Below are 57,671 nucleotides of genomic sequence, written 5' to 3' on the forward strand. Positions count from 1 at the left end.
GGGGCGGGAGAAGGCGGCGGAGACGCTGGATGGGTTCCTGGAGGAGCTGGGCTATGCGTGAGCTTCGGTCGGGGTGGACCCTGACTCGGGTGGGCGACCTCTTTGACATGCAGATCGGTAAGAAGCTCAACAAAGAGGCATCGACGGGCTTGGAACAGCACGAGTACGTCACCAACAAGGACGTGCAGTGGAACCGGGTTCATTTCAAGAAGCTGAATCGAATGAACTTCAACGCCGCTGAGCGTGAGCGATTCCGGTTGATCCCTGGCGACCTCCTGGTGACAGAAGGAGGAGAGGTGGGGCGAACAGCCATTTGGGAGGGACAGAGAACGGATTGCTATTTCCAGATGTCATTGCACCGACTGCGTACTCGGGGAGCGATTGAACCGCGTTACATGCTCCACTACATGGCCTACGCCGCTCGGCATGGCCTGTTTGTGGACGGCGTGAGCCAGACGAGCATTGCCCATCTTCCGCAGGACAAATTTGCTGAGCACCTGGTTGCACATCCGGTCGAGTTGGGCGAGCAGCGGCGGATCGTCGAGGTGATCGAAACTCTGTCGGAGCAGGAGCGCGCCATCGAGGCATCCATCGAGAAGCTGAAGGCTACGAAGTCGGGTGCATCGGACGGGCTACTTGACGGGTTTGCTTGGGACTGCACTCTGGCGGATGCGGCGGATGGTGCTATCCGCAACGGATTCTCTCCCGTCGAGAGCGAGGAGTGGACCGGAGTACGGATGCTGGGGCTCGGCTGCCTCACTCCCTCAGGGTTTGAGCCGGTCCAACTTAAGAACGCCCCGTCGTCCGTAACGGCTAGCCATTCTGCCCTGCTGCGGGATGGGGATCTGTTGATGAGCCGCGCCAACACACGAGAGTTGGTTGGATTGGCTGGAGTGTACCGGCAGGTGGGAGTGCCTTGTATCTACCCGGACCTCATGATGAGAGTTCGGCCACCCAAGGTTTACTCGGCGGAATTCTTGGCTGCCGTTCTCATGTCAACTCGTACACGCCGCTACGTCCGATCGATGGCGCAGGGCACTTCGGAAAGCATGGTGAAGATTTCAGCAACGACGGTTCGGGGGATTCCCGTTCCACTGCCGGGCCGCGAGGAGCAGGCGCGAGTGCTTGCAGCCCTTGCGTCTCTGTCTCGTCAGGTGAACGCCGAGACGGAAGAGCTGGCCAAACTACGGAGCCTCAAGCGCGGACTGGTGGACGACCTTTTCGCTTGGGCTGCTTGAGCGGGTGAGCAGCGCCGGCATGGATGCTGCCGGAACCCTCAAGCGGGGAACTCCCCGCCCTTGACGGCTGTGATGAACGAGGACCAACCGACCGTCGGGAAGACCAGCGCGGGGCCGTACGGCGTCTTGGAGTCTCGGACAGGGACACCCGACGGATAGCCGTCCAGGACCTCTACGCAGCTGCCCGATTCGGCCCCGCTGTACGACGACTTGCGCCAGCCGTTCAGCCGGGCAGCGTCCGGGATGGTGTTCTCAGTCATCGTGTCCGTAGTCCTTCGCTGTCGCCCGCATGAGGGCAAGTGACTCCTTCAGCGGCAGTGCGTCGCCTAGTGCGAGATCGTAGACGCTCTGGAGCCGTTGGACCACGGCTGGCGAATCATGCACCTTGCCAATGGACAGCCCCTCCGAATAGGCCACCGGGGGCTGGTCCTCGAACCACATCAGCGTCAGCATCCCCTGCATGAGATGGTAAGCGCCAAGGCTGAGTGGCATCACATGTACACGCACACGCTCGTCGTCGACCAGACGGACGATGTGCATGATCTGTTCCGCCATGACGTCAGGGCCTCCGACGGGGCGAAGCAGCACCGACTGGTCCAGCAGCGCCCACACTACGGGCGTCGCCGGGTCGGCAAGGATCTTCGAGCGCTCAAGCCGTGTGACGACGTGCCTGTCACGTTCTTTGTCACTCCGAGGAGGGAAGACACCACCCAGAACCGCTCGCGCGTACCTTTCCGTCTGAAGAATTCCAGGTACGTGGGACAGCGCGAACTCGCGGATCATTGTGGCTTGTTGTTCGAGTTGCCGCGCAGCCTCGAAGTAGTCGGCAATCGTTCCATCTTCCCCCGGCAGGAAGCTGCTCAGCACATTCCCCGTGTTCAGGGCCTTGTCCAGGCGGCGTGCGTCCTCCCTGGAGGGGGTGCGGCGGCCCGCCTCGATGTGTGAGATGTGCGAACGGGTCATGACTGCCGCGTCGGCCAGCTCCTGTTGCGTCAGCCCTGCCGCCAGGCGTTGTTCCTTGAACCAGTCCCCATAGGTATTACTCATTGCCAACTCCCGTGTGACAAAGGCTTCGTCACCGATAACCCCCTGGCGAGCCTAGCCCGCTCCGTCTCACTCTGTGAGTGGATCGCTACCCAGCGATGCCCCTTCATCGGTCGGCCGTAACCGAGGGCCCCGTGACCGCTGTGGCCGGCGCTCAGGGCGCGGCCATCGGACAAGAGGAGTTGACGACGTGTTGCACTGCATCGCCCGTGTCCTGGAGCCGCTGATGCGGCCCCGGTGGCCCTCCCCGGCGCGCCACCGCTCGCAACAGCGGGCGCGGCGGCGCGCGCTGTGGCCGGCTCTGCACGGCATCGATATCGGGCCCCGCCTCATCCACGGAGTGGAGGTGATCGCGTGATGAGCGCCCAGACGGGCACGGTGCGGCTGCTTCCGTGGCCCGGCCCGGAAGGGAACCCCTGTTACCTGCTGGGCGACGGAACCGGATACGTCTCCCGCGTCGCCGACAACGTCGAGTGTGTGCAGCTCGGTATGGCTGATGAATTGCTGGACCACGCCGCGGACATGCTCGCCGACCGCAAGGTCACCCTCGCGCAACTCCGCTTCCTGACAGCCCGTATGGCAGAGGCGCTGCGCGACGTCCGGCGGATCGCGGAGAGCCGGGGCGCACGGCTCCCCGCACCCGCCTATGAAGGTTTGGACGAGAGCGACGGCCCCGAGTCGGGAGCCTGATCCGGCCCCGTCCGGTCCGCGGTGTTCCGCCCATCGCCGCACCGTTAGGTCCGGGGACGTACCGGCGTATACCCCGGCATGCTCCCGGACCTTCTCGTGCCCCATGCGGCTGGAACCCTCCCACCCGACCCTGCTCAGGCGCAGAATGGATCACCTGAGCGGTCGGCGGAAGGTGTGGGGGCGTGGTGGTGCAGGTGGAGCGGGACGAGGTGGAGCGGCCGTTCGTCGCGCAACTTGAGGCCATGGGGTGGACGCACGTACCCGGCAAGGGAATAGGGACCCTCGACGTCTCGATGCCGCTGCTCACCGACAAGCTCCGGGAGGCGCTGCCGCGTATCAATGTCCGGGCGGCGGACGGTGTGTCCTGGATGGATGTGCAGGACATCCGCCGCTCCATCGCGGAGCTCGCTTCGGTGTCACTCGGCAAGGGAATCGACACCGCGAACTTCGCCGCGACGGACTTGCTGCTCAACGGCCATGTGCTCACCGCCCCCTCCGCCGCGCACGGTGGAGCCTCCGCCACCGTGCAGTACATCGAGTGGCACGAGGACCGGACGGCTCTCAACGACTACACCGTCGTCGACCAGCTTCGCGTGAAGAACCGTGCCGGTGAGGTATCGATACTCGACATCGTTCTCTTCGTGAACGGCATCCCGCTCGTCGCCGTCGAATGCAAGAGCCCTGATCTCGCCGACCCGGTCCGCAGCGCCGTACTGGATCTGCGGCACTACGCCGGCAACCCGATCGACGACGACGAACGGTCCGGGACGGACCTGCCGCTGCCCGGCGGCGTACCGGAGCTGTTCCGGACCGTGCAGTTGCTGGTTGCCGCGACCGGCGAGACCGCGCACCTCGGCACCGTCACCTCCACGCCTGAGCATTTCCACCCGTGGCGCAGCATCGAGCCGGAGAGCGAGCAGCTTCTCCGACAGGAGCTCCGCACCGCCGGCCTGTTGCCGGATCCGCCGCCGGGCAAGAAGCCGGCTCCGCTCGGTGAACAGCACAGGCTCGTCGGTGTCGTCCTGCGTCCCGCCGCGCTCTTGACCGTCGTACGTCACTACATCATCCCGCTGCCCGTCGAGACCGAGACGGGGGGCGTACGGACCGTCAAGGCTGTCGCTCGGCACCAGCAGTACCGGGCTGCCGAGAAGGCCGTACGCAAGTTGCTGACCGGCCGAATCCGTGGCGAGTCGGTCCTCGACGACGAGCGTGGCGGCGTCATCTGGCATACGCAGGGCTCCGGCAAGAGTCTGACCATGACCTTCCTGGTGCGCCGCGTCCATCTGCACCATCGGCTCAGCGAGTTCATGGTCGTGGTGGTCACCGACCGGACCCAGCTGCAGGAGCAGCTCTCCGGCACGCTCAAGCTCAGCGAGTCCGACGTCGAGACCGCCGAGACCCGCACGCAGATGGAAGGACTGCTCCGGGACGGTGGGCGCCGGGTCGTCTTTGCGATGATCCAGAAGTACGGGGGCGGGCTCGCCTTTGCCGGGGACTCCGGAGGTGATGGCGATGACCGCGATCTGGCGGGGGAGTACAAGGACGCCGAACAGGTCAGGAAGCGCAAACGAGCCGAAGTTCCGCCACCTGAGCCGGACTTCCCGGAGTGCAATACCTCGCCCGACATTCTCGTCCTCGTCGACGAAGCCCACCGCTCGCACACCAGCGTGCTGCACGCCGGCCTGCGCAAAGCCATCCCCCGGGCCGCGAAGATCGGTTTCACCGGTACGCCGATCATCACGGGGCGGGAGGAAGACACTCGGCGGATCTTCAGTGGCGGCGCCGACGGCGGGTTCCTCGACACGTACCGGATGGAGGACGCGGAGCACGACGGCGTCGTCGTGCGCATCCGCTACGAGGGCCGCACCGGTGAGGGAAAGGTTCAGGACAAGGACGGCCTGGACCGCGACTTCGAGGATCTGATCCGCGACCGTACGGCCGAGGAACGGGCCGCTCTCATGCGGCGCTGGCCCACCGAACGGGATGTCGCCGAGTCGCGGCCGATGATCCGCGCGAAGGCCGAGGACATGCTGGAGCACTGGGTGTGCTGGGTGCTCCCCAGCGGGGGATTCAAGGCACAGGTCGCGGCCGTCAGCCGCAAGGCGGCGGTGGAGTACCACCATGCGCTGCGTGAGGCGCGCGATGCGCTGCTGGCCGACCTTGTCGACTTCAAGCCGGAGTCGGTCGAGGGGATCCCGGTGGACGAGCTTCCCCGGCGCCTGCGCTACCACTTCCTGGCCCACCAGTACCGTTCGCTGCTGCGGCGCATCGATTTCGTTCCCGTGATCTCGCCAGGTGCGGAACGCAAGCAGCGAAAGTGGCTGCACTGGACCGATGCGGTACGGCAGAAGGCGTATATCCGGCGTTTCAAGGAAGAGGCATTTCCTCATCTGCCGCCCGAGCCGGACTGGGTCGTCGCGACCCCCTTCAACCCACCTGCGCACGACGTGCCCGCGCCGGAAATCACCGGGGCCGACACCCCGTGGTCGGGCGCGACGACGGCCCCGCAGCCGGCTCTCGCGAAGCCTGCTGTGCCCGACCCCGTACATCCCGAGAGTCCCGTCGCCTTCCTCATCGTGAAGTCGATGCTGCTCACAGGCTTCGACGCCCCGCGGGAGCAGGTTCTCTACCTCGACCGGCCGATCCGCGACGCCGAGCTGCTCCAGGCTGTCGCCCGCGTGAACCGGCCTGCGCCGGGCAAAAAGGTTGGCTATGTCGTCGACTACTACGGCGTCTTCGAGCATCTCTCCAGCGCACTCGCCGAATACCGCCAGGCCGATGTCAGCGACACCATGCGCAGCCTGTCCGAGGAGATCGGAGGGCTGGAACCGGCCGCCGACGAGGTGCGTGACTTCCTGCTCCGGCAGGGCATCGAGGAGACCGACCTCACCGATGCAGCCCGGCTGCGGGCCGCCGTCCTGTCGTTCGAGGACGAGTCCGTGCGGTTCGAGTTCGACGAGGTGCTGCACGAGTTCCTCGCCGTACTGGAACGTGTGCTGCCGCACGAAGACGCCCTGCCGTACGTGGCGGACGCGCGGCGCTGGGGGCTGCTCCAGAAGCGCATCAGGCGCCTGCACCGTGATGCCCCGGGCGGCACGTTCACCATGCGCCGCTACGGACGCAAGGTCCGTGCCATGATCGCCGATCACTTGGAGGGACCGGAGATCGAGCAGGCCATCCCGCCCGTCTCGCTCACCTCACCGGCCTTCGACGACGCGGTGCGCCGCCTGCCGCCGCGCGAGGCCGCGGCCGAGATGGGGCACGCCCTGCGCTTCCACCTGGAGGAACGGGTCAAGCGTGAGGACCCCGAGCGGTACGAGAGGCTGTCCCAGCGCCTGGAGGAGATCCTGCGTGATCTGCCGGGGCGTTTCGAGGAACAGATCGAGCAGTTCGGCAAGCTGATCGAGCAGGCCCGGCAGGAAGACGAGGAAGACCCGGCCCTGGCGGGGCTCGGCCCGCTGGAACAGAAGGTCTACCGACTGCTGGCCCAGCTTCTGGAAGACAACACCGGCGTCACCCGGGGTGGGCAGGATGCGCGGCCGCTGGTCGGTGCGGTGTGTGACAGCGCCGCGCGCACCATGGGTTCGGCCTCGTACCAAGGCCAGCACCAGGACCTCAACACCCTTGCGAACGGGATCCAGATGCAACTGATCCAGGGTGGGCTCAGGCCGGCAGTCGCCGACTGGGCGCCGCTTCAGAGCATCGCGCAACGGCTCGCCGCTTACGCCGAGGACAACCGTCAGCAGTTCCTGAGAAGGGCACGGGGAGAATAGACGGGTGACCGCGCCCGCTTCCCAGAATCTCGCCCCACCGCTAGCCGAAGGTGATCAGCTCACCGTCGACGGTCTGCTGTTGCGGGTTCGTGCCGGCGCGCGCCGAAAGCGGTTCGCGCTGACCGTGGAGCCCGATGCGAGCCTCACCCTGCATGTCCCCGAGGGACGTCCCTCGAGGGAGGCGGAAGACTTCGTGCGAGCGCATAGCGCCTGGGTGAGGTCGAAGCTCGGAGTGCGGGAGCGGACGCGTCCACTGAATCCCGCCAAGCGCTTGATCGAAGGCGAGGTGTTCCGGTATCTCGGGCGGACGTATCGGCTGACGGTCTCGGACGACGTGTCCGCCGACGGACGAGTACGCCTGATCGCCGGGCGCCTGATGCTCGGGACGGCCGAAGCCGAGGATCCAGGACGCGGTCGTGCGGCTCTTGTGGACTGGTACAGCCGGGCGGGGTGTGCCTGGGCAGCAGGCCGCCTTCAGCCATGGGCAGCCCGCATGGCGGTGTCCGAGCCTTCGCTGGAGGTGTGCGATCTCGGTCAGCGCTGGGGCTCGTACAAGCCGGGGGATGACGGGCAAAGTCGTGGCCGGATGAGCCTGGGTTGGCCGTTGTTCCAGCTCCCGATGCACCTGGTGGACTACGTCATCGCTCACGAGTTGGCTCACGTCAGGGTGCCCGGCCACCGTACGGACTTCTGGCGGCTGCTGGGGCTGGCACTGCCTGAGTTCGAAGTGCGTCGTACAGAGCTGGACGAGCTCGGCCGGCGCATGTGGATGGGCGAGATCGCCGCTGACAAAACGTGATCCCGATGAACGTCCCGAAGGGGCTCGGGCGGTCATCCCGATAACGCTCGACCGTGGCACTACGCCATGCCGATCCTGTGGCGCGTCAATCCCGTGGCACGCCGCTGTCGAGCGTCCGCAGCGCGAACCACAGTTCCATCCGCACGTCGGCGTCGCCGAGGTCGGTGTCGAGGAGTGCGGCGATCCGGGCGATGCGCTGCCGGACGGTGTTGCGGTGGATGCCCAGCGCGATCGCGGTCCGATCCCAACTGCCGTGCAGCGAGAGCCAGTGATGGAGGGTGGTGCGGAGGGTCGGGGTGCCGGCCAGCGGGGCCAGCAGGGCCTCGGCGTGCTGCCGGGCGTCGTCGGGGGCGATCAGCGAGGTGATGCTGTGGCGGCCGGGGGTGTGGTGGCGGACGAGGGAGGTGCGGTGGGCGAGGGCGCGGCGCAGGGCGGTCGCGGCGTGCCGGTCGGCGGCCGGTAGCTCCTCGACGGGGACGGGCGCGCTGACGCCGAGCGTCCAGCCGGGGTACGCGGTGATCTCGTGCCCCTCGGGGACCAGGGCCCGTAGCGCGGAGGGCGTCGCCGTGCCCGCGTGCTCGGGGCTCCCCACGTCCTCCGGGCCCTCCGCGCTCCCCGCGGGCTCCCCACCTTCCGTACCTTCCGTACTTTCTGCGCCTTCCGGGCCCTCCGCGCCCGGCTGCTCCGGCGCCGCCAGTGTGGTGCCCAGCGCCGCGGCCAGCGCGCTCGCCGGCTCCGCCGTCTCGCGGCGGCGCCGGGCGTGGACGACGCTCCACCGGGGGTGGCCGAGGAGCGGGGCGACCTCGGCCGGACGGGCGCCGAGGAGCAGCCGGACCAGGGCCGCACCGTGCCCGGCGGCGACCGGGCCGGGTCCGGCGGCGGGGCCGGTGATCAGGGACAGGAGTACGGCGGCGACCCCGGCGATGGTGTGCGCGGGCGGGGCGTGCGGATCCGCGGCGACCACCAGCGCGAGCGGAACGGGGTCTCCCGTGTGCAGGGGTGTCCCGGTCCCCCCGCTCGAGCGGAGCCGGGAGTGGGGGAGGAGCCGAGAACCGGGGGAACGGTCCGCGGCGCGGCCCGTCAGCGCGTACGCGGACAGGTGGGTGCCGGGCAGGGTGTCGGTGGCCGAGGACGGGCCGGCGCCGCCTCCCGCCCCGCTGCCGGCTCCTGACCCGGATCCGGATCCGGTCCCGTCCTTGCCCACGACCTGCGCGAGCCGGCCCGCCGCGGCGCGTACCGCCGCGGTGGGGGCGGGCCCGGCGGTGGCGTGTGCGGTGCCGTCCGGTGACAGCAGCGCGGTCCAGCCGTGGACATGGCGGGCCAGGGCGCGCAGCACGGCGGACGCCGGGTCGGGTCGGGCGGCGGCCGCGGCGAGCGCGCGCTGGGCCTCGCTGAGCCGGGTCAACTCGCGGTGCCTGGCCTCCGTCACGGCCTGCCAGACGGCGCTCTCCACGGCGGTGAACGGGGTGCCCGCCGAAACCTCCACGAGCGGCAGTCCGTGCCGGTCGCAGGCCGCCACCAGGGCGCGCGGGACGGTGTCGTGCACCGGGGCGATCCCGAAACCGAGCGCGGCGGCTCCGGCCGCCACCGTGCGGGCCGCATAGCCGTCGAGGTACGCGTCGAGCGCGGCGTCGGAGTCCTCGCCCGCGCCCCCGGTCACCTCGGCCAGATGCACCCCCGCCGTCAGCAGGAGCTCGCCGCCCAGGAGGTACGGCACCGGATCGGCCATCTCGGAGGTGTGCACCCAGTGGATCGCGACGCCCTCGCGGGGACCGGCGATCTGACGCAGCCCCAGATCCGTGCGGGCGAGCAGATCCGTCAGGAGGACCGGCGGGGTGGAGGGTGGGGGGACCGGGTGCGGCATGTGCGAACCATCCACATCGGAGGGCGGCGGAAGGCGGAAACGTACACTTCAGCGTCGCTTTCCAGCCACCTAGGGTCAACCCTCAGGACGAGGCGCTCGGCGGGACCCCCGCTCGCCGAGCGCCCGTCGCTCCCTACGCCACACCCCCTCTCCCCCTTGGCGCAGCTGGAAGGGATGGCCCATGGCTGTCGACTACGCGGTGATCGTGATCTATTTGGCCGGAATGCTCGCCATGGGGTGGTGGGGAATGCGGCGCGCCACCTCCAAGAGCGACTTCCTGGTCGCGGGGCGCCGCCTCGGCCCCGCGATGTACTCCGGAACCATGGCGGCGATCGTGCTCGGCGGCGCCTCCACCATCGGCGGCGTCGGACTCGGCTACCAGTACGGCCTCTCCGGGGCGTGGATGGTCTTCACCATCGGACTGGGACTGCTGGCGCTCAGCGTCTTCTTCTCGGCGCGGATCGCCCGGCTGAAGGTCTACACCGTCTCCGAGATGCTGGACCTGCGCTACGGCGGCTCCGCCGGCCTGATCTCCGGCGTGGTCATGTGGGCGTACACCCTCATGCTGGCCGTGACCTCGACCATCGCCTACGCCACCATCTTCGACGTCCTCTTCGGTCTCGACCGCACGGTGTCGATCGTCCTCGGCGGCGCGATCGTCGTCGCGTACTCGACGCTCGGCGGCATGTGGTCGATCACCCTCACCGACATGGTCCAGTTCGTCGTCAAGACGATCGGTGTGCTGCTGCTCCTGCTGCCCATCGCGGTGATCAAGGCGGGCGGCTTCGCCGCGATGAAGGCCCAGCTGCCGCACGACTACTTCGCGCCGCTGGGCATCGGCGGCCAGACGGTCTTCACCTACGTCCTCATCTACTCCTTCGGCATGCTGATCGGGCAGGACATCTGGCAGCGGGTGTTCACCGCGCGCAACGACAAGGTGGCCCGGCTGGGCGGCACCGCTGCCGGTACGTACTGCCTGGTGTACGCGCTCGCCGGCGCCGTCATCGGCACCGCCGCCAAGGTCCTCTACCCCCATCTGGGCAGCCCGGACGACGCGTTCGCGACCATCGTCAAGGACTCCCTGCCGGTGGGCGTACGGGGGCTGGTGCTGGCGGCGGCGCTCTCCGCGGTGATGTCCACCTCCTCGGGCGCGCTGATCGCCTGCGCCACGGTCGCCAACAACGACATCTGGGCGCGATGGCGCCCCGCGGGCCGGCGGACCGGGCACGACGAGGTGGCCGGCAACCGGGCGTTCATCCTGCTGATGGGCATCGTGGTCGTGGTCGTCGCGATCTCCCTCGACGATGTCGTCGCGGCGCTCACCGTCGCCTACAACCTGCTCGTCGGCGGGCTGCTGGTGCCGATTCTGGGCGGGCTGCTGTGGAAGCGCGGCACGGGGGCGGGCGCCCTCGCCTCGGTCGCGGTGGGCGGCGTGACCGTGGTCGCCCTGATGCTCACCCTCGGCGTCCTCGCCAACGAGCCCGTCTACTACGGGCTGCTGGCCTCGCTGCTCGCCTACGTGGTGGTCAGCCTGGCCACCAAACCCACCGACGCCGCGGTACTGGACGCCTGGCGCGCCCGGCTGGCCGGCACGCCGGACACCGAGGACACCGCAAAGAGCCTGTCCGGCGTCTGAGGCGCCACCGCGTCGCGCCTCCCGCAGGATCGGGAACGAGCGGCCGTCGGGCCGCGCACACGCACAACGAGACGGAGAGTCACCCACCGATGAGCACCACCCCCGACCCGCCGCGGACGCGGCGCAGCGGCGGCGACCTGGTCGTCGAGTCACTGACCGCCCTCGGCGCCGGCACCGTCTTCGGGCTTCCCGGCCAGCACGCGCTGGGGATCTTCGACGCGCTGCGCCGCTCCCCGCTGCGCTATGTGGGGCTGCGGGTCGAGAACAACGCCGGCTTCGCCGCCGACGCGTACGCCCGCACCACACACGGCGTCGCGCCGCTGCTGGTCTCCACCGGCCCCGGTGCGCTGATGACGCTGGCCGCGCTCCAGGAGGCGGCCGCCGCCTCGGCCGCCGTCCTGGCCATCGGCAGCCAGGTCCCGCTGGCCGGGATGGGCGGCGGCCGCCACGGCTATCTGCATGAACTCACCGACCAGAGCGCCTCGTTCCGGGGTGTGGTCAAGTCCGTCCACACCGCCCGTACGGCCTCGCAGATCCCCTCCGCGGTGGCGGCCGCCTGGGAGTCGGCGCTGAGCGCCCCGCACGGGCCGGTGTGGCTGGAGATCCCGCAGGACGTGCTGCTGGCCGAGGTGGCGGTGCCGCCGGTGACCGAACTGGAGGTACGGCCGCGGCAGTTGACGCCGCGCCCGGAGCTGATCACGGCGGCGGCCGACCTGCTGGCGGCGGCGGAGCGGCCGGTGATCCTGGCCGGCGGCGGGGTCGTGCGGGCCGGCGCCGAGGCGGAGCTGCTGGCGCTCGCCGAACACCTGCGGGCACCGGTGGCCACCACCTTCGGCGGGAAGGGCGCCTTCCCCTGGGAGCACCCGCTCTCCCTCCGGTCCTGGCTGGAGGACCGGCACACCACGGATTTCCTGGAGGACGCCGACGCCCTCCTGGTGGTCGGCTCGGGGCTCGGCGAACTCTCCTCGAACTACCACACCTTCCGGCCCCGCGGCCGGGTCGTCCAGATCGAGGCGGACCTGGGCAAGCTGGAGTCCAACCACGCCGCGTTGGGCATCCACGCGGACGCCCGGCTCGCGCTGGGCGCGCTGGCGAAGGCGACCGGTGAGCGGCCGCCACGGGACGGCACCTCTCCCGAGGCTGCCGCCGCGGACCTCCTGGCGCGCGTGCGGGAGAGGATCGACGGCCAGGACCTCGACCTGGAGCAGCGGATCCTGTCCGCCGTGCGCGACGCGCTCCCCGACGACGCGGTCAGCTGCTGGGACATGACGATCCTGGCGTACTGGGCCTGGTCCGCCTTCGATCCCCGGGCGACGAACGCGCTGCACTCCGCCCAGGGAGCCGGCGGCCTGGGCTACGGCTTCCCGGCGGCGCTCGGCGTGGCCGCCGCCGACCCCGCCCGGCCGGTGCTCGCCGTCTCCGGCGACGGCGGCGCGATGTACTCGCTCGCCGAACTGGCCACCGCGCGGCAGTACGACCTGCCGGTCACCTGGCTCATCGTGGACGACGGCGGCTACGGCATCCTCCGCGAGTACATGACCGACGCCTTCGGCGAGGCCACCGCCACGGAACTGGCACGGCCGGACTTCGTCGCCCTCGCGGAGTCCTTCGGCGTGCCCGCGGTGCGTACGGACCCGGACCGACTGCACACCGACCTGGCGGCGGCGCTGGCCGCGCCGGGCCCCTCCGTCGTCGTCCTGCCGGCCCGGCTGCGGATGTTCGCGCCGACCCATCAGGGCGCCTGAGGAAGGCGGCGCCGGCCCACGGGTCGGCCGCAGGGGCCCGGGCACGGCAAAGGGGCCGGTCGCAGGGGCCGGTCGCAGGGGCCGGGCACGGCAAAGGGGGCGGCGCCGCAACCGGCGCCGCCCCCAGGGCTCTGCTGTGTGGCCTACGGCTACAGGCTGAGCTCCGGATGCAGGTCCTTCATCCGGACGACCTGGCGGCCGCGTGCCGTCAGGGCCGTGAGCGCCAGCGCGCCCAGGGTGAAGGCCGCCAGGACGGCCGATCCCTGCCAGACGATGCCGACGTCGCCGCCGGTGATCAGCCGCCGCAGCCCGTCGACGACGTAACTCATCGGCAGGAACGGGTGGATGGCGGCGAAGAAGCCGGGGCTGGTCTGCACCGGGTACGTGCCGCCGGCCGAGGTCAGCTGAAGCATCAGCACGACCAGGGTCAGCACCCGGCCCGCCGGCCCGAACTTCGCGCCGAAGAACTGGATGATGGCGGTGAAGGCGGCCGTGGCCAGCAGCAGGAAGCCGATGGTGCCGGCCGAGCGGGCCATCTCCAGGCCGAGGCCCCAGTGGAGCACGGCCATCAGGGCCAGCACCTGGACGACGCCGATGGCGAAGGCCGGGAGCCAGGAGCCCAGGGCGATCCGCCAGCCCGGCGCGCCCGCGGCCAGCGCGCGCTTGCCGAGCGGCTGGAGCAGCATGAACGCGACCATCGCGCCGACCCAGAGGGACAGCGGGATGAAGTACGGCGCCAGGCCGGTGCCGTAGTTGGGCGCCTTGTGCATCGACTTGGCGGCCAGCTCCACGGGGTCGGCCATCACCTCGGTGCGGGCGTCGCGGTCCTTCTTGTCGTAGTCCGGGATCTTGGCGACGCCGCTGTGCAGCCCGTCGGCCAGCTGGTTGGAGCCGTCCTTGAGCTTGAACAGGCCACCGGTGAGCTTGTCGGCGCCGTCCTTGGCGTCCCCGAGCCCGTTGTGGACCTTGCCGGCGCCGTCGGCGACCTTGCCCGCGCCGCCCGCCAGCTTGCCGGCGCCGTCGGCCAGGTCACCGCTGCCGTCGGCGAGTGCGACGATGCCGTCGGCGAACCGGCCGGCGCCCTGGGAGACCTTGTGGGCACCGGCGTTGAGCTGGTTGATCTGACCGATCGCGGTGTCCGCGCGGCCGGCTATGCCCGGTGCCTGGTCGGCGACCAGCACGGCACCCTGGTGCAGCTCCCGCAGTTCGGTGCGCAGGTGCCCGAAGTCCGTGTGGGCGATGGTGTCGTCGACCTTCTCGGCCGCATCGGCGGCCAGGGCGGCGCCGGCCGCGATGCCCTTCAGTTCGGGGCAGTCGGGGTCGGTGCTGAGGGCGCCGCAGCGCTCCTGGTACAGCTTCGCGGCCTTGTCGGCGTTCTGCCGTGCCTGGGTGGCGGCCCGGGCGGAGTTGCCCGGCAGCGTGCCCAGGTCGTCGTCGAGATCCTGGGTGAGGTCGGCGACGAGGCGCGCCTTCCGGCCGATCTCCTCGCCGTGCGCCCGGAGGAAGGGCAGGTCCTTCTTGGCGATCCCGTGGACCTTCTCGGCCAGCTGCTGGGTCCCGTCCGCGACCTGGCCCGCGCCCTGGCTGAGCTGCCGGGCCTTGCCGACGGCCTGCGACGCGCCCTTGTTGAGCTTGTCCGCGCCGTTGTGCAGGTCGCCGGCGCCCTTGCTGACGTCGCCCGCGCCCTTGCTGACCGCCCCGGAGCCCTGGTCCAGCTTGCCCAGCCCGTCGGCCAGTTCACCGGTCTTGTCCTTGGCGGTGCCGAGTCCCTTGTCGACCTTCCCGGCGCCGTCGGCCGCCTTCGCCGTCTCGTCGTGCAGGTCCGAGAACGACACGAAGATCTTGTCGAGGAAGGCCCGCGACGACTTCGCCGAGGTCTTCGCCCGTATCTCGGAGAACACGGTCTTCGAGATGGAGCCGACGATGTAGTTGTTGGCGTCGTTCGTCCGGACCTGGAGCGCGCCGGTCTGCGGGGAGTCGCCGGAACTGGAGGCGATCCGCTCGCTGAAGTTCTTGGGCACCGTCAGCGACAGGTAGTACGTGCCGTTCTCGATGCCCTTGGCGGCGTCCGCGGAGCTGACCTCCTCCCAGTCGAAGGTGTCGCTGTCCTTGACGTTCCGGGCCAGGTCGGAGCCCGCGGTGATCTTCTTGCCGTCGGCGGTGGCGCCCTGGTCGTCGTTGACGAGCGCCACGGGGATCTTGTCCAGGCGGCTGTAGGGATCCCAGAACGAGTAGAGGTACAGAGCTCCGTAGAGCAGCGGGATCAGCATCAGGGCGACGAGACCCAGCCGGGGGAGCTTTCCCCTGCCGAAACGCCTGAGCTCAAGCGCGGCCAGTTTCGGCGAACGCATGCGGTGCTTCCTCCTTGTCCGTTGCCTTCTCGTCCATTGCCGTCTCGTCCATTTCCGTGGTCCGGCCCCGGGGCGAGGGGCGGGATGGGCCGGAACTGTCGGTCTGCTCGCCGGCCGGCGGCGCCGTGCGGACGATCTGCGCGTCCGCGGGGGCGTCGCTGCCCGCGGCGATGACGGTGGTGCCCGCCGCCGCGAGATCCCGCAGCATCTGCCAGGCCGCCGTGCGTTCGGGCGGGGAGAGCTTGAGGTCGACGTCGTCGACCGCCAGCAGCCGCGGTCCGTGCATCACCGCGAGCGCGACGGACAGCCGCAGCGCCTCGAGCCGTTCCAGATCGCGGACGGCCGTGCGCAGGCCCTTGACCAGGGTGTCGGGGTCGAGTCCGGCGGCCGCCAGTGCGGCGTCGACCCGGGCCCGGGTGGCCTCCTTGTGGCGCCGCCCCCAGGGCAGTGTTCCCTTGACCCGGTGGCCCAGCAGGGCCTGTTCCTTGAGGTGCTCGCCGACCGTGAGAGCCGGTTCGAGTTCGGCGACGCCCTGTACGTGCGCGATCGCGCTGCGGCCGCGGACCGCCCCCATGCGCTTGGGCAGCGGAAACCCGGCGACCGTCGCCTGCCCTTCGGTGATCCGCATCCGGCCGGTGAGTGCGAGCAGCAGACACGTGCGGCCGGATCCCGAGGGGCCCTGGACGGCGATCAGCGCGCCCGGGTCCGCGGAGATGTCGACACCTTTGAACACCGGGCCGCGCGGGCCCTCCACTCCGATTCCCCTGGCGTTGACCGCCGCCCCCTGACGGGTGGTGTTCACAACACCCCTCCTTTTTGTTCTGACTGGTCAGTCTAAAAGTGTGCCGTATGTGGGGCCTTGTTGACCAATCGGAGGCGCTCGACGTGACGGACCGGACGGGGGAGCGGAAATTTGATGGAGCCGATCCCGTGACCCGAACGGGGGTGCCGACTTAAGGTGCCGTCACGGCGGGGGCCGATGTATTGCCACGTTCACGGCGCAGTCCGTACCGGAGGGACCGGTCGGACCGCGCATGTACGACGGAGAACCATGGACCACTCGACACATCACCCCGCGGCACGGTCACAGCAGGACCCCGTGGCTCGGCCGGCGGCCCGCCCGGCGAAACCGGGGGAGCGCCGCTCGCGCAGGCTGGTCGCCCCCCTGCTCGCCGGAGCCCTCGTCGCGGCGCTCGCGCCCGCTTCGGCCTCCACCGGGCCCGAGGCGGCGGCCGAACCCGCTCCGCCCGGCCCCGCACAGGGACCGTGCACGAAGGGCGGCGGCCCGGGCGGCGACGGCTGGACGGCCACCGCGCACCGGATCGATCCCAAGGACAGTCACCACGCCTTCGTCGGCAACGGCTATCTCGGGCAGCGGGTGCCGCCCAACGGGACCGGATATGCGGCTCCCGGCGGCACGACCGGCTGGCCGCTGAAGACCCCGGCCTACGACGGATCGTTCGTCTCCGGCCTCTACGCCAAGGGCCCCAAGGACCTCAAGGGCCGGCAGGCCATCGCGGCGATCCCCACCTGGACCACGCTCAACGTGGCGACCGGCGGCGCGCACTCCGAGACCTTCTCCTCCGCCACCGCGCCCGGCCGGATATCCCACTACCGGCAGACGCTCTCCCTGCGGTGCGGATTCGTCCGCACGTCCCTGACCTGGACCGCTGCCGACGGTCGCGCCACCGACCTGGTCTACGACGTCCTCACCGACCGCAACCACGCGCACACCGGCGCCGTACGGCTGCGGATGACGCCGCACTGGACCGGCCCGGCGACGATCACCGACGTCCTCGACGGGCGTGGCGCCCGCCGGATGTCGCAGGCCGGCGCCGCCTCCGGCGCCGACGGCACCATGGACGTCCCCTTCCGCACCGACGGCACGAAGACCGACGGCACGGTGGCCTCCACCCTGCGCCCCGGCCGCGACGTCCACGCCGCACGGGCCCAGGAGGACCCCGCGCCCGGCAAGCTCGGCAACCGTCAGCAGCTCACCTTCCCCGTCCGCAGCGGCCGCTCCTACGAGCTGACCAAGTACGTCGGCGTCGACACCGCGCTCACCTCCCGCTCCCCGCGTGCCGCCGCGAACGCCGCCTCCCGGCGGGCCGCGGCCCGGGGCTGGGACGCCCTCTTCACCCGGCACGCCGCGGCCTGGCAACGGCTGTGGCGCACCGACATCGAGGTCAAGGGCCGACGCGACATGCAGTCCTGGGTGCGCTCCGCGCAGTACGGACTGCTCTCCAGCACCCGCGCCGGCAACCCCAACAGCATCGGCCCCACCGGCCTGACCAGCGACAACTACGCCGGTGAGATCTTCTGGGACGCCGAGACCTGGATGTATCCCGGTCTCCTGGCCGGCCACCCCCGGCTCGCCCGGTCGATCGTCGACTACCGCTACCGGACCCGGGCCGGCGCCCGCGCCAACGCCCGGAAGCTCGGCTACGACGGCCTCTTCTACCCCTGGACCAGCGGCAGCAAGGGCGACCTGTGGAAGGAGTGCCACAGCTGGGATCCGCCCCACTGCCGGACCCAGAACCACCTGATGGGCGACATCTCCCTCGCCGCCTGGCAGTACTACCTGGCCACCAAGGACACCGCCTGGCTGCGCTCGCGCGGCTGGCCGGTCCTCAAGGGCATCGCGGAATTCTGGGCCTCGCGGGCCACCCGGAACGCCGACGGCAGCTACTCGATCAAGAACGTCGCCGGGCCCGACGAGTACAGCAACGGCGTCGACGACGGCGTCTTCACCAACGCGGGCGCCGCCACCGCACTGCGGCACGCCACCCGCGCCGCCGCCGTCCTCGGCGAGCACGCCCCGGCCTCCTGGTCCGCCGTCGCCGACAAGCTCCGCATCCCCTACGACGCCGAGCAGCACGTCTTTCGGCAGTACGCCGACTACCACGGCACCACCATCAAACAGGCCGACACCGTCCTGCTGATGTACCCGCTGCAATGGCCCATGGCGCGACAGCGGGCAGCGCACACCCTGGACTACTACGCCGCGCACACCGACCCGGACGGCCCCGCCATGACGGACTCGGTGCACGCCATCGACGCCGCCGGCATCGGCGAACCCGGCTGCGCGACGTACAGCTACCTGCTGCGCTCCATCAAGCCCTTCGTCCGCGGGCCGTTCGCGCAGTTCTCCGAGGCGCGCGGTGACAAGGCCGGCGCCGGCGACCCGCACGCCGGGCAGCCCGCACAGGACTTCCTCACCGGCAAGGGCGGCTTCCTGCAGACCTTCACCCACGGCCTGACGGGCCTGCGGCTGGAGGAGAACCGGGTGCGCCTGGACCCGATGCTGCCGCCGCAGCTCTCCGACGGCGTCACCCTGCGCGGCCTCCACTGGCAGGGACGCACCTACGAGATCGCGCTCGGTGCGCACCACACCACCGTCCGGCTGACCTCCGGAGCGCCGATGCCGGTCGCCACGCCGGAGGGCGAGAAGGTGGTGAGCCGCGGCCTGCCCGCCGTCCTCAAGACCCGCCGCCCGGACCTGGCCGCGACGTCCGACGCCGCCCGCTGCGCCCCCGCCCGGGCCACCTCCGAAGAGCCCGGCATGTACGCGGCCGCGGCCGTCGACGGCAACGCCACCACCGCCTGGACCCCCGACGCCCCCGACGGCACCCTCACCGTCGACCTGGGCCGGATCAGGACGGTCGGCCAGATCACCCCGCACTGGACCGCGACCCGCCCGAAGTCCTCTGTCACGCAGGTGTCGCAGGACGGCCGGCACTGGACGGGCACGGGCTACGCGGGACGGACCCCGGCCCGCTACATCCGCATCGTGGTGCACGGCGAGAAGGCCCAGCCGGGCGGCAAGCCCCCGCACAAGCACCCGGGGATCACCGGTCTGACCGTCCGCAGCGCCGACGGGGGCCCCCGCTAGGCGGGGTGCCCCGGGGCCGGGACACCCCTGGCGGCGAGGCGACGTCACCGTCCGTACGGCAGCTGCGCGTACGAGCGGAAGGTGTAGGCGGCCGACGCGGACAGCGCGTTCGCGCCGGCCGCCGCCGGCAGGCCGAGCCGTCGGTCCAGCGGTGCGGCGAGCGGACCGCAGCCGTGCGTGCGCGGCGCGGCGAACGTGCTGTCGTGGACAACGAAGGTCACGACCGGCGGCTCCTTCGAGACCCACTCGGTGTCGCCGTCCTGGACGAACCTCAGCTTCACCGGGTCGTTCTCCGTGCCTATGGCGCAGCCCTTCTTGAGCAGCGGATGCACCAGACGGAACGTCATGTCGAGAGCGCCCCGGTGCACACCGTCCGGGTAGAAGTCGGCGTGGCCCCCGTACTGCGGCTGGATGCGCAGCCGCCCGCCCGCCGGTGCGGTCGGGGCGCGCAGCGCGCCGAAGACCTGGCCCCGGCTGCCGTCCGGCAGGGGCCCTTCGGCGTTGGTGACGGTCATGGGGGCGAGGGCCGGGACGTCCAGCGCGCCGATCCGGAGGCTGCTCCTCATGACGAAGACCTCGCAGCGCCACTTCGCGGCGTCGACGCCGGGCGGCAGCGCGGGACAGTCCCGGAAGTCGAAGGGACCGGACGGCGTCTCGGCGGACGCGTCGGTGGGCGTCTCGGCGAACGGGCCGGAGGGCGCGCCGGAGGAGGGCGACGGCGGGGCGGGAGACGGGGCGGCCGCGGCGGGCGCGGTCGTGCCGGCGATCAGGGCGACGGCGGCGGCGCCGCCTGCGAGTGCCGCCGCGAACCGGCGGGGAATCCGTTGCTTCATGTCACTCAGCGTGACCGATCGAGCCCTCTTGGTCCATCAGGGACGACCCGCACCCGACCCTGTGCCGACCCTGACACCCGACCAGGGACATCCCCCATTCCCGGCCCGGAATGTTGCAGCGGGATGAAATCCGCCGCGCGCAATGTTGGTGAGTGGTGGCACAGAACGAGATGCGCGGGAGGCGTCGGTGGCGGGGACTGAAGCGGAACGACAGGGCTGGGCGCGGCGCCTGACGCGCGACTGCTGGCAGTACAGAAGAGACGTGCTGCTCGCACTCGGCTCCTCGCTGGCCGGGATGGCCGTGATGGCGCTGGTTCCGCTCGTCCCGAGGCTGATCATCGACGACGTGATCGTGCGGCACGACCGGTCGCTGGCCCCCTGGGCCACCCTTCTCGTCGTCGCCGCCGTCGTCGTCTACGCCCTCACCTACGTCCGCCGCTTCTACGGCGGCCGTCTCGCGCTCGACGCCCAGCACGACCTGCGGACGCGAATGTTCGCCGCCATCGCCCGGCTGGACGGGCGGCGCCAGGACGAGCTCAGCACCGGCCAGGTCGTCGGCCGGGCCACCAGCGACCTTCAGTTGATCCAGGGCCTGCTGTTCATGGTGCCGATGATGATCGGGAACGTCGCGCTCTTCGTGATCTCCCTTGTCGTGATGACCGTGCTGTCGCCGCTGCTCACCGTCGTCGCGCTGGCCGTCGCGCCCGCCCTGTGGTTCATCGCCAAGCGCAGCCGCGTCCGCCTCTTCCCCGCCACCTGGTACGCCCAGGGCCAGGCCGCCGCGGTGGCCGGCGTCGTGGACGGCGCGGTCACCGGCGTCCGGGTGGTGAAGGGGTTCGGCCAGGAGGAGCAGGAGACCGGCAAGCTCCGCGAGGTCAGCCGCCGGCTGTTCGCCGGGCGGCTGCGCACCGTCCGCCTCAACGCCCGCTACACCCCCGCCCTCCAGGCCGTACCCGCCCTCGGCCAGGTCGCCATGCTGGCCCTCGGCGGCTGGATGGCCACCCAGGGGCAGGTCACCCTCGGCACTTTCGTCGCCTTCTCCACCTATCTCGCGCAGCTCGTCGGACCGGTCCGGATGCTCGCCATGATGCTCACCATCGGCCAGCAGGCACGCGCCGGTGTGGAGCGGGTCTACGAGCTGATCGACACCGAGCCGTCGATCCACGAGCGCCCGGACGCCCGCGAGCTGCCCGCCGACGCCCCGGCCACCGTCGAGTTCGACGCCGTGACGTTCGGGTACGCCCCCGTGGACAGCGCGCGCGACACCGCCCAGGACGACCCCTCCCACCCCGCGCCGCGGCCCGTCCTCGACGGTTTCTCCCTGCGGATCGACGCGGGCGAGACGGTCGCCGTCGTCGGCACCTCCGGCAGCGGCAAGTCCACCGTCTCGCTGCTGCTGCCCCGCTTCTACGACGTCTCCGCCGGCCGCGTCCTGATCGGTGGCCACGACGTACGCGACCTCACCCTGCACTCGCTGCGGGCCGCCATCGGCCTCGTCCCCGAGAGCAGCTTCCTCTTCTCCGACTCGGTACGCGACAACCTCACCTACGGCCATCCGGAGGCCACCGACGAGCAGGTGCGCGCCGCCGCCCGCGCCGCCCAGGCCGACGGGTTCATCGGCGACCTGCCCGAGGGCTATGACACCGAGGTCGGCGAGCAGGGCCTGACCCTCTCCGGCGGCCAGCGCCAGCGCGTCGCCCTGGCCCGCGCCATCCTCACCGACCCCCGGCTGCTGGTCCTGGACGACGCGACCTCGGCGGTCGACGCCCGGGTCGAGCACGAGATACACGAGGCGCTGCGCGGCGTGATGGCGGGCCGGACCACCCTGCTCATCGCGCACCGCGCCTCCACCCTGGCGCTCGCCGACCGGGTCGCCGTCCTCGACGGCGGGCGGCTGGTCGACATCGGCACGCAGGAGGAGCTGGAGCTGCGCTGCCCGCTCTACCGCCGGCTGCTGACCGACCCGGACGAGCTGGGCGGGGTCGAGCCCGATCCGGCGGGCGCGGCCGCCGGCACCTTCGGCGGCGAGTACGCGGCCACCGGCCTGCTGAAGTTCGAGGCGGACGCACTGGGCGTCGACGAACTCGAGGCCGACGAGGTCGCGGCCGACCCCGCCGAGCGCGCCGCGTCCGACCGCGGGCCCGCCCGGACCGCGCCGCCCGGCGGCATCACCCCCGAGCTGTGGATCCGCGGCGGGCACGGCGCCGGGACGGACCGGTCCGGCCCCGCACCCACGGCGGCCGTGGCCGGCGGCCCCAGCTTCGGTGCCGCCCTGGCCGGCATGCCCGCCACACCCGAACTGCTCGCCAAGGTCGACGCGCTGCCCCCGGCCACCGACGAACCGGACATCGACGAGGACCTGGCCGTGCGCCCCGAGCGCTCCTACGGCCTGCGAAGGCTGCTGCGCGGCTTCGGCGGGCCGCTGCTCCTCGCCCTCGCCATGGTCGCGGTGGACGCCCTCGCCGGACTGCTGGTCCCGATCCTGATCCGGCAGGGCATCGACGAGGGCGTCCGGGTCGGCGCACTGGCCGGCGTGTGGACCGCGGCGGCGATCGCGCTGGGCGTCGTGCTCGCCCAGTGGGCCGCGCAGATCGGCTCCAACCGGATGACCGGCCGCACCGGCGAGCGGGTCCTCTACTCCCTGCGCCTCAAGATCTTCGCCCAGCTCCAGCGCCTCGGACTCGACTACTACGAACGCGAGCTGACCGGCCGGATCATGACCCGGATGACGACGGACGTGGACGCCCTGTCCACCTTCCTCCAGACCGGCCTGGTCACCGCCGTGGTCTCGCTGCTCACCTTCTTCGGCATACTCGTCGCCCTGCTCGCCATCGACGTCCAGCTGGCCCTGGTCGTCTTCGCCACCCTGCCGCCGCTGATCATCGGCACGTACTTCTTCCGCAAACAGAGCGTGAAGGCCTATGAACTCGCCCGCGAGCGGATCAGCGTCGTCAACGGCGACCTCCAGGAGAGCGTCGCCGGACTGCGCATCGTCCAGGCGTTCCGCCGCGAGGGGCGCGGCGCCGAACGGTTCGCCGCCCGGAGCGACGCCTACCGCCGGGCCCGGGTCCGCGGCCAGTTCCTGATATCCCTCTACTTCCCCTTCGTCCAGCTGCTCTCGTCCGTGGCCGCGGCCCTGGTGCTCATCGTGGGCGCCGACCGGATCGGCTCCCACACGCTGACCGCCGGCGCGCTGGTCGCCTATCTGCTCTACATCGACCTGTTCTTCGCCCCCGTACAGCAGCTCTCCCAGGTCTTCGACGGCTACCAGCAGGCTTCCGTCTCGCTCGGCCGCATCCAGGAGCTGCTGCGCGAGCCGACCACCACCCCGGCCGCCGAGCGGCCGCGCCAGGTGCCCGCGCTGCGCGGCGACATCACCTTCGACGGCGTGCACTTCCACTACGCCGATCACGAGGAGCAGGCGCTGGCCGGCATCGACCTGACCATCCCCGCGGGACAGACCGTGGCGTTCGTCGGCGAGACGGGTGCGGGCAAGTCCACCCTGGTCAAGCTGGTCGCGCGGTTCTACGACCCGTCCTCGGGCGCCGTCCGCGTCGACGGCAGCGATCTGCGCGACCTGGATCTGACCGACTACCGCCGGCGGCTCGGGGTCGTCCCCCAGGAGCCGTACCTCTTCGCCGGCACGGTCCGCGACGCCATCGCCTACGGCCGACCGGAGGCCACCGACGCCGAGGTGGAGGCCGCCGCCCGCGCCGTCGGCGCCCACGCCATGATCGCCACCCTCGACGGCGGCTATCTCCACGAGGTCGCCGAGCGCGGCCGCAACCTCTCCGCGGGCCAGCGCCAGCTGCTCGCGCTGGCCCGCGCCGAACTCGTCGACCCCGACGTGCTGCTGCTGGACGAGGCCACCGCCGCCCTCGACCTCGCCACCGAGGCCGTCGTCAACCACGCCACCGACCGCCTGGTCGGCCGCCGTACGACCCTGGTGGTCGCCCACCGCCTGACCACCGCGGCCCGCGCGGACCGTGTCGTGGTCATGGACCGGGGCCGCGTCGCCGAGGACGGCACCCACGCCCAGCTCCTCGCCCGCGACGGCCGGTACGCCGAGCTGTGGCGCACCTTCACGGGCGAGGAGGAGTCGGTCGCCGCCTGACGCAGCAGGCCGCGGCCCGAGCGGGTAGCCCGTGTCACGGGCACGCCGGGGCGCGGCCCCGCCTGCTGACTTGGCCAAAGGGGGCTGGTGGCGGCCCCGTTGCGCCGATAGGTTTCAGCCCGACCTTTGCTATCCCAAGGGGAGGGTGCATGCGCAAGGCCTTCAGATGGCTGCTGTCGCTCGTCGTGCTCATAGGCACGGCCGGAGCCGGCGGCGCGGCGGCGGAGGCGGCCACCGCCGCCGCGCCGAAGAGCACAACCGTCAACGAGGACAAGGACATCAAGGACCGGATTCTCGCGATTCCGGGGATGAGCCTCATCGAGGAGAAGCCGGTCGACGGCTACCGCTACTTCGTCCTCCAGTACACCCAGCCGATCGACCACCGGCACCCCACCAAGGGGACCTTCCAGCAGCGGCTGACCCTGCTGCACAAGTCGGTGGACCGCCCGACGGTCTTCTTCACCTCCGGCTACAACGTCAGCACCACAGCGACGCGCAGCGAGCCCACGAAGATCATCGACGGTAACCAGGTCTCCCTGGAGTACCGCTACTTCACGCCGTCGCGGCCCCAGCCCACGGACTGGAAGAAGCTGGACATCCGGCAGGCGGCCAGTGACCAGCACCGGATCTTCTCCGCGCTGCACCGCATCTACCGGAAGAACTGGATCGCCACCGGCGGCAGCAAGGGCGGCATGACCGCCACGTACTACCGCCGCTTCTTCCCGCACGACATGAACGGCACCGTCGCCTATGTCGCGCCCAACGACGTCCGCAACGACGAGGACTCGGCGTACGACCGGTTCTTCCGCACCGTCGGGACCGCGCAGTGCCGCGCCGACCTCGCCGCCATCGAGCGGGAGGCCCTGGTGCGCCGCACGGAGATGGTGGAGCGCTTCCGGGCCTGGGCGCAGAAGGAGAAGCAGACCTTCAAGACCGTGGGCAGCGCCGACCGGGCCTATGAAGTCATGGTCACGGACCTCGTGTTCGGGTTCTGGCAGTACCAGCCGGCCGAGACCGCCTGCGCCGAGGTCCCCAAGCCGACCGTCTCCACGGACGGCCTGTGGAAGTGGATGGACGAGGTCGGCGGCTTCGCGAGCTACACCGACCAGGGCATGGAGTCGTACACGCCGTACTACTACCAGGCGGGCACCCAGCTCGGCGAGCCCGGCTACCGCTACCCGCAGCTGGCGGATCTGCTCAAGTACCCGGGCATCAACAACTCCCGGTCGTTCGTGCCGAAGGACATCCCGATGCGGTTCGACCCGCGCGCGATGCCCGACGTCGACCGCTGGGTGCGCCATCACGCGCGCCGGATGATGTTCGTCAACGGCCAGTACGACCCGTGGAGTTCGGAGCACTTCGAGCTCGGCAAGGGCGCCCGGGACTCCTCTGTGTTCACCGTGCCCGGCGGCAACCACGGCTCGAACATCGCCAAGCTGAAGGACGCCGACCGGACGAAGGCCACCGCCGAACTCCTCAAGTGGGCAGGGGTCCGGGGCCCGAACGGCAAGCCCGCCGCACTGGCCCCGTACGACAGGAAGCTGGACCGGCAGGAAGTCCGCCGCATGCCCCACCTGCAGCCCTGAGCCCACGGGCCGCACGGCCGGGAAACGCCCACGCCGCGAGGCCGTGAGCGGTGACGGAGAACGGCGCGCTCCCCGCACGGGGGGCGCGCCGCTTCCGTACACCGCCGCTTCCGTACACCGGCGGTTCGGTAGGGCGGTGGTTCGGTATGCCGGCTGTTCAGTACGTCAGCCCGTGCCCTATCGGGTACAGCACCGTGCCCGGTGCGTCGGCGCGCATCACCGGAACCGGCAGGTGGCCCGCGGGCTTCCGCCGGCCGGCGATGACCCGCGCCGCGGCCCGCAGCTCCACATCCGTCCAGGAGTAGCTCGCCAGGCCCGCCTTCACACCCTCCAGATGCGCGAGGTCGTAGGGGTTGCGGACCGCCAGCTGCACCACCGGCTTGCCCGTGTCCAGCAGCGCGGTGACCAGCTGGCGCTGTGGCGAGTCCGCGGTGACGTTGTAGGTGGCCACCACGACCGCGTCCCGTTCGCGCAGCGCCGTCACCGCCTGGTCGATCAGCGTCTGCGTCGGCGTCAGGCCCGTGGACAGCGCGGTGGCGGTGAAGCCCAGCTCACCGAGGGCGTTGGCCAGGACCGTCGTCGGGGGGCCTCCGGTACCCGTCGGCGCGGCCGCGTCCACCCCCACCACCAGCACCGTGCGCTCCCGGCGCCGGGACAGCGGCAGCACGCCGCCGTCGTTGCGCAGCAGGGTGGTGGTGCGGTCCGCGATGCGGTCCGCGGTCTCGAGGTGACGGCGGACGCCGACGACCCGGTCCACCGCCTGGTGTGTGGTGTAGGGGTCGGTGAACAGTCCGCGCCGGTCCTTGAGCAGCAGGATGCGCAGGAGCTTGTTGTTGATGTCGCGCTCGGCGAGCTCGCCCTCCCGCAGCGCCTTCAGCACCGCCGCGTGTGCGACGGAGATGTCGGGCGGGTTGAGGAGCTGGTCCACACCCGCCTTGAGGGCGAGGACCGGCGCACGGGCGTCGCCGTACTTCACCCGGACGCCCTCCATCCCGAGCGAGTCCGTCACCACGACCCCCTCGTAGCCCAGGCGCTCGCGCAGGATGCCGGTGAGGATCGGGCGGGAGAGCGTGGCCGGGTCCTCGCCGGCGTCGAAGGCGGGGACGACGATGTGCGCCGTCATGATCGAATCGATGCCCGCGGCGATCGCGGCCCGGAAGGGCGGTGCGTCCAGCTGCTCCCACTGCTCGGCGGTGTGGTGGATGTAGGGCAGCCCGACGTGGCTGTCGGTGTCGGTGTCGCCGTGCCCGGGGAAGTGCTTGGCGCAGGCCGCGACCCCGGCGCCTTGGTAGCCCTGCACCTCGGCGGCGACCATCTGCGCAACGGCCTGCGGGTCCGCTCCGAAGGACCGCATCCCGATGACCGGGTTGGCGGCGTTGACGTTGACGTCCGCGTCCGGCGCGTAGTCCTGCCGGATGCCCATCGCGTACAGCTCCTGGCCCGCGATCCGGGCCGCCGTACGGGCGTCGTCGCGGGAGCCCGCGGCGCCCAGCGCCATCGCTCCGGGAAAGAGCGTGGCGGGCGCGCCGATCCGGGCCACTATGCCGTGTTCCTGGTCCGTGGAGATCAGCAGTGGTACGGGGACCCGCTGGGCGGCACCGGCCCGCTGGATGCCGTTGGAGAGGTCGGCGATCTGGTGCGGTTCGCGGGTGTTGTGCGCCCAGCCGAAATAGATGATGCCGCCGACGTGGTACTCGGCGATCAGCTCGGCGGCGTTGGCGACGCCGATCTCCTTCTGGTTCGCGGCGACATCGGCCGGATCGGGGTCGGTCGCGGAGTGCCCGTAGACGCGCATCACGAAGAGCTGGCCGACCTTTTCCTCCGGCGACATCCGGGAGATGAGCCGGTGCAGCCGGGCCCGGGTGGCCGGTGTGGGCGGCTCGGTGCCGGGGGAGGCCGGCTGGTGTCCGCTCGCGGCTCCGGCGGCCGGTGCGGCGGCGCCGGTGGCGCAGACGGCCGCGGCGGCCGCGGCGGTGGTCAGGACGGTACGTCTGGAGTGCATGTGCGCTCCTTCCGGAGGGCTTCCTCGGCGAAGTGAAGGAAACTTCCAAGGAGACACGGATAGCCGGAAAACTATTGCCGGTCAATGACTGGGAACGTGGTGGCGCCCAGGGTTTGCGGGGCGGAGGGGGATGTGTGATGGATGCGGACGCGGGGCGGCGGTCGGGTGACGGGCGGTCCGTCGGGGCAATCGGCCGGTCAGCGGGCCGGCCCGGCGCCGAGGAGGCGCTGGAGGTGGGCGCGTCCCGGGGCGAGGAGCGCGGGGAGCGCGGCCGCCCCGGGGTACCAGCGCTTTTCGTACTCCCAGCAGAGCCAGCCGCGGGGGCCTGAGCCGTAGCCGAGCGCTGCCAGGGCGTCCGCGAGCGGCAGCCGGCCGGCGCCGAGCGCAAGGGGAGTGGTGTCCGCGGCCGAGGCGACGTCCTTGACCTGGACGTAGCCGAGGTGCGGGGCGAGCGAGGCGTGGCTGTCGGCGGGCCGTTCGCCGCCGAGCCAGGTGTGCAGCACGTCCCACAGCGCGCCGATCCGGGGGTGCCCCACGCGGTCCAGGACACGGGCGGCGGCCGCGCCCGTACGGTGCGAGTCATGGGTCTCCAGCAGGACGCGGACGCCCCGGTCCGCGGCGAGCGGTGCCACCGCGGCCAGCCGCCGCACCGCGTCCGCGTCCGCCTCCGTCGGCGGGCGGTCGCCGCCACCCGGGAAGACCCGGACGTACGGTGCCCCCAGATCGGCGGCGAGCAGCACCAGTTCGGCCAGCTCCTGCGTCAGCTCCGCCTCGCCCCCGGCGTCCCGGGCGGCGGCGACCCGCGGATATCCGGCGACGGTCAGGATCCGCACGCCCGCCTGCGCGAACTGCTGCCGCACCGCGGACCGTTCCTGCCTGCCGAGCTGTGGGTGCACCGGCTCCTCGGGGTGGGCCCGCAGCTCCACGCCCTGGTACCCGGTGTCCGAGGCCAGCCGCAGCACGTCGGCCACCGGCATCCCGGGCACCCCGAGCGTCGAGAACGCGAACCGCACCGGATCGCCCGGACCCTCCGCTCCGCTCACCATGCCGCTCCCCTCACCGCCGCTCGCGCCGGCGTCCGCCGCGCCGCCTGCCGCACCGCTCGTGCGATGCCCGGCGTCACAGGGCCAGACGCCAGTCCTGGCCTATCAGGTCCTGCCCGAAACTGTGGTGTTCCGACTCGCCGACGAGCTCGAATCCGGCCCGCTGATAGATGCTCCGGGCCGAGCTGAGCACGGAGTTGGTCCACAGCACCAGCTCGCGGTACCCGGCCTCGCGGGCGAACTCCACACAGGTGTCGACGAGCCGGCCGCCCACCCCGTGTCCCCGGGCGCCGGGCTCGACCAGCAGCAGCCGCAGCCGGGCCGCCCCCGGCAGCTCGTCCCGGACGCACATCACGGCGCCCACCCGCTCGCCGGCCAGCTCCGCCGTCCAGGTGCGGTCCCGCTTCGGGTCGAAGTGCTCGGCGTACTCCGCGACGATGCGGGCCACCAGCGCCTCATAGCTCAGATCGAAGCCGTACTCGGCGGCATAGAGGGCGGCGTTGCGCTCCACCATCCAGCCGAGATCGCCCGGCCTGCCGGTGCGCAGCGTGACCTCGGGCGCCGGGCCGGCCGGCGCTCCGGGTGCCCGGTCCTCGTCGAGCAGGGTGCGGATCGTCCGCATCGCGGCCACCAGGCGCTCCCGATCCGCCTCCGGGAGCTGTTGCAGCAGCGATCCCGCGGCATCCTGCGAGCGCGCCTCCAGCAGCCCGGCCGCCTCCTGCCCACCGTCGGTCAGGTCGATCCGCTGGCGCCGCGGGTCCCGCTCCGAGCGGCGTCGGGTGATCAGCTCGCGCTCCTCGAACTTGCCGAGCAGCCGGCTGAGATAGCCGGCGTCCAGGGACAGCGACGTGCGCAGATCGGCGGCGTCGACCCGCTCGTGGTGGGCGAGTTCGTAGAGCACCCGGGCCTCGGTGAGGGTGTACGGGGTGTACAGCGCCCGGCCGTAGTCCAGCGCACCGATGAGGTTGGTGTAGAAGCGGTTGAATCTGCGCAGCTCACGGACGACGGGATCGCCCGTCGCCCGCGGCGCCGTCCCGGCCCCGCCTGCCCCGCCCGCCCCGGCGGCCTTCTGCGCGGCCGACGTGCTGTTCGTCATCGCAACCCCCATTGCCTGTGACCGGGTCGAGCGAAGCGGCTCACCCTTGACTGAGTCAAGAGTAAGCGACGGCGGTGGATTCGCGCACCATCAATTCCGCACGCAGCGTCGCCACTCCGCCCGGCGGCCGTTGCTCGCGCCCCGTCGCCAGTCGCCCGGCCCGGGCCCCGGCCTCCTGCAGCGGCAGCCGGACGGTCGTCAGCGCGGGCGACGCATCCGTGCCGAACGGCAGGTCGTCGAACCCGGCGACCGACACGTCCTGCGGTATCCGCCGCCCCTGGTCGCGCAGTGCCGCGCAGACCCCCAGCGCGGCGGTGTCGTTCGCCGCCACGATCGCGGTCAGGTCCGCGTCCCGGCGCAGGAGCTCCCGTGCCGCGTCGTAGCCGGAGGCGCGGTCGTACGCCCCGTGCTCGATGCGTCGCGGTGCGTCCTCGATGCCGTGCGCGGCCAGCGCGGCGCGATGGCCCGCCAGGCGTTCGGCCGTGGTGGTGCGACCCGAGGGCCCCGCCACGCAGCCGATGCGGCGGTGCCCGAGGCCGATCAGATGGGCCGTCAGCTGCCGTGCGCCGCCCCGGTTGTCGAAGGCCAGCGTGCTGAGCGAGGCGGTGTCGGGGACGTCCCGGGCGGTGTCCGCCGGGCGCCCGCAGAGCACGACGCGGGTGCCCGCGGCGGTCAGCCGGGCCAGCGCGGCGGCCAGCGCCCGCGCGTCCCCGGCGTCCTGCGAAGCGCTTCCGGTCAGCACCACCGCGGACGCCCGCTGCCGCTGCAGCAAGGTGAGATAGGTCAGTTCGCGCTCGGGGGAGCCGCCCGTACCGCACACCACGGCCAACTTCTCGCCACCGGGGCCGGCCGCGCCGCTCAGCTCCGTCTGGACGGCGCCCGCGAGGATCCCGAAGAACGGGTCCGCGAGGTCGTGCACCACGATGCCCACCAGGTCGGAGCTGGCCGCGGCCAGTGCGCTCGCCGGGCCGTTGACCACGTACTCCAGCTCCTCGACGGCGCGCAGCACCCGGGCCCGAGTGCTCTCGGCCACCGGGTAGTTGCCGCTGAGCACCCGCGAGACGGTCGCCGCCGACACCCGGGCGCGCGCCGCCACGTCCGCCAGCGTCACCGACATCGCCCACTCCCCATTTCCCGCCCCTTCGGTCCGGCCCCTTGTTGGTGTCCTGCCGCGCAGGCTAGCGTCCCTCACGATAGAAAGCGCTTGCTATCCCATCACGCTCGCTACGTCATCACGCTCGCTACGTCACCACGCTCGCCACGTCACCGCGCTTGTCCGCACCCCGCACCCCGTCCCGCACCCGGCGAGAGAGGCCGCACCGTGACACGCACGACCGTACGCATCGCCATGAACGGCGTGACCGGCCGCATGGGCCACCGCCAGCACCTCGTCCGCTCCCTCCTCGCCCTGCGCGAACAGGGCGGGCTCGACCTCGGGGACGGCACGGTGATCTGGCCCGAACCGGTACTCGTCGGCCGCTCCGCACCCAAGCTGCGAGCCCTGGCCGAACGGCACGGCCTGACCGAGTTCAGCTGCGACCTCGACGCCGTACTCGCCGACGACAGCATCGACATCTACTTCGACGCCCAGGCCACCGCCGCGCGCCCGGACGCCGTGAAGAAAGCGATTGCTGCCGGAAAGCACCTCTACGTCGAGAAGCCCACCGCCGCCGGCCTGCCGGCCGCCCTGGAACTGGCCCGCGCGGCCCAGGACGCCGGCATCAAACACGGCGTCGTCCAGGACAAGCTCTTCCTGCCCGGCCTGATCAAGCTCCGCCGCCTGGTGGAGGGCGGCTTCTTCGGCCGGATCCTGTCCGTCCGGGGCGAGTTCGGCTACTGGGTCTTCGAGGGCGACTGGCAGCAGGCGCAGCGCCCCTCCTGGAACTACCGCGCCGAGGACGGCGGCGGCATCGCGGCGGACATGTTCCCGCACTGGGAGTACGTCCTGCACGAGCTGTTCGGGCCGGTCCGGACCGTACAGGCACACCTGGCCACCCACATCCCGCGCCGCTGGGACGAGTCCGGAGCCCCCTACGACGCCACCGCCGACGACTCCGCGTACGGCATCTTCGAGCTGGCCGACGGGACCGTCGCGCAGATCAACTCCTCCTGGGCGGTGCGGGTGCACCGCGACGAACTGGTGGAGTTCCAGGTGGACGGCACCGAGGGCTCCGCCGTCGCGGGCCTGCGCAGCTGCCGCGTCCAGCACCGCGCCCACACCCCCAAACCGGTCTGGAACCCGGACCTGGCGGCGGACGCGCGCTTCCGCGAACAGTGGCAGGAGGTCCCCGACAACGACGCGTTCGACAACGGCTTCAAGGCCCAGTGGGAGCTGTTCCTGCGGCACGTCGTACGCGACGAGCCCTGGCACTGGGACCTGGCGGCGGGCGCCCGGGGCGTCCAGCTCGCCGAACTCGGCCTGAAGTCGTCGGCCGAGGGACGCCGCCTGGACGTTCCGGAGCTGGCCCTGTGACCACCGCTCGACGCCCCCGCTCCCGTACCGTCTTCGCCGCCGCCCACGTCGTCCCCGACCCCCGCGCGGACACCGGCCCCGACGGCCCGGCCGTCCTCGACTGGGACGCCACCCTCGCCTACCGCCACCACCTGTGGTCGCACGGCCTGGGCGTGGCCGAGGCGATGGACACCGCACAGCGCGGAATGGGCCTGGACTGGCCCGCCGCCGCCGAGCTGATCCGCCGCTCCGCCGCCGAGGCCCGCACCGTCGGCGGCCTGCTGGCCTGCGGCGTCGGCACCGATCAACTCCCGGCCCGGGGAGCCTCCCTGGCGGACGTCCGGGCCGCCTACGAGGAACAGCTCGCGCTCGTCGAGGACGCCGGCGGCCGGCCCGTCCTGATGGCGTCCCGGCAGCTCGCCGCGGCCGCCACCGGCGCCGACGACTATCGGGAGCTCTACGGCCACCTGCTGCGCCAGGCCACCGGCCCGGTCGTCCTGCACTGGCTGGGCCCGATGTTCGACCCGGCGCTGGAGGGCTACTGGGGCAGCACGGACCTCGACGCCGCCACGGACACCTTCCTGTCGGTCGTCGCCGACCGACCCGACAAGGTGGACGGCGTCAAGGTCTCCCTGCTCGACGCCGACCGGGAGGTGCGGCTGCGCCGCCGCCTCCCCCGGGGCGTGCGCTGTTACACCGGCGACGACTTCCACTACCCCGAACTGATCGCGGGCGACGAACACGGCCACAGCGACGCCCTGCTGGGTATCTTCGACCCTCTGGCACCACTGGCCGCCGCGGCCGTACGCCTCCTGGACACCGGGGACCGGGCGGGCTTCCGCGCCGCACTGGACCCCACCGTCGCCCTCTCCCGGCATCTCTTCCAGGCGCCCACCCGCTACTACAAGACCGGCGTCGTCCTGCTCGCCTGGCTCGCCGGACACCAGTCGCACTTCAGCATGGTCGGCGGCCTCCAGTCGGCACGCTCGCTGCCGCATCTGCGGCGTGCCTGGCAACTGGCCGACGGCCTCGGCCTGTTCCCCGACCGGGAACGCGCCGCGTCCCGGATGCGCAACCTGCTCGCGGTGTACGGCACGGCGGACGCATGACGGCCGACGGCCCGCTCGCCCGGCTGAGCCTCAATCAGGAGACCGTCAGGCAGTGGTCCCTTCCCGAACTCGCGGCAGGGTGTGCGCGGGCGGGCGTGCGGGGCGTGGGCCTGTGGCGCGCGCCGGTGCAGGAATACGGGGTGGCGGCGGCCGCCCGGCTGATACGGAGCACCGGGCTGGAGGTCACCAGCCTGTGCCGGGGCGGCTTCTTCACCGCCGAGGACCCGCAGGAGCGTGCGGCGGCCCTGGCCGACAACCGGGCCGCCATCGAGGAGGCCGCCACGCTCGGCACCGGCACCCTGGTCCTGGTCTCCGGCGGACTGCCGTCCGGCAGCCGCGATCTTCCCGGCGCCCGCGAACGGATCGCGGACGCCCTCGCCGAACTGGCCCCCTACGCGGCCGAACGGGGCGTACGGCTGGCCATCGAACCGCTGCACCCGATGTACGCGGCGGACCGGTGTGTGGTCTCCACCCTCGCCCAGGCCCTCGACCTCGCCGAACGGTTCCCCGCCGACCAGGTGGGAGTGGTGGTGGACACCTATCACCTCTGGTGGGACGACACGGTCGGCGCGGAGATCGCCCGTGCGGGCGGCGCGGCCGGGGGCGGGCCGCGCATCGCCGCCTTCCAGCTGGCCGACTGGGTCACCCCGCTGCCCGAGGGCGTCCTCCTGGGACGCGGACAGCTCGGCGACGGATCGGTGGATCTGCGGTGGTTCCGGGAGCGGGTGGACGCGGCCGGCTACCGGGGGCCGATCGAGGTGGAGATCTTCAGCCCGGCGCTGTGGCGGCGGGACGGGGCGGAGGTGCTGGCCGAGATCGTGGACCGCTTCGCTGCGCACGTCGGATGAGGGGGACCGCCCACCGGGCGCCGCCCCCGGACGCCGGAAAACAACTCGGCGGATGAGCGCAACCGTTGGCCCCTCACGCATGTCATAGCAGGCGTCGGCCGTCATGGGGGAGGAACCCGGGGGGGATCCGGGGCCGATGGGTAGGGGGGAATCGAGGGGCCCGGCCATCAGGCGGGCCCCTCGGTCGCTACCGTGCCGGCCGCGGCGATCGCACTGTCGGACCCCGGCGGTACGGTCGGGGCATGGTCGACGCAGCGGTGGTGGAAGGGGTCCTCGAGCGGATCACGTACGCCAATGAGGAGAACGGTTACACCGTCGCGCGGGTCGACACCGGCCGCGGCGCGGGCGACCTCCTCACGGTCGTCGGGGCCCTGTTGGGCGCGCAGCCGGGCGAGTCCCTGCGGATGGAAGGCCGTTGGGGCTCCCATCCGCAGTACGGCAAGCAGTTCACCGTCGAGAACTACCGCACCGTCCTTCCCGCCACCGTCCAGGGCATCCGCCGCTATCTGGGGTCCGGGCTGATCAAGGGCATCGGTCCGCGGATCGCCGACCGCATCGTGGAGCACTTCGGCACCGACACCCTGGACGTCATCGAGCAGCGGCCCGAGCGCCTGATCGAGGTGCCCGGCCTGGGCCCCAAGCGCACGAAGATGATCGGCGCGGCGTGGGAGGAGCAGAAGGCCATCAAGGAGGTGATGGTCTTCCTCCAGGGCGTCGGCGTCTCGACATCCATCGCGGTGCGGATCTACAAGAAGTACGGCGACGCCTCCATCTCCGTCGTCCGCAATCAGCCCTACCGCCTGGCCGCCGACGTCTGGGGCATCGGCTTCCTGACGGCCGACCGCATCGCGCAGTCCGTCGGCATCCCGCACGACAGCCCCGACCGGGTCAAGGCGGGCCTGCAGTACGCGCTGTCGCAGTCGACGGACCAGGGGCACTGCTTCCTGCCCGAGGAACAGCTGATCGCGGACGCGGTCAAGCTGCTGCAGGTGGACACCGGCCTGGTCATCGACTGCCTGGGGGAGCTGGCCCAGGATCCCGAGGGCGTGGTCCGCGAGCAGGTGCCGGGCACGGGCGGCGAGCCGGTCACGGCCGTCTATCTGGTGCCGTTCCACCGCGCGGAGATCTCGCTGGCGGGACGGCTGACCCGGCTGCTGCGCTCGGACGACGACCGTATGCCGGCGTTCGGGGACGTGGACTGGGACAAGGCGCTGGCCTGGCTCGCGCGGCGCACGGGAGCCGACCTGGCGCCGGAGCAGCAGGCGGCGGTGCGCCTCGCGCTGACGCAGAAGGTGGCGGTGCTGACCGGCGGCCCCGGCTGCGGCAAGTCCTTCACCGTGCGGTCCGTGGTGGAGCTGGCCCGCGCCAAGAAGGCCAAGGTGGTCCTGGCGGCCCCCACCGGCCGGGCGGCAAAGCGGCTCTCGGAGCTCACCGGGGCGGACGCCTCCACCGTCCACCGCCTGCTGGAGCTCAAGCCCGGCGGGGACGCCGCCTATGACGCGGACCGCCCGCTGGACGCCGATCTGGTGGTGGTCGACGAGGCGTCGATGCTGGACCTGCTGCTGGCCAACAAGCTCGTCAAGGCGGTGCCGCCGGGCGCCCATCTGCTGCTGGTCGGCGATGTCGACCAGCTGCCGTCGGTGGGCGCGGGCGAGGTGCTGCGGGACCTGCTCGGCGAGGCGGGGCCCGTCCCGTGCGTACGCCTGACGAGGATCTTCCGCCAGGCGCAGCAGTCCGGGGTGGTCACCAACGCGCACCGCATCAACTCCGGGGTGCCGCCGCTGACGACCGGTCTGCGGGACTTCTTCCTGTTCGCCGAGGAGGACACCGAGGAGGCCGGGCGGCTCACCGTCGACGTGGCGGCCCGGCGCATCCCGGCGAGGTTCGGGCTCGACCCGCGGCGGGACATCCAGGTGCTGGCCCCGATGCACCGCGGCCCGGCCGGCGCCGGCGCCCTGAACGGCCTGCTCCAGCAGGCCGTCACCCCGGCCCGCCCCGATCTGCCCGAGCGCCGGTTCGGCGGCCGGGTCTTCCGGGTCGGCGACAAGGTCACCCAGATCAGAAACAACTACGACAAGGGCCGCAACGGCGTCTTCAACGGCACGGTGGGCGTCGTCACGGACCTCAGCACCGACGACCAGCGGCTGATCGTGCGTACCGACGAGGACGAGGAGGTCCCTTACGACTTCGATGAATTGGACGAATTGGCACACGCCTATGCCGTGACGATCCACCGCTCGCAGGGTAGTGAGTATCCAGCGGTGGTGATTCCGGTCACCACCGGAGCCTGGATGATGCTGCAGCGCAATCTGCTGTATACCGCCGTGACCCGGGCGAAACGCCTGGTGGTGCTGGTCGGCTCCCGGAAGGCCCTCGGGCAGGCCGTACGCACCGTATCCGCCGGTCGGCGGTGTACGGCGCTCGATCACCGGCTCGCCGGTGCGATGTGATGTCACTCCTCTTTCCCAATCGGGGCGAAGGGGAGCAGGATGGACACCGTCGCGGCACTGAGTGCCGCGATAGGGCCCTATGGCCGACCCCGAGTGCACAGCCAACGTCCAAATGGGGGAAGGTATAGGCAGTCAGGGCACCTCGAAGAAGAGGCACAACGTCGGTGAGGGATGACGTGAGCGACAACTCTGTAGTACTGCGTTACGGGGACGGCGAATACAGCTACCCGGTCGTCGGCAGCAGTGTCGGCGACAAGGGCTTCGACATCTCGAAGCTGCGCGCCCAGACCGGTCTGGTGACCCTGGATTCCGGTTACGGCAACACCGCGGCATACAAATCCGCGATCACTTATCTCGATGGTGAACAGGGAATTCTTCGTTACCGCGGGTATCCGATCGAGCAGCTCGCAGAGCGCAGCACGTTCGTCGAGACCGCGTATCTCCTGATCAACGGTGAGTTGCCCACCGTCGATGAGCTGGCCACCTTCAAGCAGGACATCACGTACCACACCCTGCTGCACGAGGACGTCAAGCGCTTCTACGACGGCTTCCCGCGGGACGCCCACCCGATGGCGATGCTGTCGTCGGTCGTGAGCGCGCTGTCGACCTTCTATCAGGACAGCCACAACCCGTTCGACGACCAGCAGCGCCACATCTCCACGATCCGGCTGCTGGCCAAGCTCCCGACGATCGCTGCCTACGCCTACAAGAAGTCGGTCGGCCACCCGGTCGTCTACCCGAGCAACGACCTCGGGTACGTCGAGAACTTCCTGCGGATGACCTTCTCGGTGCCCGCCGCCGACTACGACCTCGACCCGGTCGTGGTCAGCGCCCTGGACAAGCTGCTGATCCTGCACGCCGACCACGAGCAGAACTGCTCGACCTCCACGGTCCGCCTGGTCGGCTCCTCGCAGGCGAACCTCTTCGCCTCGATCTCGGCGGGCATCAACGCCCTGTGGGGCCCCCTGCACGGCGGCGCCAACCAGTCCGTGCTGGAGATGCTCGAAGGCATCCAGCGCGACGGCGGCGACGTCGACACCTTCATCCGCAAGGTGAAGAACAAGGAAGACGGCGTGAAGCTCATGGGCTTCGGGCACCGCGTCTACAAGAACTTCGACCCCCGGGCAAAGATCATCAAGGCGGCGGCGCACGACGTCCTCTCGGCGCTGGGCAAGTCCGACGAGCTGCTGGACATCGCCCTCAAGCTGGAGGAGCACGCGCTGAGCGACGACTACTTCGTCGAGCGCAAGCTCTACCCGAACGTCGACTTCTACACCGGCCTGATCTACCGGGCCATGGGCTTCCCGACCGAGATGTTCACCGTGCTCTTCGCGCTCGGCCGGCTGCCCGGCTGGATCGCCCAGTGGCACGAGATGATCAAGGAGCCCGGTTCCCGCATCGGCCGCCCGCGGCAGATCTACACCGGTGTCGTCGAGCGCGACTTCGTGCCCGTCGAGGAGCGCTGACCGCCGCGCCCTGACCGCCGCCGCGCGCAGAAGCGAAAGCGCCCCGCCTCCGGATCCCCCCACGGGTCCAGAGTGCGGGGCGCTTCCCACTGTCCCGGTTGGATTCCCCCCACGGGATCCGTCCGGGCGTTCCGGGTTGCACCGCGCTCTGCCGGGACGCGCACATCGGGAGGGCCGCTCAAAGCTCCCCGGGCGCGTCGCCCCGGCCACGCGTAGCCGGGCGCGATCCCCCAAGATCGGCACGGCCTGTGCTGTGCAGACGCCGCCGGGGTGCCTGCACTGCCCGGTTAGACTCACGACCCCCCGCAATGGTTACGTTGCTCTGAGTGTGATCTGGGTCTCTTGCCATAAGGGGCGAATGCGGTCAAGGGGTGCGAGTTGGAGATCACCGTGAGTCCGTATGGGTGTTGTGTCGGTTGTGGGAACTATGTGAAGGTCCGCAGTCTCAGGCTGTTGGTGACCACGAAGACGGACGAGAACGCCATCGCGGCGCCCGCGATCATCGGATTCAGCAGCCCGGCCGCCGCCAGCGGCAGCGCCGCCACGTTGTAACCGAACGCCCAGAACAGATTGCCCTTGATCGTGGCGAGCGTGGCCCGCGCCAGCCGGATCGCCGTCACCGCAACCCTCAGGTCGCCCCGCACCAGCGTGAGATCACCGGCCTCGATGGCCGCATCCGTACCCGTGCCCATCGCCAGCCCCAGATCGGCGGTGGCCAGCGCCGCCGCGTCATTGACGCCGTCACCGACCATCGCGACCGTACGGCCCTCGGCGCGCAGCCGCTCCACGACCGCCACCTTCTCCTCCGGCAGCACCTCGGCGATCACCTCGTCGATGCCCACCTCGGCCGCGACCGCCGCCGCAACGGCCTCGTTGTCCCCGGTCAGCAAGATGGGTTCGAGCCCCAACGCCCGCAGCCCCAGGACCGCCTGAGCGCTGGTGGGCCGCACCGAGTCGGCAACCGCCAGCACCCCCCGGGCCCGGCCGTCCCACGCCGCGACCACGGCGGTACGACCCCCGGCCTCGGCCGCCGTCAGCGCCGCCCGCAGCTCCACCGGGAACGCCACGCCGGCCTCCTCGGCCAGCCGGGCCCGGCCGACCAGTACCCGGTGCCCGGCCACCACCCCGCGCACGCCCAGGCCCGGTACGTTCGCGAAATCCGCCACGGCGGGCAGCGCACCCACCCGCTGTGCCGCACCCTCCGCCACGGCCCGTGCCACCGGATGCTCCGAGGCGTGCTCCAGAGCCCCCGCCAGCCGCAGCAGTTCCTCCTCGGCGACCCCGTCGGCCGCCACGACGCCCTTCAACCGCATCCGCCCGCTGGTGACCGTGCCGGTCTTGTCCAGCAGGACGGTGTCCACACGGCGGGTCGACTCCAGCACCTCCGGGCCCTTGATCAGGATGCCCAGCTGGGCGCCGCGCCCCGTGCCCACCATCAGCGCCGTCGGAGTGGCGAGCCCCAGGGCGCACGGGCAGGCGATGATCAGCACCGCCACCGCGGCCGTGAACGCCGCGGCGACATCCCCGCTCGCCAGCAGCCAGCCGGCCAGCGTGCCCACCGCGATCACCAGCACCACCGGCACGAACACCGCCGAGATCCGGTCGGCGAGCCGCTGCACCGCCGCCTTGCCGCTCTGCGCGTCCTGCACCAGCCGCGCCATCCGCGCCAGCTGGGTGTCGCCGCCCACCCGGGTGGCCTCGACCTCCAAGCGGCCCGCGGTGTTCACCGTCGCCCCGGTGACGGCATCACCCGAGCACACCTCCACCGGCACCGATTCGCCGGTCAGCATCGACGCGTCCACCGCGGAAGCGCCCGACACCACCCGCCCGTCGGTGGCGATCGTCTCCCCGGGCCGTACGACGAACCGGTCGCCGACCGCCAGCTCAGCCACCGGGACGCGCACCTCGCGCCCGTCGCGCAGCACGGTCACGTCCTTGGCGCCCAGCCGCAGCAGCGCCCGCAGCGCGGCCCCCGCCTTCCGCTTCGAACGGGCCTCCAGATAGCGGCCCAGCAGCAGAAAGGCGGTGACGCCGGCCGCGGCCTCCAGGTAGATCTGCGAGGACCCGGCCGTGGACGCGACGGTGAGGTCGAAGCCGTGCCGCATGCCGGGCATGCCCGCGTCACCGAAGAACAGTGCCCACAACGACCACCCGAAGGCGGCCAGCGTCCCCAGGGAGACCAGCGTGTCCATCGTGGCGGCGCCGTGCCGCAGATTGGTCCAGGCGGCGCGGTGGAAGGGGTGGCCGCCCCAGACGACCACCGGCGCGGCCAGTGTCAGGGACAGCCACTGCCAGTTGGTGAACTGCAGGGCCGGCACCATCGCCAGCACGATCACGGGTGCCGCCAGCGCGACGCAGACCGTCAGCCGCCGCCGCAGCGCCGCCGTATCCGCGCCGCCGTCGGCGGCCTCGTCCGGGGGAGCCCCGGCGGCCGGCTCGGGATCGGGCTCGGGGGGCGCCGGCGGCTGCGCCGTGTACCCGGTCTTCTCGACCGTGGCGATCAGGTCCTCGACCGAGACCCCGTCCTCGTACGAGACCTTCGCCCTCTCCGTCGCGTAGTTGACGGTGGCGTCGACGCCCGCCATGCGGTTGAGCTTCTTCTCGACGCGTGCGGCGCACGAGGCGCAGGTCATCCCGCCGATCGCGAGCTCGACCTGCGCCTGTGCAGTGGGGCCGGGCATGGGTGTCAGGCCCTGCCCACGAGGTCGTAACCGGCCTCGTCGACCGCCGCGCGCACGGCCTCGTCGTCGAGCGGGGCGGCGGAGGTGACGGTCACCAGCCCGGTGGCGGCGACCGCCTGCACCGACGTCACCCCTTCGAGCTCGTCGATCTCGGAGGAGACGGCGCCCTCGCAGTGGCCGCAGGTCATCCCGGTGACCTTGTACGTGGTGGTCACCTCGCCGGCCTGCGCGGTGCCGCCGCCCGAGTGGCACGAGCTCTCGGGGGTGCAGCAGGAGTCGCTCGCCGGCACGGCGGCCGTGTCGGAGGTGGCTGACGTGGCGGACGTGGCAGTCATGGAAATCTCCTCGTGGTGCGATGCGTTCCGTGGGTAACACGTGGTGCCGAATGCGGGGCGAACCGAGTGCGGCCGGTGCCTCCCCACTCCTGCACTGTATACCCCTAGGGGGTACCAAGCCCACCTCGCCCCGCCACGCGTTGCCGTGTCCCCCGTCGCGCGTCAGCCTTGGGGTACGGACTCGGGGCGGATCCGAGGAGGCGGCCGCATGGACGCAATCGCCTACGGCCTGCTGGTGCTCACCAGCCTGCCACCGCTGGTCCCCAACTCCGCGTTGCTTGTCACGGCCGGAGTGCTCGCGTCCCAGGGCCACGCCTCCCTCCCCCTGATCCTCCTCGTCACCGCGGGCAGCGCCCTCGTCGGCGACCTCCTGATGTACCTCACCGCACGGCGCTTCGGCGGCCCCGCACGGTCCTGGATGCGCCGCCGCCCCCGCCGGCGCGCACTGCTGGACTGGACCCTCCACCACATCCAGCGCTACGGCCTGCCCTTCGTGATCGGTGTCCGATTCCTGCCCAGCGGGCGGATCGCCGGCGCGCTGGCCTCCGGGGTCGTGCGCTACCCCGTACGCACCTACGTGATCGGCGCCGGCATCGCCGAGGCACTGTGGGCGACCTACTCCGTCGGCCTCGGCTACCTCGGCAGCGCCGCCGCCGGTGACCCGCTCTACGCCGCGGGCATCGGCATCGGCGTCTCCTGCGCCGTCGCCGCGGCGGGCTCGGGCCTCCAGTGGGCCGCCCGCCGCCGCGCCCCGCGGGCGACAGCGGTCCGGAGCGCCTGCGGAACGGAGCCTCTCGCGCCGACGAACGGCGCGGGAGAGGCCGAAGGGGGCGGGAGCGTGCCGGACGGCCACGGGGGATGCGCCGAGGCGGTCGCCGCACCGGAGTCCCACCCCGGGCCCCCGTGACGGCTGCTGTCCCGTGCCGGCGCCGCCGTCCCGCACCGGCGCGGGTGCCCCGGCCGCCGGGTCCGCCGGGCCGCTTCCCGGCGGCGGCGGATTGTCAGTGGCAGGTCCTACCGTTTCCTGTATGACGAGGGGAACAGGCGCACCTCGGGTGCGGATCGAGCGGTGGACGGCGGACGACATCGACCTCCTGCGCAGGCTCAATGCGCCGGAGATGACCGCGCATCTCGGCGGCCCGGAGACCGAGGCGCAGGTGGCCGCCCGGCACGGGCGGTATCTCGAACTCGACGGCCCAGGACGGATGTTCCGGATCGTGGTGGCCGCCGAGGACGGCACGGCGGACGCCGGGCCCGGCAGCCGCACGGGGGACGCGGTCGTGGGATCGGTCGGCTACTGGGAGCTCACCTGGCGCGGCGAGCGGGCGTACGAAACGGGCTGGGGCGTGCTGCCCGAGTATCAGGGCAGAGGCATCGCGGCGGTCGCGGCACGGGCGGTCATCACGGCGGCCAGGGCCGAGGGCCGGCACCGCCATCTGCACGCCTTTCCCTCGGTGGAGCACTCCGCCTCCAACGCCGTATGCCGGAAGGCGGGGTTCGGATTCCAGGAGGAGTGCGACATCGAATACCCCAAAGGACGGCCGATGCGGGCCAACAACTGGCGGGTGGAGCTGGCCTGAGGCCCGCGGTCCGACGCGCGGCCGACCGCACCGGGTGCCGGCCGCCGCCCGGCACCCGGTCCTGGAGCGGGTGCCAGGTCCAGGACCCGGCACCGGGCCGTCACGCGCCCCGCGGTGCGCTGCCGTCGCCCTCCGCGGACCGGCCGGCGGCCCCCGCGGCGGCGGCACGGACGTCCGCGACGGCGACCGGCCCGCCCGTCCGGCGGGAGAGCTCACACGCCTCGGCGACATACAGCGCCTCGAGCGCCTCGGCCGGCGAGCACGGGTTCGGCGTCCGCCCCGCGGCGACCTCGGTGAAGACGCCCAGCTCGGTGACGTACGCGTCATGGAAGCGCTCCATGAACGTCGCGTACGGGGCGGCCGACCGCTGCCACGACAGCTTCCCCTCCGCCGACGGGAGCGGCGCACGGTCGTCCAGGCCCACGAAACGGGCACCCTCCGAGCCGCACACCTCCAACCGGACGTCATGGCCCGCACCGTTGTAGCGGGTCGCCGTGACGGTGGCCAGGGTGTCGTCGTCGAAGCGCAGCAGCGCCGCGCAGGTGTCGACGTCATCGCCGTCGGCGAAGAAGGACGCGCCGCGGTTGGCGCCCTGGGCGTAGACCGAGACCACCTCGCGGCCCGTCAGCCAGCGCAGAATGTCGAAGTCGTGGATGCTGCAGTCCCGGAAGAGCCCGCCGGAGGTGGGGATGTAGCCCGCCGGCGGCGGCGTCCGATCGCTGGTGCAGGCGCGCAGGGTGTGCAGCCAGCCCAGTTCGCCGGCGCGCAGCGCCTCCCGGGCCGTGCGGTAGCCGACGTCGAACCGCCGCTGGAAGCCGATCTGCACGGGCACGGCGCCGGCCTGCGCCCGCTCCACCACGCCGACGGTGCCGGGTACGTCCAGCGCCACCGGCTTCTCGCAGAACACCGGTACCCCGGCGTCCAGGGCCTGGTGGACGAGTGCGGCGTGCGCGCTGGTCGCCGCGGCGATCACCACACCGTCCAGGCCGTCCGCGTACATCTGCGCGATGCCCGGGGCCGCCCGTACGCCCAGCGTCCGGGCCAGCGACGCGGCACGCGCGGTGTCCGCATCGGCGACGACGAGGTCGGTGACGCCCGGGATGCCCCGGAGGGTCTCGGCGTGGAACGCGCCGATGCGTCCGGTGCCGATCAGGCCGATCTTCATTGCGTCGGATCCTTCCGATGTGCAGGGCGGGGAGGCGGGACGAGGAGGTCGGGGAGGCGGGGCAGCAGGGTGCGGCAGCGCGCGGGCCGACGGTGCAGGGCCATGGTGCGGGGGGGGGGAGGGAGAGGGGGTGGGGAGGCTCGACGTTGGAACGGTCCAATTCCTCGTTCTCGGCACCCTGCATGTCCGGATGTCCGCATGTCAACCCTCGCGGTCGGGAGCGAAGCGGAGCCGCGGGGGCGCGCGTTGACGGCCCCCCGGCCCGATGGAAGGATCCGCACCATGGAACGGTCCCCTCAGGGTCCTGTGGACCGCCCCCCGACGATCCGCGGTGTGGCCGAGCGCGCCGGCGTCTCCAAATCCCTCGTCTCCCTCGTCCTCCAGGACTCGCCCCGGGTCAGCGACGCCAAACGGCAGGCCGTCCTGGCCGCGATCGAGGAACTCGGCTACCGGCCCAACGCCGCGGCCCGCAGCCTGGTGGCCCGCCGGACGCACACGGTGGGTGTGCTGCTCAACGACCTGCGCAACCCCTGGTTCGTCGAGCTCCTGGACGGGCTGAACTCCGTGCTGCACGCCGAAAACCTGCGCATGCTGATGGCCGACAGCAGACTGGGCCGCCGGACCGGCGAGGACGCCACCCGCGCCTTCCTGGAACTACAGGTGGACGGCCTGGTCGCGGTGGGCACCCTGCCCGATGCGGCCGCACTCGCCGAGGCCGCCGAACGCCTGCCGATCGTCATCGCGGGCACCCACGACCCGAAGCTGCCGACGGTGGACACCGTCGCCAACGACGACGAACGCGGCGCCCGGCTCGCCACCGAGCACCTCATCGGGCTCGGCCACCGCAGGATCGCCCATATCGCCGGCCGCGGCAGCGTCGGCGAGCTGCGCAGCCGCGGCTTCGCGGCGGCGATGCGCGAGCACGGGCTCGGCGAGGAGCTGACCATCGAGCCGGGCGACGGCACCGAGGAGGGCGGCTACCGGGCCGCCGTCCGGATGCTCGGCGGCTCCGGCGGCTCCGGCGGCTCCGGCGGCTCCGGCGGCTCCGGCGCGTCCGGCCGCTCCGGTGCTGCCCTTGCCGCCGGCGGACAGGTGGGCGCCGCCCGCGAACGCCCCACCGCCGTCTTCGCGTTCAACGACATCTCCGCCGTCGGGGCGCTCTCGGCAGCGCAGGAACTCGGCCTCGCCGTACCCCGCGACCTCTCCCTGATCGGCTGCGACAACACCTATCTCGCCCGCATCCGACACCTGTGGCTGACCACCGTCAACAACGCCGGCGACGACGTCGGGCGACGGGCCGCACAGTGCCTGCTGGACCGTATGGCGCACCCCACCCGGCCCGCCGCCCGGCAACTCGTGGCCCCCTCCCTGGAGATCCGCGGCACCACGGCACCGCCCCCGTAGGAACGCCCGGGCACCGCCCCGTAGGAATGCTCGCCACCGCCCAGCAGGAACGCCCGGAGCCCGGGGCCCTTCGAGCGGACCGCGGCGTGGCGCCGTCGGCGGGGCTCAGACCTCAGGCCCGCAGGCCACGGTCGACGGCCCGCAGCAGCGTGAGCAGCATGCCGTTCAACGGCGTGGCGATGCCGTGCCGTTCACCGGCCCGGACGACCGCTCCGGTGAGGTACTCGTGCTCCAGCGGTCGGCCCGCGAGACGGTCGTAGAGCATCGAGGAACCGCCGTCGGGTGGTACCGCCGCGTACATCTCCAAGGTGGTGCCGATGTCCGGCTCACCGACATCCGCGCCCTCGGCACGCGCCACCGCGACGGCCTCACGCAGCAGGTCCCCGGTCAGGGCGGCCATCTCGGGGTCGGCGAAGATCCCCATCCGCTGCTGGAGCAGGGCGGTCAGCGGGTTGGCCGCCAGGTTCGTGAACAGCTTGCGCCAGGCGTCCGTGGTGAAGTCACCGACCGGCCGCACCGTCAGCGCGCTGCCCGCCAGCAGGACGGCGAACCGGTCGGCCTGCGGCCCCGCCGGAACGTGCAGTTCACTCGCGGCGTGATGGCGGATCCGGCCCGGCGCGACCCGCTCGACGGCCATGTACGCCAGCACCGGCAGGATCTCGGTGCCCTCCGGAACGTACGGCGCGACCCGCTCGCGGTGGCCGACGCCGTTCTGCAGGACCGCGACGCCCGTACCCGGCCGGCACAGCCGACGCAGCCAGCCCTCGGCGCCCGCGGTGTCCTGCGCCTTGGTGGCCAGCAGCACCCAGTCGACCGGCCCGACCTGTTCGGGAGCGGTGGCGATCCGCACCGCCGCGGTGCGTTCCGTGCCACCGGCCTCGACGGTGAGCTGCTCCAGCGGGCTGCGGACACACACGGTGACGTCGAGGCCGGCCCACCGGGCGAGGGCGGCGGTGTAACCGCCGATCGCACCGGCGCCGATCACCGCGATCCGGGCGGCCGGCCGGCCCTGCGGGTGGTGCGCTGTCGGATGGGTCATCCCGTGATCGTAGGACTCCCGTACCGGGCGGGTCCCACCTGCCGCAGCGCGACCCAAGGCCCGCCGTCACCAGGGCGGACGCCAGGGGCGGTTCAGTCCCCCTGCCCCCGCCGACTGCGGTGCCCGGGGCGGCGCGCCACCCAGGCTCTGACCGTATCGGCGAACCAGTACGGTTTGCCGCCTTCCACCAGATCCGGCTCCGGCAGCAGTCCGTGCTTGCGGTACGAGCGCACGGTGTCCGGCTGTACCTGGATATGTGCGGCGATCTCCTTGTACGACCAGAGCCTTCGGTCGGTCATCTCTGCGCACCTCCTTGGCGCCGCGTGCAGCACCGCCCCGGGGGAGCCGGCGGCGTCTGCTTACGGCGTGACGGTCACTCAGCCTGTGCCCGGTCAACGACGCTGCGTGAACGGCGGGGAGGGGCTGTCGAACGGCTGTGACGGAAGACCCGCACAACCGTGACAGCCGTGACAGCGGCGGCACGGCTGTGACGGCCACGGGACGGCTGCGACGGCGACGGGAGGGCTGCGACGGGCGACGGGAGGGCTGCGACGGTGGGACGGCTGTGACGGTTACGGCAGAGGGACCGCGGCCGGGCCGTCGGCCGTGGGACGGAAGAGCGGCGGGCCGCCCCCGGTTCCTGGCCGGGGGCGGCCCGCCGCGGTGATGGTGCGGATCAGGCGTAGAGCGCCCGCCACGTCTTCGAGCCCACCTTGCCGTCGGCGGTCAGGTGGTGGCCCGCCTGGAACTTCTTCACCGCCGCCCGGGTCTTGGGGCCGAAGTACCCCGTGACATCTCCCCAGGGGAGATAGCGGCGGTTCGCCAGCAGGCACTGCACCTGCGAGACACGGTCGCCGCGCTGGCCGTAGACGGTGAGGGCGGTGCCGCTGTAGTAGGCGCAGGCGGCCATGGCGCCGGCCGGCCCCGGGGCGGGTCCGGCCGCGTGTGCCGGACCGGTGAGCAGTCCGGCGGTCAGCAGACCCGCGGTGGCGGTCAGCAGGGCCGCGCGCCGGACGGTACGACGCGTTGTTCGGGCATTCACGAATTCCATCGTTTCCCCCGTTGGACGTGATGCTGCATGGGATGTGACGCTGCGTTGAACGCGATCCTCAGGAATGACCACTCGGCGGACGAACGGAATGGATCCGACCGGTCACTGTCGATCCCACCGGTCACTGTCGATCCCACCGGTCACCGTCGATGCGATCGGTCACCATTGACCCGACCGTTCAACTCGCCCCAGATCTCCACTGCTTCCACTGCTTCCACTGCTACCACTGCTACCACTGCTTCCGCTGTTCCACCGTTCCCTGGTTCCGCGGATGTGGACCATCGGACACCTGATCCGGCTGAGCTGATCAATCCGGTGGAACCAGCGGAAACAATGGAGCCGTATTGGGGCGCGTAGGGAGCCGGTTGATCCATTTCGACCAAGAGCCCGCTGAATACCCTTGCTCGCCTGCCTGTTGCTCGCTTGCTTGCCTGACTGCTTTGTGATCGATGGGTGCACTGTGCCGACCGGGAGCGAGTCGGGTCCCTCGGGATGTCATTCCACCCGTACCGACGCGGCTACGGAAGCCCGCGGTTCCCCGGACGGCAAAGGATCAGTGGGCGGCCGCCTTCCGCAGCTCGTCCTCCAGATCTTCGAGGGCGAGCCCCTTGGTTTCCGGTGCGTACCGTTTGCAGAAAATCAGCGACAACACACACATCACGCCGAAGAACCAGAACGTGGTGCCGGCCCCGACCGCGTCGAGCAGCACCGGGAAAGCGAGCGCGACGGAGAAATTCACCAGCCACATCACGAATACCGCGGCTCCCATGGCCAACCCGCGCACCGCGAGCGGAAACATCTCCGCGAGCAGCAGCCACACACCGGTGTTCAACGTGGCCTGCATAAAGGCCATATAGAGCACCATCAGGCCAAGAACGAGAAAGCTGACGGCGGGGGAGTGGGGAAGGCGGAACGCGGCGCCGAGCAGCCCGAGCGCGAGCGCCATGCCGGCCAGGCCGCCGATCAGCATGGGGCGGCGGCCGACCCGGTCGATCAGGGACATGCCGACGGCGGTGGCCACCACCGAGATGACGCCGACGGCGATGGTCGCGGTGATCGCGGCACCCGTCCCCAGGCCCGTCGCGGCGAGGATCTTGGGCGCGAAGTAGATGACGGCGTTGACGCCGGTGATCTGCTGGACGATCGCCAGCCCCACCCCGATCAGGAGCAGCCGTCGGACCCAGGGGGTGCGCAATTCCCGCCAGGCGCCCCGCCGGGCGTCGGCCTCCAGGCTGTGGGCGCGATCGATACGGTCCAGCTCGGCGCCGACGTCGCCGGCGGGCAGCGTACGGCGCAGCACCCCGGCGGCCTCGTCCCGTCGGCCCTTGCCGATGTACCAGCGAGGGGTGTCGGGCAGGAAGAAGAGCCCCGCGAACAGTGCCACCGCCGGTAGCGCGGCCAGGCCCAGCATCCAACGCCACGCTCCCCAGTGCGCCAGGACGGCGTTGATGAGGTACGCGAGCAGCTGGCCGCTGACGATCATCAGGGAGTTGAAGGAGACCAGCCGGCCGCGGATGTGCGGGGGCGCGATCTCGGAGAGATAGAGCGGGGTGATGACCGAGGCGCTGCCCACGGCGAGGCCGAGCACGAAGCGGGCCAAGGCCATGAACGGCACCGTGGGCGCGAGCGCGACGGCCAGCGCGCCGCCGATGAACACCGCACCCGCCCACAGCAGGGAGTTGCGCCTCCCGAGCGCGTCGGACATCCGCCCGCCGGCCAGCGAGCCGAAGGCGGCGCCGATCAGGAGGGCGCTGGTGATGAAGCCCTCGCCGAGGGAGGAGAGCCCGAAATGGCGGTCCATGAAGGGCAGGGCGCCGGAGATCACCCCGGTGTCGTAGCCGAAGAGGGCGCCCCCGAGGGCGGCAATGGCAGCGATGCCGACGATGAAGCGTTTGGCGTTACGGGCCGGGCCGCTCGCGCGCGGGCCGGCGGACGCCACCTGGCGGGTCGGGGCGGTCATCGTCAGCGGTACAGCGCGGGACGCTCGATCAGTTCCACGGCCACCCGCTCGCCGGTCTCCTGGGCACGCACGCCCGCCGCGCACACCGCGGCCGCCGCATAGCCGTCCCAGCAACTGGGGCCCTCGACCTCACCGCGCCGGGTGGCGTCCACCCAGCGCTGCACCTGACGGTCGTACGCCTCCTCGAAGCGCTCCACGAAGCCGGGGGTGATGGTGCCGCCCCAGCGGCCCGTGGTGTTGGTGAACACCCCGTGGTCGTCGCCGATCCTGGCCGTGCCGCCCTCGCATACCGCCTCGCAGCTGACCTGGTAGCCGAAGCGGCAGTTGACGAAGAGTTCGGTGTCCACGACCTGCCCGCCGGCCGTCTCGAAGAGGATCAGCTGGGGGTCGCTGAGGCCCTCGGGGGCGTTGCCGGTGGGCGCCGGGCGCAGCACACGGACGGCGGTGATCTCCTCGTCGAGCAGCCAACGGGTCACATCGATCTCGTGCACCACGGAGTCGTGGATCATCATCGCGTTGGTGAAGCCGGGCGGGGTGTCGGCGTTGCGGTGCTTGTTGTGCAGCATCAGCGGACGGCCGTATGCCCCCTGGTCCAGAAGGGACTTGAGGGTGCGGTAGTCCGCGTCGTAGCGGCGCATGAAGCCCACCTGGACGCGGCGGTGGCCCAGCGCCTGCTCGGCCTCCAGGACGCGCAGTGCGGACGCCGGGTCCGGAGTCAGCGGCTTCTCGCACAGGACCGGCAGGTCGCGGGCGAAGGCGTCGAGCAGAGTGGCTTCGTGGGCCGGGCCGGGGGAGGCGACCAGAACGGCGTCCACCGCGGGATCGGCCATGGCCGCGGCCGGATCGGTGTAGGCCGTACACCCCTCGATGCCGTCGGCGAGATGCTTGGCCCGGTCGGCGTCGAGATCGGCCACGGCCGCCACCCGCGCCCCGCTGATCACCTCGTTGATCCGGCGCACGTGGTCGGCACCCATCCGTCCGGTACCGATGACCGCCACGCCGAGTGTTCCGTACGAAGTCATGTCGTCCTCACATCCATAGACACTACCGAGTGTGATATATCCTGGGAACTGACTACTCTGTGTAATCGTTGCCGGATAAGGAAGGCCCCGCGAGGCAGGCGCGCCAAGAGCGGACCAGGTGCGGCCGGGCGTGGTCAAGTGCGGGCCAGGCGCAGGTCAGTCGCAGGTCGGACGCGGGCCGGGCGCAGGTCAGGCACAGGCCAGGCACGGGCGGGGGCTTAGGGGGAGAAGCCTGGGGGTGCGGGGTCTGCGTGTCGGGCCTTGCGGAGAGGGTGAGCTCGGGGGCGAGGCTGGGGTGCCGCGGCTTGGGGGAGGGGGCCTGGCCTCGCCGTCCGGGCCTCTGCCACCCGGGCCTCTGCCGCCCGGGCCAGGCGGTCCGGGCCGACTGTCCGGTCGCGACGACTCGCGCCTCTCCCGTGGCCCGGGCCCCGTCCTCCCGTCCTCGGCTTCCCGCACTCGGCCTCCCGGCCGCGGCTCCTGCCCCTCGCCCCGTCCCTCGCCCCCGTGCCTCGGCCTCGGAACCCGCGCCTGGGGTCAGGCGCCGCAGGACCGCAGGAAGCGCCGGGTCCGTTCGGCGATGGGGAACGGCTGGTCGGGCGGGCAGGGATACATGTCCTGCTCCACGATCGCGAAGAGGTCGACGTCCAGGTCCTGGGCGGCCTCCAGGACCGGTGGCAGTGCCGGCACGCCGAGTGGCGGCTCGCACATCACGCCTTGCCGGACGGCCGGTCCGAAGGGGGTTCCCTTGGTGATGACGTCGGAGAGGATGTCCGGATCCACCTGCTTGAGGTGGAGGTAGCCGATTCGCTCGCCGTAGGTGCGGATCAGCTTGACGCTGTCGCCGCCGCAGTAGGCGTAATGGCCGGTGTCCAGGCAGAGGTTGACCAGGTCGGAGTCGGTGCCGTCGAGGAGGCGCGCGACGTGTTCCTCGGTGTCGATGTGGGTGTCGGCGTGCGGGTGCACGACGATGTCGAGGCCGAACTCGTCGCGCACCCGCTTGCCCAGCCGCTGCATGCCGGTGGTGAGGTGCTTCCACTGCTCCGGGGTCAGCTCGCGCGGCTCCAGCTCCTCGGCGGTTTTGTCGTCCCGCCAGAAGGAGGGGATGACGACGAGGTGCTTGGCGTCCATCGCCTGGGTGAGGGTGGCGACCTCGCTGACGTGTGCCCAGGTCCTGTCCCAGACGTCGGGGCCGTGGTGCAGTGAGGTGAAGATGGTGCCGGCCGAGACGCTGAGGCGGCGGCGGGCGATCTCGTCGCGCAGCACGGCCGGGTCGGTGGGCAGATAGCCGTAGGGGCCGAGTTCGATCCACTCGTAGCCGGCCTCGGCGACCTCGTCCAGGAAGCGCTGCCAGGGGACCTGCTGGTCGTCGTCCGGGAACCACACGCCCCAGGAGTCGGGGGCGGAACCGACGCGGATGCGGTCCAGGACGGGCGAGGCGGCACGGGGTGCGGACATGCTGCGGCTCTCCTCTCGCCGGTCGGCGGTGACCGGGAGGCGCTGGGGTGGGTGGTCGGGGGTGAGGTGTGGGGCACAGCCTTGCTGTCGCCCCGGAGAGTGTCAAGACTTCGTCCTGACATAAGGACTTAAGGACTTTGTCACCCGCGGCGCCCTGCTCCCGCTGTCGACTCGTCACGTTTCGACTGTGCTCTTTTTCCTCCGCTCGCCGCCCTTTCCTGCCCTTTCCCGCGCCCTTCTGGCACCCTTCCGCCTTCGAGTGGCCTTCCGCCTTCGGGTGCCCTTCCGTCTGCCGGTGGCGGCGTTCCGTCCTCGGGTGGCCCCTTGCCGGTCTCTGTTGGCCCTCCATCGGCCTTCCGTTGGCCTCGGCCGTTCGGGCTCCCGGTCGACCGCCTCTCGTCCGCCTCCCGTCCGTCGGCTGCCCGCCGATCGCTCCGCAGTGGCGGGGCCGCCTCCCGTCCGTCGACTGCCCTCGTCGGGACCGGCCGCCGCCCGGCCGTCGCCCCTCCCGATCGCCATCCCTCCCATTGACGTCAGAATGTAAGGACAAACTGTTGACAGGGTCTGACCCTCCCCGTTAGACCTTGTTAGACCTTTCCTCAGAGCCGAACCGCCCAACCGCCCAACCGCCGAACCGCCGAACCGCCGAACCGCCCAACCGCCGCGCCGGCTGACCCGAAGGGGCGCACATGACCGAGCCGTACGACCTGATCACCATGGGCCGCATCGGGGTCGACATCTATCCGCTGCAGACCGGCGTGTCGCTGGCCCAGGTGGAGACGTTCGGAAAGTTCCTCGGCGGCTCCGCCACCAACGTCGCGGTCGCCGCCGCCCGGCTCGGCCGCCGCAGCGCGGTGATCAGCCGCACCGGACGCGACCCGTTCGGCGACTACATCCACCAGGCGCTGCGCGACTTCGGCGTGGACGACCGCTGGGTCAGCCCGGTGGACGCCTACCCGACCCCGGTCACCTTCTGCGAGATCTTCCCGCCGGACGACTTCCCGCTCTACTTCTACCGCCGGCCCAAGGCCCCCGACCTGGTCATCCGTCGCGAAGAACTCGACCGGGAGGCCATCGCGGCGGCCCGGATCTTCTGGATCACCGGTACGGGGCTGTGCGAGGAACCCAGCCGCGGCGCCACCCTCGCCGCCCTGGAGGCGCGCGCCAAGTCGGGCATCACCGTCTTCGACCTCGACTGGCGGCCGATGTTCTGGGGTGGTGAGGGCGGCGCCTCCGGGGACGGCGGGGACACCGGTGCCGCGGCGATGGCCGCCGCCCGCCCGTACTACGAGGCCGCCCTGCGGCACGCCACCGTAGCCGTCGGCAACGTCGACGAGGCCGAGGTCGCCACCGGGCTGCGCGAGCCCGCGGACTGCGCCCGGGCGCTGCTGGACATGGGCGTCGAGCTCGCCGTCGTCAAACAGGGGCCGAAGGGGGTGCTCGCCGTCCACCGCGACGGCCGTACCGCCGAGGTCCCGCCCACCCCGGTGGAGGTCGTCAACGGTCTGGGTGCCGGCGACTCCTTCGGCGGCGCGCTCTGCCACGGACTGCTGGCCGGCTGGGACCTGGAGTCGATGATGCGCTACGCCAACGCCGCCGGGGCCATCGTCGCCTCCCGTCTGGCCTGCTCCTCCGCGATGCCGACGGCCGGTGAGGTCGACGCGTTCCTGGCGGAGAGATGACGTCCCCGGCCGCGCCCGCCCCGCGGCCGCCCCGCCCCACCTGTGCACTCAAGAAGGTGAGTTGAGCCTTGACTCCTCGGATCAGCGACCTCCCGGCGCTGCGGGCCCGGCACCCCGAAGCCGTCGCGGAGGCCGCCGCCCGCCGCACCCGCCGCCCTCTGATCGGCGAGAGCGGCCGGCTGATGATCGTCGCCGCCGACCACCCCGCCCGCGGGGCACTCGCCGTCGGCGACCGGCAGCTGGCCATGGCCAACCGCCTCGACCTGCTCGAACGCCTCGTGCTGGCGCTTTCGAGGCCCGGCGTGGACGGCGTGCTGGCCACCGCCGACATCCTGGAGGACCTGCTGCTGCTCGGTGCCCTCGAGGGCAAGGTGGTGATGGGGTCGATGAACCGCGGCGGCATCGCGGGCGCCTCCTTCGAGATGGACGACCGCTTCACCGGCCACCGCCCCCAGGACATCGCCCGGCTCCGCTTCGACGCCGGCAAGCTGCTGCTGCGCATCGACTACGACGACCCCGGCTCGCTGGACACGATGGAGGCCACCGCCCGTGCCATCGACGCGATGGCCGAGCTCCGTCTCCCCACCTTCGTCGAGCCGTTCCTCTCCTCCCGGGTGGACGGCAGGGTCCGCAACGACCTCGGCCCGGAAGCGGTCACCCGCTCCGTCGCCATCGCCTCCGGCCTGGGCGGCACCTCCGCCTACACCTGGCTCAAGCTGCCGGTCACCGACGACCCGGACGCGATGGCCCGGGTCTGCGAGACCTCCACGCTGCCCACCGTCCTGCTCGGCGGCGACATCGGCCGCACCGTGCACGACCAGGAGGCCGCGTACGAGAAGTGGCGCAAGGCGCTGCGGCTGCCCACCGTCCAGGGGTTGGTGGTGGGCCGCTCGCTGCTCTACCCCGCCGACGGGGATGTCGCGGCGGCCGTCGACACCGCCGTCGGCCTGCTGTAGCGGCCCGCGGCGACCGGATTCGGGTAACTGTCAGTGGCGAGGAGGAGACTTGACGTCATGAGTGAGCGCACCACGGATTCCATGGACTTCCATCTCCGCGCGGGCCGGGCCGCGCGGGCCGGGCGGGCCGGGCGGGCGGACGACGGCCCGTACGACCTGGACATCGACCCGGAGCGGGCCGGTTGGGGGCATTCCTCGCTGCGGGTCCTGAGCCTGCCGCCGGACGGCCACCACTCCTTCGCCGCCGGTGACAGCGAGTGGATCGTGCTGCCGCTGTCCGGCGGCTGCACGGTCGTCACCGATTCCGGTGAGGTCTTCGAACTGACGGGTCGGGAGAGCGTGTTCAGCGGCGTCACCGACTTCGCCTACGTCCCCCGCGACACCCGGGTGCGGATCACCAGTGCGGCGGGCGGCCGCTTCGCCCTCACCGGGGCCCGCTGCGAGCGCCGCCTGACGGCACGTTACGGACCCGCCTGCGACGTCCCGGTGGAGCTGCGCGGCACCGGCAACTGCTCCCGCCAGGTCAACAACTTCGGCGCGGCCGGTGCCTTCGCGTGCGACAAGCTCATCGCGGTGGAAGTACTCACCCCCGGCGGCAACTGGTCCTCCTACCCCCCGCACAAGCACGACGAATGCCGTCCCGGCCAGGAGTCCGAGCTGGAGGAGATCTACTACTTCGAGGTCGAGCCCGCCCACGGCACGGAAGGCGTCGGCTACCAGCGCGTCACACCGTCGGGCCGCGGCCGCGGCACGGACGTCCTCGCCGAGGTCCGCAGCGGCGACGCCGTGCTGATCCCCGACGGCTGGCACGGCCCGTCCATCGCCACCCCCGGGCACACCCTGTACTACCTCAACGTCATGGCCGGGCCCGGCGAGGTCCGCGAGTGGCTGATCTGCGACCACCCCGACCACGGCTGGATCCGTGACACCTGGCCGGACAGCCCCGTCGACCCCCGCCTCCCTCTCTACGAAGCACCCGCAGGAGACGCCCGATGACCACCCGACGCCGCACGGTCGCCCAGGCCCTCGTCGCCTTCCTCGCCCACCAGTTCACCGAGCGCGACGGCCGGCGGCACCGCCTGGTCGACGCCTGCTGGGGCATCTTCGGCCACGGCAACGTCGCCGGCATCGGCCAGGCCCTCCTGGAGTCCGGGGAGGCGCTCCCCTACCTCCAGGGCCGCAACGAACAAGCCATGGTGCACGCCGCCGTCGGCCACGCCCGCCAGTGCGACCGGCTCTCCGCCCAGGCCGTCACGACCTCCATCGGTCCCGGCGCCACCAACCTCGTCACCGGTGCCGCCCTGGCCACCGTCAACCGCCTGCCCGTCCTGCTGCTGCCCGGCGACAGCTTCGCCACCCGAGCCGCCGAGCCGGTCCTCCAGCAGCTCGAATTCCCCGGCGCCGGCGATGTGTCGGTCAACGACGCGCTGCGCCCGGTCTCCCGCTACTTCGACCGCATCACCCGCCCCGAGGCGCTGATCCCCGCCGCCCTCCAGGCGATGCGGGTCCTCGCCGACCCGGTGGAGACCGGTGCGGTCACCCTCGCCCTGCCGCAGGACGTCCAGGCCGAGGCGTACGACTGGCCCGAGGAGTTCTTCGCCGACCGCGTCTGGCGGGTCGCCCGGCCCGCCCCCGACAGCGGCGCCCTCGCCGAGGCGGTGCACGCCGTCCGCGCCGCCCGCCGGCCGCTGATCGTCGCGGGCGGCGGCGTCCACCACTCCGAGGCCGAGGACGCGCTGCGCGCCCTCGTCGACAGCACCGGCATCCCCGTCGCCTCCACCCAGGCCGGCAAGGGCTCGCTGCGCCACGACCACCCCGCAGACGTCGGCGGCATCGGTCATACCGGCACCGCCACCGCCGACGCCCTCGCCCGCGAGGCCGACCTGATCATCGGCGTCGGCACCCGCTACACCGACTTCACCACCGCCTCGGCCACCCTCTTCGCCGCCCCCGAGGTCCGCTTCCTCAACCTCAACATCGCGCCCTTCGACTCCCACAAGCTCGGTGCCACCGCCCTGGTCGCCGATGCCCGCGCCGGACTCGAAGCCCTCACCGGGGCGTTGTCCGGCCACCGTGTCGCGAAGGAGTACGAGGCGGACTACGGAGCGGCGAAGGCGGAGTGGGAGCGCCGGGTGGACGCGGCGTACGCCGCCCCGGACCCGTCGGCGCGGCCGTCCCAGACCCAGGTCCTCGGCGCCCTGGACGCCGTCGTCGACGACACCGACATCGTCATCAACGCCGCCGGTTCCCTCCCCGGTGACCTGCACAAACTCTGGCGGGCGCGGTCCCGCAGGCAGTATCACCTCGAATACGGCTACTCCTGCATGGGATACGAGATCCCGGCCGCCATCGGCGTCCGGCTCGCCGCGCCGGACCGGCCGGTGTGGGCGCTCGTCGGTGACGGCACGTATCTGATGAACCCCACCGAGATCGTCACCGCCGTCCAGGAGGGCGTCAACATCACCGTCGTCCTGATCCAGAACCACGGCTACGCCTCCATCGGCGGCCTCTCCGAGGCGACCGGCGGCGAACGCTTCGGCACGGCGTACCGCTTCCGGGCCGGGGACGGCAGCTACACCGGCGCGCCGCTGCCGGTGGATCTCGCCGCCAACGCCGCCTCGCTCGGCATGGACGTCCTGCGGGCCGACACCGTCGGGGAGCTGCGCGCGGCGCTCGTCAAGGCGCGTGGCGCGAAACGGCCCACATGTGTCTATGTCGAGACCGAAACGGCCGACACTGTGCCGGGCGCACCCGAGGCTCAGGCCTGGTGGGATGTACCTGTTGCCGAGACCGCGACGCGTCCGGCGGCGGTCGCCGCCCGCGCGGCGTACGACCGCCAGGCCGCCGCCCGCCGTCGCCACCTCTGACATCCGCCGCACCACCGTACGAAAGGCCCGACCATGAAGACCATCAGCCACTGGATCGGCGGCAAGCCCGTCGAGGGCGTCTCCGGCAACTACGGCCCGGTCTACAACCCGGCCACCGGCGTACAGGAGAAGCAGGTCGCCTTCGCCTCGGTGGACGAGGTCGACGCCGCGGTCACCGCCGCACGGGAGGCCTTCCGGAGCTGGGGCACGAGCTCGCTGGCCAAGCGCACCTCGGTGCTGTTCAAGTACCGCGAGCTGCTCGACGCGCACCGCGACGAGATCGCCGCGCTGATCACCGCCGAGCACGGCAAGGTGCACTCCGACGCGCTCGGCGAGGTCGCCCGCGGTCTGGAGATCGTGGAGCTGGCCTGCGGTATCCCCGAGAAGCTCAAGGGTGAGCTGTCCACCCAGGTCTCCACGCGCGTGGACGTCTCCTCGATCCG

The 57,671-nt window shown here is 71.8% G+C and carries 43 protein-coding genes (2 of these 43 running past the window's edge); 24 read left to right on the forward strand and 19 right to left on the reverse strand.

The window, feature by feature from the left end; translation table 11 throughout:
- Together ACGFML_RS10380 and ACGFML_RS10385 are read left to right on the forward strand one after the other, a co-directional pair.
- A protein-coding gene (locus tag ACGFML_RS10380) for an N-6 DNA methylase (protein ID WP_393542048.1) crosses the window boundary here: on the forward strand, nucleotides 1–61 show its end. It extends 2,558 nt beyond the left edge of the window; only the last 61 of its 2,619 coding nucleotides appear in the window; its start codon lies off the left edge, out of view; it ends in the stop codon at nucleotides 59–61.
- Complete coding sequence (locus ACGFML_RS10385) at nucleotides 54–1,238, forward strand: restriction endonuclease subunit S (RefSeq protein WP_393542050.1); 1,185 nt, start codon at nucleotides 54–56, stop codon at nucleotides 1,236–1,238. Before ACGFML_RS10380 ends, ACGFML_RS10385 begins: the two co-directional genes overlap by 8 nt.
- A 38-nt stretch (nucleotides 1,239–1,276) precedes the next feature.
- Here ACGFML_RS10385 and ACGFML_RS10390 read toward each other — a convergent pair whose 3' ends face one another.
- Together ACGFML_RS10390 and ACGFML_RS10395 are read right to left on the reverse strand one after the other, a co-directional pair.
- Complete coding sequence (locus tag ACGFML_RS10390; protein ID WP_393542052.1) at nucleotides 1,277–1,498, reverse strand: DUF397 domain-containing protein; 222 nt, start codon at nucleotides 1,496–1,498, stop codon at nucleotides 1,277–1,279.
- Nucleotides 1,491–2,285, reverse strand: a complete 795-nt coding sequence (locus ACGFML_RS10395) for a helix-turn-helix domain-containing protein (protein WP_393542054.1) — start codon at nucleotides 2,283–2,285, stop codon at nucleotides 1,491–1,493. The genes ACGFML_RS10390 and ACGFML_RS10395 overlap by 8 nt, the downstream gene beginning before the upstream one ends.
- 187 nt (nucleotides 2,286–2,472) lie before the next feature.
- Between ACGFML_RS10395 and ACGFML_RS10400 the strand changes: the two genes are divergently transcribed.
- The 4 genes from ACGFML_RS10400 (at nucleotide 2,473) to ACGFML_RS10415 (ending at nucleotide 7,544) form a co-directional block, all read left to right on the forward strand.
- Complete coding sequence (locus tag ACGFML_RS10400) at nucleotides 2,473–2,640, forward strand: hypothetical protein (protein ID WP_393542055.1); 168 nt, start codon at nucleotides 2,473–2,475, stop codon at nucleotides 2,638–2,640.
- Entirely contained in the window at nucleotides 2,640–2,972 is a 333-nt protein-coding gene (locus ACGFML_RS10405; protein ID WP_393542057.1) for a hypothetical protein, read from the forward strand. The genes ACGFML_RS10400 and ACGFML_RS10405 overlap by 1 nt, the downstream gene beginning before the upstream one ends.
- Nucleotides 2,973–3,154: 182 nt before the next feature.
- Nucleotides 3,155–6,745 (forward strand): type I restriction endonuclease subunit R, encoded by a 3,591-nt coding sequence (locus ACGFML_RS10410; RefSeq protein ID WP_393542059.1) that lies wholly within the window; start codon nucleotides 3,155–3,157, stop codon nucleotides 6,743–6,745.
- A 4-nt stretch (nucleotides 6,746–6,749) separates the two neighbouring features.
- The gene (locus ACGFML_RS10415; RefSeq protein WP_393542061.1) at nucleotides 6,750–7,544 is read left to right on the forward strand and encodes a M48 family metallopeptidase; all 795 of its coding nucleotides are present in this window, start codon (nucleotides 6,750–6,752) and stop codon (nucleotides 7,542–7,544) included.
- An 85-nt stretch (nucleotides 7,545–7,629) separates the two neighbouring features.
- Here ACGFML_RS10415 and ACGFML_RS10420 read toward each other — a convergent pair whose 3' ends face one another.
- Nucleotides 7,630–9,408, reverse strand: coding sequence for a helix-turn-helix domain-containing protein (locus ACGFML_RS10420; protein WP_393542063.1), 1,779 nt, complete (start codon nucleotides 9,406–9,408; stop codon nucleotides 7,630–7,632).
- 181 nt (nucleotides 9,409–9,589) lie between these two features.
- On the opposite strand from ACGFML_RS10420, the gene ACGFML_RS10425 reads away from it, so the two are divergent.
- Both ACGFML_RS10425 and ACGFML_RS10430 read left to right on the forward strand, forming a co-directional pair.
- Nucleotides 9,590–11,044 (forward strand): sodium:solute symporter, encoded by a 1,455-nt coding sequence (locus ACGFML_RS10425; protein ID WP_393542065.1) that lies wholly within the window; start codon nucleotides 9,590–9,592, stop codon nucleotides 11,042–11,044.
- Between the two features lie 89 nt (nucleotides 11,045–11,133).
- Nucleotides 11,134–12,789, forward strand: coding sequence for a thiamine pyrophosphate-binding protein (locus ACGFML_RS10430; RefSeq protein ID WP_393542067.1), 1,656 nt, complete (start codon nucleotides 11,134–11,136; stop codon nucleotides 12,787–12,789).
- Between the two features lie 149 nt (nucleotides 12,790–12,938).
- On the opposite strand, the gene ACGFML_RS10435 is transcribed toward ACGFML_RS10430, so the two are convergent.
- On the reverse strand, nucleotides 12,939–15,140 hold the full coding sequence (locus ACGFML_RS10435) for a YhgE/Pip family protein (RefSeq protein WP_393542069.1): 2,202 nt from the start codon (nucleotides 15,138–15,140) through the stop codon (nucleotides 12,939–12,941).
- Nucleotides 15,112–15,942, reverse strand: coding sequence for an ATP-binding cassette domain-containing protein (locus ACGFML_RS10440; RefSeq protein WP_393542071.1), 831 nt, complete (start codon nucleotides 15,940–15,942; stop codon nucleotides 15,112–15,114). The genes ACGFML_RS10435 and ACGFML_RS10440 overlap by 29 nt, the downstream gene beginning before the upstream one ends.
- Nucleotides 15,943–16,191: 249 nt before the next feature.
- Between ACGFML_RS10440 and ACGFML_RS10445 the strand changes: the two genes are divergently transcribed.
- The gene (locus ACGFML_RS10445) at nucleotides 16,192–19,032 is read left to right on the forward strand and encodes a discoidin domain-containing protein (protein ID WP_393542073.1); all 2,841 of its coding nucleotides are present in this window, start codon (nucleotides 16,192–16,194) and stop codon (nucleotides 19,030–19,032) included.
- 44 nt (nucleotides 19,033–19,076) lie between these two features.
- Here the strand turns inward: ACGFML_RS10445 and ACGFML_RS10450 are convergent, their stop codons facing one another.
- Nucleotides 19,077–19,865 carry a hypothetical protein gene (locus ACGFML_RS10450; protein WP_393542075.1) on the reverse strand — a complete coding sequence of 263 codons (789 nt, stop codon included), beginning with the start codon at nucleotides 19,863–19,865 and terminating at the stop codon, nucleotides 19,077–19,079.
- A 142-nt stretch (nucleotides 19,866–20,007) separates the two neighbouring features.
- On the opposite strand from ACGFML_RS10450, the gene ACGFML_RS10455 reads away from it, so the two are divergent.
- A complete protein-coding gene (locus ACGFML_RS10455; protein ID WP_393542077.1) occupies nucleotides 20,008–23,979 on the forward strand; it encodes an ABC transporter ATP-binding protein in 3,972 nt (1,323 codons plus the stop codon).
- Between the two features lie 149 nt (nucleotides 23,980–24,128).
- A complete protein-coding gene (locus ACGFML_RS10460) occupies nucleotides 24,129–25,565 on the forward strand; it encodes a S28 family serine protease (protein ID WP_393542079.1) in 1,437 nt (478 codons plus the stop codon).
- A gap of 157 nt (nucleotides 25,566–25,722) precedes the next feature.
- Here the strand turns inward: ACGFML_RS10460 and ACGFML_RS10465 are convergent, their stop codons facing one another.
- The 4 genes from ACGFML_RS10465 to ACGFML_RS10480 form a co-directional block, all read right to left on the reverse strand.
- Nucleotides 25,723–27,567, reverse strand: coding sequence for a glycoside hydrolase family 3 protein (locus tag ACGFML_RS10465; protein ID WP_393542081.1), 1,845 nt, complete (start codon nucleotides 27,565–27,567; stop codon nucleotides 25,723–25,725).
- Nucleotides 27,568–27,764: 197 nt separating this feature from the next.
- On the reverse strand, nucleotides 27,765–28,613 hold the full coding sequence (locus tag ACGFML_RS10470) for a sugar phosphate isomerase/epimerase family protein (RefSeq protein WP_393542083.1): 849 nt from the start codon (nucleotides 28,611–28,613) through the stop codon (nucleotides 27,765–27,767).
- A gap of 73 nt (nucleotides 28,614–28,686) precedes the next feature.
- A complete protein-coding gene (locus ACGFML_RS10475; RefSeq protein ID WP_393542085.1) occupies nucleotides 28,687–29,706 on the reverse strand; it encodes a GNAT family N-acetyltransferase in 1,020 nt (339 codons plus the stop codon).
- 55 nt (nucleotides 29,707–29,761) lie between these two features.
- Nucleotides 29,762–30,823 (reverse strand): LacI family DNA-binding transcriptional regulator, encoded by a 1,062-nt coding sequence (locus tag ACGFML_RS10480; protein ID WP_393542087.1) that lies wholly within the window; start codon nucleotides 30,821–30,823, stop codon nucleotides 29,762–29,764.
- 204 nt (nucleotides 30,824–31,027) lie between these two features.
- Between ACGFML_RS10480 and ACGFML_RS10485 the strand changes: the two genes are divergently transcribed.
- The 5 genes from ACGFML_RS10485 to ACGFML_RS10505 all read left to right on the forward strand — a co-directional run bounded on the left by ACGFML_RS10485 (nucleotide 31,028) and on the right by ACGFML_RS10505 (nucleotide 38,031).
- Nucleotides 31,028–32,179: a Gfo/Idh/MocA family protein gene (locus ACGFML_RS10485; protein WP_393542089.1), complete on the forward strand. Its 1,152-nt coding sequence runs from the start codon at nucleotides 31,028–31,030 to the stop codon at nucleotides 32,177–32,179.
- Entirely contained in the window at nucleotides 32,176–33,267 is a 1,092-nt protein-coding gene (locus ACGFML_RS10490) for a dihydrodipicolinate synthase family protein (protein ID WP_393542091.1), read from the forward strand. The genes ACGFML_RS10485 and ACGFML_RS10490 overlap by 4 nt, the downstream gene beginning before the upstream one ends.
- The gene (locus ACGFML_RS10495) at nucleotides 33,264–34,115 is read left to right on the forward strand and encodes a sugar phosphate isomerase/epimerase family protein (RefSeq protein ID WP_393542093.1); all 852 of its coding nucleotides are present in this window, start codon (nucleotides 33,264–33,266) and stop codon (nucleotides 34,113–34,115) included. The genes ACGFML_RS10490 and ACGFML_RS10495 overlap by 4 nt, the downstream gene beginning before the upstream one ends.
- A gap of 242 nt (nucleotides 34,116–34,357) precedes the next feature.
- Complete coding sequence (locus ACGFML_RS10500) at nucleotides 34,358–36,565, forward strand: ATP-dependent RecD-like DNA helicase (RefSeq protein ID WP_393542095.1); 2,208 nt, start codon at nucleotides 34,358–34,360, stop codon at nucleotides 36,563–36,565.
- Between the two features lie 176 nt (nucleotides 36,566–36,741).
- Nucleotides 36,742–38,031 (forward strand): citrate synthase, encoded by a 1,290-nt coding sequence (locus ACGFML_RS10505; protein WP_393542097.1) that lies wholly within the window; start codon nucleotides 36,742–36,744, stop codon nucleotides 38,029–38,031.
- Nucleotides 38,032–38,456: 425 nt separating this feature from the next.
- Here the strand turns inward: ACGFML_RS10505 and ACGFML_RS10510 are convergent, their stop codons facing one another.
- The gene (locus ACGFML_RS10510) at nucleotides 38,457–40,712 is read right to left on the reverse strand and encodes a heavy metal translocating P-type ATPase (protein WP_393542099.1); all 2,256 of its coding nucleotides are present in this window, start codon (nucleotides 40,710–40,712) and stop codon (nucleotides 38,457–38,459) included.
- 5 nt (nucleotides 40,713–40,717) lie between these two features.
- A complete protein-coding gene (locus ACGFML_RS10515) occupies nucleotides 40,718–41,047 on the reverse strand; it encodes a heavy-metal-associated domain-containing protein (protein WP_393542101.1) in 330 nt (109 codons plus the stop codon).
- Between the two features lie 208 nt (nucleotides 41,048–41,255).
- Here ACGFML_RS10515 and ACGFML_RS10520 point away from each other — a divergent pair, with 208 nt between their 5' ends.
- Together ACGFML_RS10520 and ACGFML_RS10525 are read left to right on the forward strand one after the other, a co-directional pair.
- Entirely contained in the window at nucleotides 41,256–41,954 is a 699-nt protein-coding gene (locus ACGFML_RS10520; protein ID WP_393542103.1) for a DedA family protein, read from the forward strand.
- A 121-nt stretch (nucleotides 41,955–42,075) separates the two neighbouring features.
- Nucleotides 42,076–42,627: a GNAT family N-acetyltransferase gene (locus ACGFML_RS10525; protein WP_393542105.1), complete on the forward strand. Its 552-nt coding sequence runs from the start codon at nucleotides 42,076–42,078 to the stop codon at nucleotides 42,625–42,627.
- 100 nt (nucleotides 42,628–42,727) lie between these two features.
- Here ACGFML_RS10525 and ACGFML_RS10530 read toward each other — a convergent pair whose 3' ends face one another.
- Complete coding sequence (locus ACGFML_RS10530) at nucleotides 42,728–43,792, reverse strand: Gfo/Idh/MocA family oxidoreductase (protein WP_393542107.1); 1,065 nt, start codon at nucleotides 43,790–43,792, stop codon at nucleotides 42,728–42,730.
- A 282-nt stretch (nucleotides 43,793–44,074) separates the two neighbouring features.
- Here ACGFML_RS10530 and ACGFML_RS10535 point away from each other — a divergent pair, with 282 nt between their 5' ends.
- A complete protein-coding gene (locus ACGFML_RS10535; protein ID WP_393542109.1) occupies nucleotides 44,075–45,196 on the forward strand; it encodes a LacI family DNA-binding transcriptional regulator in 1,122 nt (373 codons plus the stop codon).
- A 112-nt stretch (nucleotides 45,197–45,308) separates the two neighbouring features.
- Here ACGFML_RS10535 and ACGFML_RS10540 read toward each other — a convergent pair whose 3' ends face one another.
- The 6 genes from ACGFML_RS10540 to ACGFML_RS10565 form a co-directional block, all read right to left on the reverse strand.
- Nucleotides 45,309–46,235: a 2-dehydropantoate 2-reductase gene (locus ACGFML_RS10540; protein ID WP_393542111.1), complete on the reverse strand. Its 927-nt coding sequence runs from the start codon at nucleotides 46,233–46,235 to the stop codon at nucleotides 45,309–45,311.
- Nucleotides 46,236–46,327: 92 nt separating this feature from the next.
- Nucleotides 46,328–46,534 (reverse strand): helix-turn-helix transcriptional regulator, encoded by a 207-nt coding sequence (locus ACGFML_RS10545; protein ID WP_393542113.1) that lies wholly within the window; start codon nucleotides 46,532–46,534, stop codon nucleotides 46,328–46,330.
- A 377-nt stretch (nucleotides 46,535–46,911) separates the two neighbouring features.
- Nucleotides 46,912–47,286 carry a peptidoglycan-binding protein gene (locus tag ACGFML_RS10550; protein ID WP_393542115.1) on the reverse strand — a complete coding sequence of 125 codons (375 nt, stop codon included), beginning with the start codon at nucleotides 47,284–47,286 and terminating at the stop codon, nucleotides 46,912–46,914.
- A gap of 553 nt (nucleotides 47,287–47,839) precedes the next feature.
- Complete coding sequence (locus tag ACGFML_RS10555; protein WP_393542117.1) at nucleotides 47,840–49,246, reverse strand: sugar porter family MFS transporter; 1,407 nt, start codon at nucleotides 49,244–49,246, stop codon at nucleotides 47,840–47,842.
- A 2-nt stretch (nucleotides 49,247–49,248) separates the two neighbouring features.
- Nucleotides 49,249–50,268, reverse strand: coding sequence for a Gfo/Idh/MocA family protein (locus ACGFML_RS10560; RefSeq protein WP_393542119.1), 1,020 nt, complete (start codon nucleotides 50,266–50,268; stop codon nucleotides 49,249–49,251).
- Nucleotides 50,269–50,802: 534 nt separating this feature from the next.
- Entirely contained in the window at nucleotides 50,803–51,723 is a 921-nt protein-coding gene (locus tag ACGFML_RS10565) for a sugar phosphate isomerase/epimerase family protein (protein ID WP_393542121.1), read from the reverse strand.
- A gap of 689 nt (nucleotides 51,724–52,412) precedes the next feature.
- On the opposite strand from ACGFML_RS10565, the gene iolC reads away from it, so the two are divergent.
- From iolC to ACGFML_RS10590, 5 genes are all read left to right on the forward strand, one after another.
- Nucleotides 52,413–53,405, forward strand: a complete 993-nt coding sequence (gene iolC / locus ACGFML_RS10570; protein ID WP_393542123.1) for a 5-dehydro-2-deoxygluconokinase — start codon at nucleotides 52,413–52,415, stop codon at nucleotides 53,403–53,405.
- Nucleotides 53,406–53,473: 68 nt separating this feature from the next.
- Nucleotides 53,474–54,361 (forward strand): deoxyribose-phosphate aldolase, encoded by an 888-nt coding sequence (locus ACGFML_RS10575; RefSeq protein WP_393542125.1) that lies wholly within the window; start codon nucleotides 53,474–53,476, stop codon nucleotides 54,359–54,361.
- Nucleotides 54,362–54,442: 81 nt separating this feature from the next.
- Nucleotides 54,443–55,357, forward strand: a complete 915-nt coding sequence (gene iolB, locus ACGFML_RS10580) for a 5-deoxy-glucuronate isomerase (protein WP_393542723.1) — start codon at nucleotides 54,443–54,445, stop codon at nucleotides 55,355–55,357.
- Complete coding sequence (iolD, locus tag ACGFML_RS10585; protein ID WP_393542127.1) at nucleotides 55,354–57,228, forward strand: 3D-(3,5/4)-trihydroxycyclohexane-1,2-dione acylhydrolase (decyclizing); 1,875 nt, start codon at nucleotides 55,354–55,356, stop codon at nucleotides 57,226–57,228. Before iolB ends, iolD begins: the two co-directional genes overlap by 4 nt.
- A gap of 33 nt (nucleotides 57,229–57,261) precedes the next feature.
- Nucleotides 57,262–57,671: the beginning of a CoA-acylating methylmalonate-semialdehyde dehydrogenase gene (locus ACGFML_RS10590; RefSeq protein ID WP_393542129.1), read on the forward strand. Its footprint extends 1,084 nt past the window's final position; only the first 410 of its 1,494 coding nucleotides appear in the window; its start codon is at nucleotides 57,262–57,264; its stop codon lies beyond the right edge, outside the window.

The organism is Streptomyces sp. NPDC048650 (genome assembly GCF_043199095.1).
Classification (GTDB): domain Bacteria; phylum Actinomycetota; class Actinomycetes; order Streptomycetales; family Streptomycetaceae; genus Streptomyces.

What these genes read in the sequence shown, in the direction of transcription:
- ACGFML_RS10405 (WP_393542057.1), top strand. Translation starts at nt 2,640, where the DNA reads ATGAGCGCCCAGACGGGCACGGTGCGGCTGCTTCCGTGGCCCGGCCCG.
- ACGFML_RS10550 (WP_393542115.1), bottom strand. Translation starts at nt 47,286, where the DNA reads ATGGAATTCGTGAATGCCCGAACAACGCGTCGTACCGTCCGGCGCGCG.
- ACGFML_RS10420 (WP_393542063.1), bottom strand. Translation starts at nt 9,408, where the DNA reads ATGCCGCACCCGGTCCCCCCACCCTCCACCCCGCCGGTCCTCCTGACG.
- ACGFML_RS10435 (WP_393542069.1), bottom strand. Translation starts at nt 15,140, where the DNA reads ATGCGTTCGCCGAAACTGGCCGCGCTTGAGCTCAGGCGTTTCGGCAGG.
- ACGFML_RS10530 (WP_393542107.1), bottom strand. Translation starts at nt 43,792, where the DNA reads ATGAAGATCGGCCTGATCGGCACCGGACGCATCGGCGCGTTCCACGCC.
- ACGFML_RS10450 (WP_393542075.1), bottom strand. Translation starts at nt 19,865, where the DNA reads ATGAAGCAACGGATTCCCCGCCGGTTCGCGGCGGCACTCGCAGGCGGC.
- ACGFML_RS10395 (WP_393542054.1), bottom strand. Translation starts at nt 2,285, where the DNA reads ATGAGTAATACCTATGGGGACTGGTTCAAGGAACAACGCCTGGCGGCA.
- ACGFML_RS10460 (WP_393542079.1), top strand. Translation starts at nt 24,129, where the DNA reads ATGCGCAAGGCCTTCAGATGGCTGCTGTCGCTCGTCGTGCTCATAGGC.
- ACGFML_RS10445 (WP_393542073.1), top strand. Translation starts at nt 16,192, where the DNA reads ATGGACCACTCGACACATCACCCCGCGGCACGGTCACAGCAGGACCCC.
- ACGFML_RS10385 (WP_393542050.1), top strand. Translation starts at nt 54, where the DNA reads ATGCGTGAGCTTCGGTCGGGGTGGACCCTGACTCGGGTGGGCGACCTC.
- ACGFML_RS10510 (WP_393542099.1), bottom strand. Translation starts at nt 40,712, where the DNA reads ATGCCCGGCCCCACTGCACAGGCGCAGGTCGAGCTCGCGATCGGCGGG.
- ACGFML_RS10545 (WP_393542113.1), bottom strand. Translation starts at nt 46,534, where the DNA reads ATGACCGACCGAAGGCTCTGGTCGTACAAGGAGATCGCCGCACATATC.
- ACGFML_RS10390 (WP_393542052.1), bottom strand. Translation starts at nt 1,498, where the DNA reads ATGACTGAGAACACCATCCCGGACGCTGCCCGGCTGAACGGCTGGCGC.
- ACGFML_RS10555 (WP_393542117.1), bottom strand. Translation starts at nt 49,246, where the DNA reads ATGACCGCCCCGACCCGCCAGGTGGCGTCCGCCGGCCCGCGCGCGAGC.
- ACGFML_RS10495 (WP_393542093.1), top strand. Translation starts at nt 33,264, where the DNA reads ATGACGGCCGACGGCCCGCTCGCCCGGCTGAGCCTCAATCAGGAGACC.
- ACGFML_RS10475 (WP_393542085.1), bottom strand. Translation starts at nt 29,706, where the DNA reads ATGACGAACAGCACGTCGGCCGCGCAGAAGGCCGCCGGGGCGGGCGGG.
- ACGFML_RS10560 (WP_393542119.1), bottom strand. Translation starts at nt 50,268, where the DNA reads ATGACTTCGTACGGAACACTCGGCGTGGCGGTCATCGGTACCGGACGG.
- ACGFML_RS10430 (WP_393542067.1), top strand. Translation starts at nt 11,134, where the DNA reads ATGAGCACCACCCCCGACCCGCCGCGGACGCGGCGCAGCGGCGGCGAC.
- iolC (WP_393542123.1), top strand. Translation starts at nt 52,413, where the DNA reads ATGACCGAGCCGTACGACCTGATCACCATGGGCCGCATCGGGGTCGAC.
- ACGFML_RS10465 (WP_393542081.1), bottom strand. Translation starts at nt 27,567, where the DNA reads ATGCACTCCAGACGTACCGTCCTGACCACCGCCGCGGCCGCCGCGGCC.
- ACGFML_RS10520 (WP_393542103.1), top strand. Translation starts at nt 41,256, where the DNA reads ATGGACGCAATCGCCTACGGCCTGCTGGTGCTCACCAGCCTGCCACCG.
- ACGFML_RS10425 (WP_393542065.1), top strand. Translation starts at nt 9,590, where the DNA reads ATGGCTGTCGACTACGCGGTGATCGTGATCTATTTGGCCGGAATGCTC.
- ACGFML_RS10455 (WP_393542077.1), top strand. Translation starts at nt 20,008, where the DNA reads ATGTTGGTGAGTGGTGGCACAGAACGAGATGCGCGGGAGGCGTCGGTG.
- ACGFML_RS10525 (WP_393542105.1), top strand. Translation starts at nt 42,076, where the DNA reads ATGACGAGGGGAACAGGCGCACCTCGGGTGCGGATCGAGCGGTGGACG.
- ACGFML_RS10540 (WP_393542111.1), bottom strand. Translation starts at nt 46,235, where the DNA reads ATGACCCATCCGACAGCGCACCACCCGCAGGGCCGGCCGGCCGCCCGG.
- ACGFML_RS10515 (WP_393542101.1), bottom strand. Translation starts at nt 41,047, where the DNA reads ATGACTGCCACGTCCGCCACGTCAGCCACCTCCGACACGGCCGCCGTG.
- ACGFML_RS10480 (WP_393542087.1), bottom strand. Translation starts at nt 30,823, where the DNA reads ATGTCGGTGACGCTGGCGGACGTGGCGGCGCGCGCCCGGGTGTCGGCG.
- ACGFML_RS10535 (WP_393542109.1), top strand. Translation starts at nt 44,075, where the DNA reads ATGGAACGGTCCCCTCAGGGTCCTGTGGACCGCCCCCCGACGATCCGC.
- iolB (WP_393542723.1), top strand. Translation starts at nt 54,443, where the DNA reads ATGGACTTCCATCTCCGCGCGGGCCGGGCCGCGCGGGCCGGGCGGGCC.
- ACGFML_RS10470 (WP_393542083.1), bottom strand. Translation starts at nt 28,613, where the DNA reads ATGGTGAGCGGAGCGGAGGGTCCGGGCGATCCGGTGCGGTTCGCGTTC.
- iolD (WP_393542127.1), top strand. Translation starts at nt 55,354, where the DNA reads ATGACCACCCGACGCCGCACGGTCGCCCAGGCCCTCGTCGCCTTCCTC.
- ACGFML_RS10565 (WP_393542121.1), bottom strand. Translation starts at nt 51,723, where the DNA reads ATGTCCGCACCCCGTGCCGCCTCGCCCGTCCTGGACCGCATCCGCGTC.
- ACGFML_RS10500 (WP_393542095.1), top strand. Translation starts at nt 34,358, where the DNA reads ATGGTCGACGCAGCGGTGGTGGAAGGGGTCCTCGAGCGGATCACGTAC.